Here is a 45,078-nt window from a genome sequence, read left to right as displayed (position 1 = left end):
AGCTTCCTGCGGCCCTGGGCCACCGTCCGGGTCTTGCGGATCTCGAACATCGCACCCCTTGAGCTGGGGTGTTGCGACGACCACTAGAACTCAAGCTCAGGGAGCGGGGCCTTCGTCGCACACGTGTCCTCGGCGCCGGGGGTCAGCCCTTCCAGGCGCGGGCCACCCGGTCGTCCCGTACCTCGAAGTTCAGCCGCCCGGTCCGGTACTCCATGGTGATGATCGCTCCCGGCGGCAGCGACCGCACTGTCGACCACCCCCGCTGCCGAGCAAGCCGCTCGGCGTGCGCGGCGTCGAGGCCGACGTACCCGTCCGGACTGTCCTGGGGCTCCGCTGGCGGAGTGGGAATCGGTGCCATGCCGTCACGCTAGGCCGCATCCGGCGGTGACGGAAGCCGGGCACGGCCGGGTAAGAGAAAGGTCCGCCCCCGGTCACACTTCTGTCACAGCCGCCCGGCCCGTGTTTCACCCCCCTGACATCGACCGCGGCGGCAACGGGCGTCACACGTACGGGGGTTTCTGTACGGCTTACCGGGGTAATCGAACAAAATTCACGCGTGTCGGAGTGCCTCTCCGAATTACCCGGCGGAAAGTGCCGCAGTGGGGATCGGGGCGGGCCCGGGGCGCGATTCCCCCGGCAATCGACCGCGGCGTCCCGGCAGCTGACGCCGCATAGGAATTTCACGGATTCGGCACATATCCGCCGTACGCCGTCTGCCGGAGCCCACGGCCCCGCGAGCAACATGAGTCAGCTCGCGGGTACGCGTCCCGCGGGCTGCGGCGGGCCCGGGCGCGACGAGCGAAGGGGCGAGCGAGCGATGGGGACCGAGACCGTACGGGCGGCGGCACGACCGGTGCGGGGCGGCCGGCTGGTCGTCGACTGGCTCACCACCACCGACCACAAGAAGATCGGTCATCTCTACCTGATCACGGGGTTCGGCTTCTTCCTGGCCGGCGGGATCATGGCGCTGCTGATGCGCGCCGAACTGGCCCGGCCGGGACTTCAGCTCATGCGCAACGACCAGTACAACCAGCTGTTCACGCTGCACGGCACGATCATGCTGCTGCTGTTCGCGACCCCGAGCTTCGCCGGCTTCGCCAACGAGCTGATGCCGTTGCAGATCGGTGCCCCGGACGTGGCCTTCCCACGGCTGAACATGCTGTCGTACTGGCTGTTCGCGTTCGGCGGGCTGATCGTGCTGGGCTCCCTGCTGGTGCCGGACGGGCCGGCCGCCTTCGGCTGGTTCGCCTACGCGCCGCTCAACAACACGGCCCACTCCCCCGGCATCGGCCCGGACCTGTGGATCATGGGCCTGGCGCTGTCGGGCTTCGGGACGATCCTCGGCGCGGTCAACTTCATCACCACGATCATCGGGATGCGCGCGCCGGGTATGACGATGTTCCGGATGCCGATCTTCACCTGGAACACGCTGTTCACGTCGATCCTGGTCCTGCTGGCGTTCCCGGTGCTGGCGGCGGCGCTGCTGGTGCTGGAGGCGGACCGGCGCTTCGGCGCGAAGGTGTTCGAGGCGCCCGACGGCGGTGCGCTGCTGTGGCAGCACCTCTTCTGGTTCTTCGGGCACCCCGAGGTGTACATCATCGCGCTGCCGTTCTTCGGGATCATCACGGAGATCATTCCGGTGTTCAGCCGCAAGCCGATCTTCGGTTATCTGACGCTGGTCGGCGCGACCATGGCGATCACCGGTCTGTCGGTCGTGGTGTGGGCGCACCACATGTTCGCGACGGGTGCGGTGCTGCTGCCGTTCTTCTCCTTCATGTCGTTCCTGATCGCGGTGCCGACGGGCGTGAAGTTCTTCAACTGGACCGGCACGATGATCAAGGGCTCGCTGTCCTTCGAGACGCCGATGCTGTGGGCGCTGGGCTTCCTGGTGACGTTCCTGTTCGGCGGGCTGACCGGGGTGATCCTGGCGTCGCCGCCGATGGACTTCCACGTCACGGACTCGTACTTCGTGGTCGCGCACTTCCACTACGTCGTCTTCGGCACGGTCGTCTTCGCGATCTTCGGCGGTTTCTTCTTCTGGTGGCCGAAGTTCACCGGGAAGATGCTGGACGAGCGGCTCGGGAAGATCCAGTTCTGGACGTTGTTCGTGGGCTTCCACACCACGTTCCTGGTGCAGCACTGGCTGGGTGCCGAGGGCATGCCCCGCCGGTACGCCGACTACCTGGCGACCGACGGCTTCACCGCGCTCAACACGGTCTCCTCGATCGGCGCCTTCCTGCTCGGCCTGTCGACGCTGCCGTTCGTCTACAACGTCTGGAAGACCGCCAAGTACGGCGAGAAGGTCGAGACCGACGACCCGTGGGGCTACGGCCGTTCCCTGGAGTGGGCGACCTCCTGCCCGCCGCCCCGGCACAACTTCGTCACCCTGCCCCGGATCCGCTCGGAGTCCCCGGCGTTCGACCTGCACCACCCGGAGTACGCGGGCCAGGCTCCGCAGCCCGAGCCAAAGCGGCATCAAGCCGGTCCCGGATCCTCCTGACCGCGTCGGTCAGCCCGGCGGGCTCCAGCACCTCGAAGGGGAAGCCCAGCATCATGATGTGCACGACCATCACGTCCAGGTTCGCGGCCCCGCTGCGCAGGACGCACGCGTCCGCCCCGTCGGCCTCCAGCGTCCCGGCGGACGGCGAGACCCGCTCGGCGGCCTCGTGCAGCGGCACCAGGAGGCGGACGGCGGAGTGCGTGGCGTACGCGCGCGTGGAGACGCCCTTCGACACATAGGCGGCCAGGTCCTCGGCGGGCGGCTCGCGCGGGGTGAAACGCGGGCCGTGCGGGGGCTCGGGGGTGATGCGGTCGACGCGGAAGGTCCGCCAGTCCGCCCGGTCGACGTCCCAGGCGACCAGGTACCAGCGCCGCTCGGTGCACACCAGCCGGTACGGCTCGACGGTACGGCGGCTCGCCGTGCCCTCGTGGCTCTCGTAGGCGAAGCGCAGCCGCTCGGCGTCCCGGCACAGGTGGGCGAGTTCGGTGAGCAGGGCCGGGTCGACGGGGGACACCGGCGGACCGCCGCGCAGCATCGGCACGGTGAAGGCGTTGAGGGCGCTCACCCGGCGGCGCAGCCGGCTGGGCAGCACCTGCTCCAGCTTGGCGAGGGCGCGGACGGAGGTCTCGCCGATGCCCTCGATGCCGTGCCCGGCGGCGGTGCGCAGGCCCACGGCCACGGCGACGGCCTCGTCGTCGTCCAGCAGCAGCGGCGGGAGTTGGGCGCCCGCGCCCAGCTGGTAGCCGCCACCGGTGCCGGGGCTGGCGTTGACCGGGTAGCCCAGCTCGCGCAGCCGGTCCACGTCCCGGCGGACCGTGCGCGCCGTGACGCCGAGCCGTTCGGCGAGGTCGGCGCCGGACCACTCGCGGTGGGCCTGGAGCAGCGAGAGCAGGCGCAGCAGTCGTGCCGAGGTCTCCAACATGGGGCCGAGTGTGCCAGTCGATGCGGACAGCCGCTGTCCTCGTCGGGACAGCGGCTGTCTCACGCCGGACGACCGGCGCTCAGAGTGCCAGGCGCTGGCCGGGCACGATCAGGTCGGGGTCATCGCCGATGACGGCCTTGTTGACGGCGTAGATCCGCTGCCAGGTGGTCCCGTGCCGGGCCGCGACAGTGCTCAGCGTGTCGCCCTCGCGGACGGTGTAGTCCCCGCGGGACGCGCTGCGGTTGGTGTGGGCGGGGGCGCGTCGTGGCGTCTTCGCCGGTGCGGACTTCGTCGTCACGCCCTTCGCGGCGGTGCTGCCGGAAGAGCCCGTGGAAGCCGCAGCGGGTGCCGTCCCGGCGGCTCCGGCGCGGGTGGAGCAGACCGGCCAGGCGCCCCAGCCCTGGGCCTGCTGGACCTTGGTGGCGACGGCGATCTGCGCGCTCCTGGAGGCCTGGTCGGCCGTCGGGGCGTAGGCGGTGCCGCCGTACGCGCGCCAGGTGCCGGCGGAGAACTGGAGCCCGCCGTAGTAGCCGTTGCCGGTGTTGATGTGCCAGTTGCCGCCGCTCTCGCACTGGGCGATGCGGTCCCACACTCCGTTGTCCGCCGCGGCGGCGTTGCCGGTCGCGGCCAGCAGTCCCAGCGGGGCCAGCAGGGCGGCGCCGGCGAGCGCGGCCGTCGTACGGCCCTTGCGGGCACTGTCGGGACGGGCGGTGGTGCGGCTGGTATCGGCACACTCGGACATGTATTTCCCTCTCCACGAACCCGGGCTCCCCCGGACGGAGCGCGCCTCACCGCGGACGACCGCGGTGCCTCGCGCCCGTCCCGTCCGCCGCGGCCGGTGTCGGCGATCGTGCTCTGCCTGTGCCGGCCGGCGGACGTACCCGAGCGGTGCTCGTTGCACACGGCGGAGGAATGTAGGGAGGAGGAGCGGTCTGAATCAACCAACTGCCCGTCGTTCCAGGCCACTTCCTTGTTACCGCGAGTATCGGCGATTTTAGGTCACCTATTTCATCGCCTGATTTCATGATTTGTCGACCAGCAGTTCAAGCGATCTGTGACCCACTTCACCTGCTCAAGTCCCTTGGTCTCGCGAAGAGTTGACGGTGAGTGGCCGGCTCCGCGCCGAAGGTGACGCTGTGCGGTGGATGGTTCGAACCGGTACGACTCGGGGCGTGACTCCCACCACAGGACGTCCGTTGTCTTCTTCATGAGCCCGGAACCCCGGGGCTCATCGGCCGGGAGCCACCCGGCCGGACCCAGCACCGCATCCCGAGGGAGCCACCGTGCCGCGCATGCTCGACGTCAGCGACGCCGTACGCGCCGAGATCGGCGACGAAGAAGCCGACCGGCTGCTCGCCGGAGAGAACGCCCCGGGCAGTTACGACTGCACTTCCTGTCGCACCCCGGGCGACTCCGAGCAGGAGCGCACCAGCACCGTTCTGTTCGTCGGCGACGAGACCGCCGTCCTCGCCTTCGCCCATGCCGGCTGCCTGCCCTCGCAGGTCGTCCAGGTCACCGAGGAGCAGCTGCAGGGTGCCGTCCGTTCCATCGGCGGCACCGGCGGTGACTTCGCCGGCGCCGCCCCGCAGAACGCCGCGCCCGAGCAGGCGGTGCTCGGCGTGACGAGCGGACTCGTCCTCATCGAGGGCGAGTTGCACCCCGCGCTCGTCGTCGAGCCGACGTCGCCGATCGTACGCCCGGGCAACATCGGGGCCGGTGACGAGTTCCTCCCGCTGCTCATCGAGCAGGGCTATATGCCGGTGACCGCGGTGGCCGCGGTGCCGCCGGTGCTGCACGGCTGGTCGGTGCTGCTCGCCGTGGGCCAGCTGCACGCGGTGCTCCAGCCCGGTGTCAACGGTGGACATCCGGTCGCCTGGTGGCAGGCGCACCAGCCGCTGCAGGTGACGGACAGCTGGCGGGCGGCGGCCAACAAGCACCAGCAGGTGCTGATGTTCGCGGCGCCGGTGGGGTCGATCGGGCGGCAGCCCCGCGAGGATCTGCTGCGGGACGCGCTGGACAAGGCGGCCGCGAACGGCAAGCTGGTCGCCGCGGCACTTCCTCTTGCAGGTACCTGAGTTCGCCCACCGGGCGGGGCTGTGCGGAGTCCGGCGGCGGGTCCGTCGTGGTCCTTCGTGCGGTTCCCCCACGCCCCTGAGCCGGTGACCGCATCTCTTCGAGGTCCCGGTCGTTTGGACATACGTGCACGGATACGACACTCCCCCTCCCCGCCGGTCCTCCTACGCCTCCGTTCCGTCCGCCCGGGCGGGGCAGGAGGGTGCCGGTGGGCCCTCGGCCACGCCGATCTACGACTCGCTCTACGCGGAGTGGGTCAAGACCTTCCGCACGCTGCCGGGTGACCGCAGCGGTGAGGAGGGGCTGCGGTTCAGCGCCTTCGGGGACATCCCGGACGGTGTCGGGTCGTACGGCGGGCACCGGGCGGGGTCGTTCAGCAGCTCGTACAGCGCCTACAGCGCCGGGGCGTACAGCGCACGCCAGCAGACCCAGCCGCACTCGCAGTGGCAGCGGGTCGGCACGCTCGGGCGGCAGCACGACACCGGGATGCACCATGTCCCGGCGGCCCTGCCACCGGGACCGCGCCGGGGCGCGTGACGGACGAACGTGAAGGGCGGCCCCCGGAGCACCGGGGGCCGCCCTTCACGTCGTACGGCTGTTACTTCTTCTTGCCGCGCTTCTCGCGCACCCGCACCGAGATGTGGATCGGGGTGCCCTCGAAGCCGAACTCCTCGCGCAGCCGGCGCTCGATGAAGCGCCGGTAGCCCGCCTCGATGAAGCCGGAGGCGAAGAGCACGAACCGCGGGGGCTTGGTGCCGGCCTGGGTGCCGAAGAGGATACGCGGCTGCTTGCCGCCGCGCACCGGGTGCGGGTGGGCCGAGACCAGTTCGCCGAGGAAGGCGTTGAGGCGGCCGGTGGGGACGCGGGTCTCCCAGCCGGCGAGGGCGGTCTCGATCGCCGGGACCAGCTTCTCCATGTGCCGGCCGGTGCGGGCCGAGACGTTGACGCGGGGCGCCCAGACGACCTGGCCCAGCTCGGTCTCGATCTCCCGCTCCAGGTAGTAGCGGCGCTCCTCGTCCAGGGTGTCCCACTTGTTGAAGGCGAGGACGACCGCACGTCCCGCCTCGACGGCCATGGTGACGATGCGCTGGTCCTGGACCGAGATGCTCTCGGAGGCGTCGATCAGGATGACGGCGACCTCGGCCTTCTCCACGGCGGCCGCCGTGCGCAGCGAGGCGTAGTAGTCGGCGCCCTGCTGGAGGTGGACGCGCTTGCGGATGCCCGCCGTGTCGACGAACTTCCAGATCACACCGCCCAGTTCGATCAGCTCGTCGACCGGGTCGCGGGTGGTGCCCGCCAGCTCGTTGACGACGACGCGCTCCTCGCCGGCCACCTTGTTCAGCAGGGAGGACTTGCCGACGTTCGGGCGGCCGATGAGCGCGATGCGGCGGGGGCCGCCGACGGCGGTGCCGAAGGACTGCTCGGGGGCGTTCGGCAGGACCTCCAGGACGGCGTCGAGCATGTCGCCGGTGCCGCGGCCGTGCAGCGCGGAGACCGGGTGCGGCTCGCCGAGGCCGAGGCTCCACAGGTAGGCCGCGTCGGCCTCGCCGCTCGGGCCGTCGACCTTGTTGGCGCACAGCACGACCGGCTTGCCGGCCTTGCGCAGCAGCCGTACGACCGCCTCGTCGGTGTCGGTGGCACCGACCTTGGCGTCCACGACGAAGACGACCGCGTCGGCGGCCTCGATCGCGTACTCGGCCTGGGCGGCCACGGAGGCGTCGATACCGAGGACGTCCTGCTCCCAGCCACCGGTGTCGACGACCTTGAAGCGGCGGCCGGCCCACTCGGCCTCGTAGGTGACGCGGTCGCGGGTGACGCCCGGCTTGTCCTCGACGACCGCCTCGCGGCGGCCGATGATCCGGTTCACCAGGGTCGACTTGCCGACATTGGGACGGCCGACGACGGCGAGCACGGGCAGCGGACCGTGGCCCGCCGCCTCGATGGCGCCCTCGACGTCCTCGATGTCGAAGCCCTCTTCCGCGGCGAGCTCCATGAACTCCGCGTACTCGGCGTCGCCGAGAGCCCCGTGCTCGTACTCGTGCTCAACCGAGCCGTCGGGCTGGATGTCGTCGTTCATGAAGTGCGTACCTCGTAGTTCATTCGTGGTGGTCGGTGGATCGGTCCGGTTTTCTACCGGCCGATCCACTACTCAAGTGTCGCCCGGCGCCCGGTCAGGCGCCTGGCGTTTTCCAGGTGGCTGGTGAGCTGCTTCTGGATGCGCTCGGTCGCCTCGTCCAGCGCCTTGCGCGTACGCCGCCCGCTGCCGTCCCCCGCGTCGAAGGGGTCGCCGAAGACGACGTCGACACGGGAGCGCAGCGGGGGCAGCGCCTTTATCAACCGCCCGGGCCGCTCGGAGCTTCCCAGTACGGCGATGGGCACGATCGGCGCCCCGCCACGGACCGCGAAGTAGGCGAGCCCGGCGCGCAGGGAGGCGAAGTCGCCTTCGCCCCGGGTGCCCTCCGGGAAGATCCCCAGCACTCCCCCGGCCTCGAGCACGCCGAGGGCCTGGGTGATGGCGGCGCGGTCGGCGGAGGCGCGGTCCACCTTCAGCTGGCCGATGCCGGTCAGGAAGGGGTCCAGCGGGCCGATGAAGGCTTCCTTCTTGATCAGGAAGTGCGTCGGCCGGGGCGCCACGCCCATGACCATCGGGCCGTCGATGTTGTGGGAGTGGTTCACCGCGAAGATCACCGGGCCGGTCGCGGGCACCTTCCAGGCGCCGAGCACGCGCGGCCTCCACAGCCCGTACATCAAGCCGACGCCGATGCGCCGACCGACCTCTGCCCCCCGCTCCGAGGGGAGGGACGGCTGGGTCACTTCCCGGCCCGCTTCTCCTCGACCAGGGTGACGACGCACTCGATGACCTGGGCGAGGGTCAGCTCGGTGGTGTCCACCTCGACCGCGTCACCGGCCTTGGCGAGCGGCGAGGTCTTGCGGCTGGAGTCGGCCGCGTCCCGCTTGATCAGGGCCTCGCGGGTGGCGTGGAGGTCGGCGCCCTTGAGTTCGCCGCTGCGGCGGGCCGCACGTGCCTCCGGGGAGGCGGTGAGGAAGATCTTCAGGTCGGCGTCCGGCAGGACGGTCGTACCGATGTCCCGGCCCTCGACCACGATGCCGTTCTCCGCGCCGGTGGCCAGCGAGCGCTGCAGCTCGGTGATCCGGGCGCGCACCTCCGGCACCGCGCTGACCGCGCTGACCTTGGAGGTGACCTCCTGGGTCCGGATCGGGGCGGCCACGTCCACGCCGTCGACCGTGATGGTCGGGGCGGCCGGGTCGGTGCCGGAGACGATCTCCGGCTTGCCGGCGACGGCGGCGATGGCGGTCGGGTCCTCGAGGTCGATGCCGTTGGTCACCATCCACCAGGTGATCGCCCGGTACTGGGCACCGGTGTCCAGGTAGCTCAGGCCGAGCTGCGCGGCCACGGCCTTCGACGTGCTCGACTTGCCCGTGCCGGAGGGACCGTCGATCGCGACGATCACGGGCTTGGCGGTCGGGGCGGCGCCGTTTTCCACGGGAGGGCACCTTCCTGGTGAAGGGTGGTGGATGGGGTGGGAGCGCGAGGGCGCCCCGCACAAGGTTACTGGCTCGTGGGAGGCGCCCTCACCGGGCTTTACTGACGCAGGGCCCAGCCCCGCTCGCGCAGCGCCTCCTTCAAGGCCGCCGTCGCCTTCGGCTCGACCATGAGCTGCACCAGACCGGCCTGCTGCCCCGTCGCATGCTCGATGCGGACGTCCTCGATGTTGACCCCGGCCCGTCCCGCGTCCGCGAAGATGCGGGCCAGCTGGCCGGGCTGGTCGTCGATGAGCACGACGACGGTCTCGTACAGGCGCGGCGCGGTGCCGTGCTTGCCGGGTACCCGCACCTGGCCCGCGTTCCCGCGGCGCAGCACGTCCTCGATGCCGGCGGTGCCCGCGCGCCGCTTGGCGTCGTCGGAGGACTGCAGGGCGCGCAGGGCCTCGACGGTCTCGCCCAGGTCGGCGGCGACGTCGGAGAGCAGGTCGGCGACCGGGCCCGGGTTCGCGGACAGGATGTCGATCCACATACGCGGGTCGGAGGCGGCGATCCGGGTCACGTCCCGGATGCCCTGTCCGCACAGCCGTACGGCCGCCTCCTCGGCGTGCTCCAGGCGCGCGGCGACCATGCTGGACACCAGGTGGGGCATGTGGGAGACCAGGGCCACGGCGCGGTCGTGGGCGTCGGCGTCCATGACGACCGGGACGGCCCTGCAGTGCGAGACCAGCTCCAGGGCGAGGTTCAGCACCTCGGTGTCGGTGTCCCGGGTGGGGGTGAGCACCCACGGGCGGCCCTCGAAGAGGTCGCCGGTCGCGGCCAGCGGGCCGGACTTCTCCCGGCCGGACATGGGGTGGGTGCCGATGTAGGCGGTGAGGTCCAGGCCGAGCGCCTCCAGCTCGCGGCGCGGGCCGCCCTTGACGCTGGCCACGTCCAGGTAGCCGCGGGCCACACCCCGGCGCATGGCGTCGGCGAGCACGCCGGCCACGTGCGCGGGCGGGGCGGCCACGAGCGCCAGGTCGACGGGGCCGTCGGGGGCCTCGTCGGTGCCGGCGCCCAGCGCGGCGGCCGTACGGGCCTGCCCGGGATCGTGGTCGGCGAGGTGGACGGTGACCCCGCGCTGGACGAGGGCGAGGGCGGCGGAGGTACCGATCAGGCCGGTTCCGATGACGAGTGCGGTTCTCACTGGGCGATGTCCTTGCGCAGGGCGGCCGCGGCGCCGAGGTAGACGTGGGCGATGTCGGCGCGGGGCCGGTCCGACTCGATGTGCGCGAGGACCCTCACGACCCGGGGCATGGCGCCCTCGACGTCGAGCTCCTGGGCGCAGATCAGGGGTACGTCGGCGATGCCGAGCTTGCGGGCGGCGGCGGCCGGGAAGTCGCTGTGCAGGTCGGGGGTGGCCGTGAACCAGATGCTGATCAGGGCGTCGGCGGTCAGCCCGTTCCGCTCCAGGATGGCGGTGAGCAGCGCTCCGACCTGCTCGTCCATGTGTCCGGCCTCGTCCTGTTCCAGTTGGACGGCCCCCCGGACCGCTCGTACCGCCACGGCGCTGCTCCTCGCTGACATGTGTGTCTGTGCTGGCCCGTCCAGCGTAGTCAGCCCGCGCGGGCGGGGCGCGCGGCGCCCGATCACTGAGACGATGCGAACGTACCGGTATCCACCGGTTCGACCCCCTGCCTTCTCATGTGTACGGAGTGGTGACATGACCCAGCCCGCGACGCGGCGCACGGTTCTGGCGACGGGCGCGGCTGCGCTCGCCGCGGGATGCGTGGGATGCGGCGGCAGCAACGGCAAGAGTTCCTCGGCGTCCTCCGCCCCGGCCTCCACCGCCCCGGCCTCCTCCGCCCCGCCGTCCACCGCCCCGCCGTCCACCGCCTCGGCCTCCCAAGGGCAGGAGCTGGCGAAGACCGGTGACATCCCGGAGGGCGGCGGCAAGGTCTTCAAGGGCCGGAAGGTCGTGGTGACCCAGCCGAAGAAGGGGGAGTTCAAGGCGTTCTCGGCGATCTGCACGCACGAGGGCTGCACGGTGAACCAGGTGGCGGACGGCACCATCGACTGCCCCTGCCACGGCAGCAGGTTCCACATCGCCGACGGCTCGGTGGCGCACGGCCCGGCGGCCAAGCCGCTGCCCGCCAAGACGATCAAGGTGGAGGGAAATTCGATCCGTCTGGTGTGAGGCGCCCGCGTACGCTCCGGGGCATGCAGCCCGAGCACCTGGTGCGCGACCACACGATCTACGCCTGTGTCATGGGTTCCCGGGCCTTCGGCCTGGCGACGGACACGAGCGACACCGACCGGCGGGGGGTGTTCCTCGCCCCCACTCCCCTCTTCTGGCGGTTCGAGAAGCCGCCGACGCATGTGGAAGGGCCTGGCGAGGAGCGGTTCTCCTGGGAGCTGGAGCGGTTCTGCGAGCTGGCACTGCGCGGCAACCCGAACATCCTGGAGTGCCTGCACTCCCCGCTCGTGGAGCACCTGGACGACACCGGCCGGGAGCTGCTGTCCCTGCGCGGCGCCTTCCTCTCCCGGCAGGTCCACGGCACCTTCACCCGCTACGCCCTCGGTCAGCGCAAGAAGCTCGACGCGGACGTCCGTACGACGGGCGCCCCGCGCTGGAAGCACGCGATGCATCTGCTGCGGCTGCTGACGAGCGCCCGTGACCTGCTGCGCACCGGGGGGCTGTGCATCGACGTGTCCGACCGGCGGGAGGGCCTGCTCGCGGTGAAGCGCGGCGAGGTGTCGTGGGCGGAGGTCGAGGCGTGGATGGACCGGCTGGCGGCCGAGACCGAAAAGGCCCTGCGGGGCACCCCGCTGCCGCCGGAACCGGACCACCCGCGCGTGGCGGACTTCCTCTTCCGGGTGCGCCGCTCCTCAGCTTTGCAGGCGCAGCCGTACGACCAGGTCGTGCAGGGCGTCGGACACGGTGGGCGCGTCGGGGAGGGCTGAGGCGGCCTGTGCCTCGTCGAGCAGCGCGTGCAGCCGCTCCACGTCGGCCTCCACGCGCGCGTGGTCGACCGCGGCCGCCCCGTGCTCCCGCTCCGCCTTGGCGGCTATCAGCTCGGGCAGATAACCGGGAGCGTCCACCGTGTCCAGCAGGGTGGGCAGATGGGCCTGGACCTCGCCGCTGCGCATGAGGTGGACGCCGGTGAGCAGCACCCGGAACGTGTAGAGCAGCGGCTTGAGTTCGCCGGTCTTCTCGAACAGCCGCCACTGGGTGACCGCGAATCCGCGGTAGTGGTGGGCGTGGTGACCGGTGAGGACGCCCGGCACGAGCGACGCCAGTTCCCGGTGCGCCTCGGTGCTGTGCACGACCAGCGGAGAGAGCAGCTGTTCCAGCACGTAGCCGTTGCGGCGGAGCATCAGCCGTACGAACTTGCGCACGTCGTGGGTGACGAGGTCCAGCTCGACACCGAACCGCACCCAGGCCCGCGACCGGGTCTCCTCCGGGTCACGCAGCCCGACGAGGTCGGCCGCCGGCAGCAGATGGACGCCCCGCAGGTCCACGTCCGAGTCCTGCGAGGGGAAGCCGTACAGGTGGGCTCCGGAGACGGTCGCGAACAGCACGGGGTCGGGCTGTTCCGCGACCACGGGCGCGAGGTCGGTGCCGAGGTCTTCGATCATGGGCCTAAGCGTCCCAGAGCGCCCCCAGGGCCAACAGGTCATCCCGGTACTCGATCCGCTCGGTCCAGTCGGCGGGCCAGGCGTCCGCGCCCAGCCAGGCGCCCGCGAAGGCGCCGGTGAGGCAGGCGATCGAGTCCGAGTCGCCGGCGGAGCAGGCGGCCCGGCGCAGGGCGGTGACCGGCTCGTCCGGAAAGAGCAGGAAGCACAGCAGCCCGGTGGCGAAGGCCTCCTCGGCGATCCAGCCCTCCCCGGTGGCCAGGCACGGGTCCGTCTCCGGGGAGACGGTCCGCACGGCCTCCTGGAGGCGGTCGAGGATCTCCAGGCACTCGTCCCAGCCGCGGGCGATGAAGTGCTCGGGGCTGGGGTCCTGGGAGCGGGTCCACAGGTCGCCGAGCCAGGTGTGGTCGTAGTGGGTGCGGTGGTCCAGCGCGTAGGAGCGCAACCGGCCGACCAGGCCCGCCGGGTCGACGCCCCGGGCGAGCAGGTGGACGGCGCGGGCGGTGAGGTCGGAGGCGGCCAGCGCGGTGGGGTGGCCGTGGGTGAGCGCGGACTGCAACTGGGCGGCTCCGGCGCGCTGTTCGTCGTCGAGGCCGGGGGCGAGCCCGATGGGGGCGACGCGCATGTTGGCGCCGCAGCCCTTGGAACCGAGCTGGCTGGCGTCCTGCCAGAGCCGTCCCTCTTCCTTGAGCAGGCCGCACGCGGTCAGGCAGGTGCGGCCCGGGGCGCGGTTGTTCTCCGGCGACTGGTACCAGTCCACGAACTCCTCGCGCAGCGGCCGCGCCAGCCGCCGCGGCGTGAGGTGGCCGCGCTCCAGGGCCGTCCGCAGCGCCCGCCCGAGGGCGAGGGTCATCTGCGTGTCGTCGGAGACGAGGGCCTGCCGCGGCAGCTCCGTCTCCCGCCATGGACCGGACCTCGCCAGGATCGACGGCACGTCGTGGAACTCGGCCGGGTAGCCGAGGGCGTCCCCGAGGGCGAGGCCGAGCAGCGTTCCGGTTGCGGCACGTGTGGACACGCGATCACCATCCCCTTTATCGTCACCTTGACAATAAAGGGGATGGTGATCGGCCGCAAGGCCGTATCCGCGGACGCTGCCGCGAAAGTCCTAGAGATCGACTTCCTTCATCAGCATGCCGACCTCCGTGTTCGACAGGCGCCGCAGCCAGCCGGACTTCTGGTCGCCCAGGGTGATCGGACCGAAGGCGACGCGCACCAGCTTGTCGACCGGGAAGCCGGCCTCGGCGAGCATGCGGCGCACGATGTGCTTGCGGCCCTCGTGCAGGGTCACCTCGACCAGGTAGTTCTTGCCGGTCTGCTCCACGACGCGGAAGTGGTCCGCGCGCGCGTAACCGTCCTCCAGCTGGATGCCGTCCTTCAGGCGCTTGCCGAGGTCACGCGGGATCGGGCCGACGATGTGCGCGAGGTAGGTCTTCTTCACGCCGTACTTCGGGTGCGTGAGGCGGTGCGCCAGCTCGCCGTGGTTGGTGAGCAGGATGACGCCCTCGGTCTCGGTGTCCAGCCGGCCGACGTGGAAGAGCCGCGTCTCCCGGTTGGTGACGTAGTCCCCGAGGCACTGACGGCCGTCCGGGTCCTCCATGGTGGAGACCACACCGGCGGGCTTGTTCAGCGAGAAGAACTGGTACGACTGGGTCGCGACCGTCAGGCCGTCGACCTTGACCTCGTCCCTCTCGGGGTCCACGCGGCGGCCCTGCTCGAGCACGATCTCGCCGTTGATCTCGACCCGGGCCTGCTCGATCAGCTCCTCGCAGGCCCGCCGGGAGCCGTAGCCCGCGCGCGCGAGGACCTTCTGCAGCCGCTCGCCCTCCTGCTCGGCGCCCGGGAAGGTCTTGGGCAGCTTGACGTCCTCCTTGCCCGCGTACCGCTCCCGGTTGCGCTCCTCGACCCGCGTCTCGTACTCACGGGAGCGCGCGGGAGCCGTACGGCCGCCCTGCTGGGGCTTCTTCGGGCCGCCCTTGGCACCGCCCCGCGCGGCACCGCCGCGTCCGGCCTTGGGGCCGTCCTTGGTGGCGCCGGGGCCCACGTCGTAGCGGCGCTCCTCGGGGCGGGGCTTGCTGGGACGGCCCTGCCCCTGCTTGTCGTCCCTCTTGTTGCCGGCACCGCGGTAGTTCCCGCGTCCGCCACCGCTCTTGCCGCTGCCGCTGCTTCGCATCAAAGTTCCGTCTTAGTCGTCTGCGTCGTCTGCGCCGGGCGCGTCGGGCGCGTCCGGGTCGAACGACGGGACCGCCTCCTGGGTCTCGGCCTCGATCGCCTCCGCCTCGGGGAGGAAGGGCGCGAGTTCCGGAAGCTCGTCCAGGCCACGCAGGCCCATCCGCTCCAGGAAGTAGTTCGTCGTCCTGTACAGGATCGCACCTGTTTCGGGTTCCGCGCCCGCCTCCTCGACCAGACCTCGCTGCAGGAGGGTGCGCATGACGCCGTCGCAGTTGACTCCGCGCACGGCGGAGACCCGGCTGCGGCTGACCGGCTGGCGGTAGGCGACGACCGCCAGGGTCTCCAGCGCCGCCTGGGTGAGGCGGGCCGTCTGGCCGTCCAGGACGAGCCGCTCGACGGCGGGCGCGTACCCGGCACGGGTGTAGAAGCGCCAGCCGCCCGCGACGAAACGCAGCTCGAAACCGCGGCCCTGCACGGTGTACTCGTCGGCCAGCTCACGCAGCGCGTCCGCGATCTGCCGCGCGGGCCGTTCCAGGATCCTGGCCAGGTGCTCCTCGGTCGCGGGCTCGTCCACGACCATGAGCACCGCCTCCAGGGCGGGCTTGAGGTCGAGGCCGGCGACGGTGTGCGGCCCCGCGAGCGGTTCCGCTGTCTCCTCGCTCATGGCTTCTTCTCCTCCTTGGGCTCCTCGGGCGGCCGGTCGAACTCGTCGGTGACCATCGGTGCCGCGTCCGTGTCCCCGCCCGTCCAGCGCACGGTCAGCTCCCCGAGCGCGGCCTCCTGCTCCAGGGCGACGGCCTTCTCGCGGTAAAGCTCCAGCAGGGCGAGGAACCGCGCCACGACGGTCAGGGTGTCGTCGGTGTCCTCGACGAGAACCCGGAAGCTCGCCTCGCCCAGCTCCTTCAGCCGTGCCACCACGATCCCCGCCTGCTCCTGGACGCTGACCAGCGGGGCGTGGATGTGGTCGACGTAGACCTGCGGCTTGGCCCTGGGCTGCATCGCCTTGACCGCGAGCCTGGCGAAGCCCTCGGGGCCGATGCTGATGACGACCTCGGGCAGCAGCTCGGCGTGCTCGGGTTCCAGGCCGACGGTCCGGGGCCGGCGGCCGGCCTCCTCCTCGAGGCGCTCGTTGAAGATGTCCGCGATCCGCTTGTAGGCGCGGTACTGCAGCAGTCGCGCGAACAGCAGGTCCCGCGCCTCCAGCAGCGCCAGGTCGGCCTCGTCCTCGACCTCGGCGGCGGGCAGCAGCCGGGCCGCCTTCAGGTCGAGCAGGGTGGCGGCCACGACCAGGAACTCGGTCGTCTGGTCCAGGTCCCAGTCCGGCCCCATGGCCCGGATGTGCGCCATGAACTCGTCGGTGACCTTCGACAGAGCGACCTCGGTGACGTCCAGCCGGTGCCTGGAGATCAGCTGGAGGAGGAGGTCGAAGGGGCCTTCGAAGTTGGCGAGGCGGACCTTGAAGACGCCGTCGGAGGGGGCCGGGCCGGCGGCGGGCGCCGCGGGCCGCGGCGCCGCTGCGAAGGAGCCGGGCTTCCGCTCCGGCTTCGCTACGACGGGGCCGGCTTCCGTGAGCACGATCCCGGGAACCGCGGGCTCGGGGACCTCCGGCTCGGGTTCCGGCCCCGACTCGGGAACCTGCACCGGCTCCGCGGCCACCGCCTCGGGGACCTGCACCGCCTCGGGGACCTGCACCGGCTCCGCGGCCGGCTCGACCGGCGGAGCCGCCTGCGGAGCCCCCGGCCCCCGCCCCAGCGCACGCCGACGACCGGCGCCGGCGCCGGGTGGGGGAACGTCGTTCGAGGTCATGGCCCCCGCAGGCTACCGCTACCGCCCGCGCAGCCGTCGTACGAGGATGCTCGCGTCCCCACGGGACTCCAGGTCGGCCAGGACCACGGCCACCGCCTCGCGGACGATCCGCCCGCGGTCGACGGCGAGACCGTGCTCGCCGCGAAGCACGAGACGGGCGTGCTCCAGGTCCATCAGCTCCTCGGCCGACACGTAGACCGTGATCTTCTCGTCGTGGCGTTCGCGTCCGCTGGGCCGCCGGGACGCCGCCCGCCCGCGCTTGCGCGACTGCGCGGCGGCAGAACCTTCCTGCACCTCCTGCCGGCGGGCCGGGCGGCTGCGGGACTCGCCGGCCGCGGCCTGCTCGGCGTCCGCCGCGGCATGCTCCGCGCCCTCTCCGTCACCGCTCTGGACGGGCACCGACTGCGGTGCGTCCTCGGCGGCGGCCACCTCGTCGCTCTCCCCCGCGGGAGCCGGCACCCGGGCCTCACCGTTGGTCCCGCGCCGGGGACTGGACGGCTGGAGCGCCATCCCCCCTGTCGTACGGAACAGTTCGTCGGCCCCGGGCAGACTCACTCGGCGTGACACCGGGCGAGCACCTCCCTGGCGAGCTGGCGGTAGGCGGCGGCACCGACGGAGTTGGAGGCGTAGGTGGTGATCGGCTCACCGGCGACCGTGGTCTCCGGGAAGCGGACCGTGCGCCCGATGACCGTGTGGTAGACGTGGTCGTCGAACGCCTCGACGACCCGCGCGAGCACCTCACGGCTGTGCACGGTGCGCGAGTCGTACATCGTGGCGAGGATGCCGTCCAGTTCCAGCTCGGGGTTGAGCCGCTCCTGGACCTTCTCGATGGTCTCGGTCAGCAGGGCCACACCGCGCAGGGCGAAGAACTCGCACTCCAGCGGCACGATCACCTTGTGAGCGGCCGTCAGCGCGTTGACCGTGAGCAGGCCGAGCGAGGGCTGACAGTCGATCACGATGTAGTCGTAGTCGTCCATCAGCGGCTTGAGCGCACGCTGCAGCGTCGACTCGCGGGCGACCTCGGAGACCAGCTGGACCTCGGCGGCCGACAGGTCGATGTTGGAGGGCAGCAGGTCCATGTTGGGGACCGCCGTCTTGAGGAGCACCTCGTCCGCGGACATGCCCCGCTCCATGAGCAGGTTGTAGACGGTGAGGTCCAGCTCCATGGGGTTGACGCCGAGACCGACCGACAGCGCGCCCTGCGGGTCGAAGTCCACGAGCAGCACGCGCCGGCCGTACTCCGCGAGCGCGGCACCCAGGTTGATGGTCGACGTCGTCTTGCCGACGCCGCCCTTCTGGTTGCACATCGCGATGATCTTCGCGGGGCCGTGGTCGGTCAGCGGGCCCGGGATCGGGAAGTACGGCAGCGGGCGTCCGGTCGGACCGATGCGCTCACGGCGCTGGCGGGCCGCGTCGGGCGCCAGCGTGGCCGCGTACTCCGGATCGGGCTCGTACTCGGCGTCGGGGTCGTAGAAGTGCCCCTCGGGCAGTTCGTCGTAGTCGGCGAAGTGGTTGTGGGGCGCGCCACTTCCGTCGCCGGCCATGGCGTTCACGTGATGGCCATCCATGCTCTGGTGTGCTGTCCGGGCCGCCAGCGGCCGCGGACTCTGGTGGGCTGCGAAGGTGCGCACAGCTACGGAGCCGACAGCCTCGAATCCCGTGGAGCCCTGGCCCCGTACCGGCATTCCTGGTTGACCACCCCCGGGAGAAAATGTCGACTCATTCACAAGTCGTCTTACCTCCTTGGTGACCAGGAAACTTCTAGACAAGGTCAGCGTGGCACCATGCCGACGGTTGGCGACTCTATGGCGTGTCGGCGGTCCGCAGCAACACAATCCGCCGGACCCGGCAGGATGTGTCGGCAATGAAACATCTCGCTGTCAAGGGCGTGCGGCCGTCGCACAGCAGGTTTCACCGGTGTGCGAATCGGTCGAAGGGTTACGTTCGAGGCGAGTTGACCGAGAGTCGCGAAGTGACCATACACACATCCGGCCGGACCTTGTCGGGCAAGGTCCGGCCGGGTGCGCGATGTTGACGAGCCGTGTTGACGAATCGCCTTCTATCTGTGGGCGACTTAGCGACCCACCAGGTCACAGGGGTCAGCCGAGCAGCGAGGCCAGCTCGACGTGCTCCAGGCCGTGGGCCTCGGCGACCTCCTTGTAAACGACCTTGCCGTCATGGGTGTTGAGACCCTTGGCGAGCGCGGCGTCGCGGCGCAGCGCCTCCACCCAGCCGTTGTTGGCGAGCGAGACGATGTACGGCAGCGTGGCGTTGGTGAGGGCGTTGGTGGAGGTGTTCGGCACCGCGCCCGGCATGTTGGCGACGCAGTAGAAGACCGAGTTGTGCACGCGGAAGGTCGGCTCGGCGTGCGTGGTGGGACGGGAGTCCTCGAAGCAGCCGCCCTGGTCGATCGCGATGTCGACAAGAACACTTCCGGGCTTCATCCGGGACACCAGCTCGTTGGTGACCAGCTTCGGGGCCTTGGCGCCCGGGATGAGGACCGCGCCGATGATGAGGTCGGCGTCGAGGACGGCCTTCTCCAGCTCGAAGGAGTTGGACATGATCGCCTTGACCTTCGTACCGAAGATCTTGTCGGCCTCGCGCAGCTTGTTGATGTCGCGGTCGAGCAGGGTCACGTCGAAGCCCATGCCGACGGCGACCTGGGTGGCGTTCCAGCCGGAGACGCCGCCGCCGATGACCACGGCCTTGGCCGGGGTCACACCCGGGACACCGCCCGGCAGCACGCCACGGCCGCCGGCCGCGCGCATCAGGTGGTAGGCGCCGACCTGCGGGGCCAGGCGGCCCGCGACCTCGGACATCGGGGCGAGCAGCGGCAGCGCGCGGTTCGGCAGCTCCACCGTCTCGTAGGCGATGGCCGTGGTGCCGGACTCGATGAGCGCGTCCGTGCACTCCTTGGAAGCGGCCAGGTGCAGGTAGGTGAAGAGGGTCTGGTCCTTGCGGAGGCGGTGGTACTCCTCCGCGATGGGCTCCTTGACCTTCAGCAGCAGGTCGGCGGTGGCCCACACCTCGTCGGCGGTGTCGAGGAGGGCGCCACCGGCGGCGACGTACTCCTCGTCCGTGATCGAGGAGCCGAGGCCGGCGCCCCGCTCGATGACGACCTGGTGGCCGTTGCGCACCAGCTCGTGCACACCGGCGGGGGTGATGGCCACCCGGAACTCGTTGTTCTTGACCTCGCGGGGGATGCCGACCTTCACGTCGATCACGGTCCTTGGCTCAGAGGGTATGGGGGGTGCTTTGCATGACATACCCAGGCATGCATGGCACACCGGGAGACACCGCAGGAGAACGTGCGGCAGAGCCAGTCTAATGAAGGCGTTGTGGCTGTCTAGCCTTCCATTGCATCAATCTTCGTTGGATGCACTACGGATTTCGCAGGCGCTAACGTCCTGTTCCGGCCTTTCGTCGCTCTCCGGTGGCTCCTCATCCAGCATGCGCTCGGCCGCCGCCCGGTGCAGGTGGGCCGACGCGGGGTCGCCGAGGCGCTCCAAAGTGTCGGCCAGCCGCAGCTGCAGCGCGGCCTGCAAGCGGACGTCCTCGGCGCGCCGCGCCCACTCCACCGCCTCCTGGCAGGTGCGCAGCGACTCCTCGGGCCGCCCGGCGTACTCCTGCACCCGGGCCAGTTCGCTCAACGCCCGGGCGTGGGCGGCGACATCGCCGCTCTTGCGGTAGCCGGCGACGGCGGCCCGCCAGTTCCTGAGCGCCTCTCCGTAGCGGGCGGCGTAGGTGTGGGCGGTGGCGATCCGGCCGTACAGCCGGGCGGCCTGTTCGCGCTCGCCGCGGGCCAGCCGCTCGGCGAGGGCCCGGCCGAACCAGTCGGCGGCCCGGTCGTAGTCGCCTAGCTCCTGGTACGCGCCGCCTACGGATTCCATCGCGCGGCCGGTCGCGTACGGGTCGTTCGCCTCGCGTCCGGCGTCCAGCGCGGCCCGGTAGCGGGCCAGCGCGGCCCGGGTGCGGCCGGTCTGCGCGTCCAGATCGCCCAGGTTCAGCAGGGCCGCGGCCTTCTCGCGGGGCAGCCCACGGCGCTCGGCGACGTCCAGGACGAGGCCGTGGACGCCGTACAGATCGGGAGCGGCGGCCTGGGTGCCGACATGGGCCACGATGGCCCTGACCAGCTGGGACAGCAGCCGCCTGGCCAGGGTGTCCAGCTCTCCGTCGGCCACCGCGACCCGCGCGGACGCCAGCAGGGCGGGTCGCCGGATGCGCAGCCAGTCGGCGGCGGCCCTCGGGCTCGGGAAGCGCACCTCGCGGGGCATGGCGCTCAGCTTCTCCCGGGCCTGCGGGCTGTCCGTCTCGGTGATCGCCCGGCAGGACTGCAGCAGCCGTACCGTCCGCTCCAGCATCCGGGCCCGGGCCAGCTGCAACTCCGCGGGCCGCTCCTGGCTCTCGGCGAGGGCGCGCAGGAGGGGGTGCAGGCAGCCGGGGACGTCGTACTGGGGCAGCGGGGAGTCCATCGCGCGCAGCAGGCCGAGGGCGACGAGGTCGTCCAGGACGGCGCGGGCGGCATCGACCGAGCAGCCGGCGAGGGAGGAGGCGGTGTGCGGGTCGACCAGGCCGGCCGGGGCGAGGGAGAGCAGTCGCAGCATCCGGGCGGCCGAGCCGGGCAGCTGGGCGTACACGAGCCGCAGGACGCGGGCCAGCGGGGTGCCGTCGGTGCCGTCGTCGGCGGCGGCGTGCAGCCGTTTGGCCAGGTCGGATACGGCGGCCTGGGGGCGCGCGGCGAGCCAGCCGCCGGCCAGGACCAGTGCGGCCGGGTGGCCCTGGCAGGCCTCGGCCAGGCTCTCCGCGGAGCGCGGGTCGACGGTGACCCGGACCGAGCCGGTGAAACCGGTGAGCAGTTCCACCGCGGACTTGGTGTCGAGACCGCCCAGGGTGCAGGGGCGGACATCGGCGATACCGGTGAGCGGGCCGCCGGAGACTGCCACCACCAGGCAGTCGGGGGCCTCCGGGAGCAGCGCGTCGACCTGGTCGGCGCCGGCCGCGTCGTCCAGCAGGAGCAGTGCCCGCCGGTCGGCCAGGGCCGTGCGCAGCGCCGCCGTCAGATCGTCCTCGGCGGCCCCGGCGGGGGCGGGCAGCTCCAGCGCGGCCAGCAGCTCCCGGGCGGTGCGCTCGACCGGGACCGGGGTGCCGTCGGGTTCGCTGAGCCGGGCCCGCAGCACCCCGTCGGGGTAACGCTCGGCAACCTGCCGGACGAGTTCCTCGGCGAGCGTGGTCCGGCCCGAACCGGGGCGGCCGGCGATGAGCAGAACGCGCGCGCGGGGCGCCTTGCGGCCCGAGAGGGTGTCCAGGCCCGCGCGCTCGATGTCGGCGCGCAGCTCCTTCAACTCCCGCGTACGGCCCAGGAAATGACCGTTCGCGACCGGGTGCGCGGACAGCCGCGCATCGTCTGTGTCCACCGCCTGATCCGTCACGGGCCACACTCCCGTCCCACCGCACGCGCAAGCCCGCCGGATCTTCCGGTACGGGCGTTTCCAGAGCCTAGTTCACGCTCTGCGACGTTCCGTGAGGAGCGCGGCGGACACATCGCCCGATCGGATCAGGCGATGGTCACATCAGTACGCCGGACGAGTGGGGTCAGGACGCGAACGGGCGCGCCGGCCACGGCGCGCCGGCCGGCCGCAGGGCGTCCAGCCCGTCCCCGCCGCGGGCGGCGACCAGCGACAGGACACCGACCACCAGGCAGTTGTTGTGCACGTCACCGGCCAGCACCCGGCGCACCAGCTCGTCGACCGGCACCCGGGCGTGCTCCATGTCGGTCTCCTCGTGCTCCGCCTCGAAGCGCTCCCCGTCGGCCTCGGACAGATCACGGGCGAGGAAGATCCGTACGGCCTCGTCGCAGCCGCCGGGGGTGGTGTACACGTCGGTGAGCACGCGCCAGTCCTCGGCCTTGACGTGCGCCTCCTCGTACAGCTCCCGCTGGGCCGCGTGCAGCGGGTTCTCGCCGGGCACGTCGAGCAGGCCGGCCGGGATCTCCCACAGCTTGTGCCGGACGGGGTGGCGGTACTGGTTGATCAGCAGGACCCGGTCCTCCTCGTCCAGGGCGAGGACGGCGACCGAGCCGGGGTGCACCTGGTAGTCGCGGCGCACCACGGAGCCGTCGGGCATGACCACGTCGTCCGTACGGACGGAGGTCTTGTTCCCCCTGAAGGGGGTCTCCGTCGCCCGGATCTCCCACTCCTCCGGGGTGTCCTTGATCGTCATGCCCTGTCCTCCCACACGCAGGTAGAAATCCGGCCGCTACGAAAGCCGGGGTGCCCACCTTTGAAGGTATGCACCCCGGCCACCGTACAACTGGTGTGTTACTTGGAATTCTGCCGCTCGACGGCGGCCTTCACGAGGCCGGCGAACAGCGGGTGCGGACGGGTCGGACGCGAGCGCAGCTCCGGGTGCGCCTGCGTGGCGACCAGGTAGGGGTGCACGTCACGCGGGTACTCGACGTACTCGACGAGCTTGCCGTCCGGGGAGGTGCCGGAGAACAGGATGTTCGCCTTCTTCTCCAGCTCGGCGCGGTAGGCGTTGTTCACCTCGTAGCGGTGGCGGTGCCGCTCCTCGACGTACTCCTTGTCGTCGTACACCTCGCGGACGATGGAGCCCTCGGCCAGCTTCGCCGGGTACATGCCGAGCCGCATGGTGCCGCCCATGTCGCCCTCACCGGCGACGATGTCCATCTGCTCGGCCATGGTCGAGATGACCGGGTGGCCGGTGGCCGGGTCGAACTCGGTGGAGTTGGCATCCGGGATGTCGGCCAGGTTCCGCGCGGCCTCGATCACGATGCACTGCAGGCCCAGGCAGAGGCCGAGCAGCGGGATCCTGTTCTCGCGGGCGTAGCGGATGGCGCCGACCTTGCCGAGCACACCGCGGTCGCCGAAGCCGCCCGGGATGCAGATGCCGTCGACGTCGGCGAGCTGCGCCTTGGCGCCGGCCGGGGTCTTGCAGTCGTCGGAGGTGACCCACTTGATCTTGACGCGGGCCTTGTTGGCGAAGCCGCCGGCGCGCAGCGCCTCGGTGACCGAGAGGTAGGCGTCGGGCAGGTCGATGTACTTGCCGACCAGGGCGAGGGTGATCTCGTGGTCGGGGTTGTGGACGCGGTCGAGCAGGTCGTCCCAGGTCGTCCAGTCCACGTCCCGGAAGGGCAGGTCCAGCTTGCGCACCACGTAGGCGTCCAGGCCCTCGGTGTGCACGACCTTCGGGATGTCGTAGATCGAGCGAGCGTCCGGGCAGGCGACGACGGCGGCCTCGTCGACGTCGCACATGAGGGAGATCTTGCGCTTGATCGCTGTCGGCACCTCGCGGTCGCAGCGGAGCACGATCGCGTCTGGCTGGATACCGATGTTCCGCAGCGCGGCGACGGAGTGCTGGGTCGGCTTGGTCTTCAGCTCACCGGACGGACCGATGTACGGAAGGAGCGAGATGTGCACCACGAAGACGTTGTCCCGGCCGACCTCGTGCCGGACCTGGCGGACCGTCTCCAGGAACGGCAGCGACTCGATGTCGCCGACGGTGCCGCCGACCTCGGTGATCACGACGTCGACCTCGTCCGTCGCCATGCGCCGGATGCGGTGCTTGATCTCGTTGGTGATGTGCGGGATGACCTGCACGGTGTCGCCCAGGTACTCGCCGCGGCGCTCCTTGGCGATCACCGTGTTGTAGACCTGCCCGGTGGTGACGTTGGCCGAGCCGTCCAGGTCGCGGTCGAGGAAGCGCTCGTAGTGGCCGATGTCCAGGTCGGTCTCGGCGCCGTCGTTGGTGACGAACACCTCACCGTGCTGGAAGGGGTTCATCGTGCCCGGGTCGACGTTCAGGTACGGGTCGAGCTTCTGCATCACGACACGCAGGCCGCGGGCCTTGAGCAGCATGCCCAGGCTGGAGGCGGTGAGGCCCTTGCCGAGCGAGGAGGCGACACCCCCGGTGACGAAGATGTGCTTGGTCGTCGTGGCTGTGCTCGATCGAAAGGCGGGGGGCGGCATGGCCAAGAGGGGGCTCCCGTGGTCGCTGTCTGTCGTGCGGTACGGCTTCGGCCCGGACGCTTCCGGGGGTGCCGTCGCTGCGGTTCGGGGGTTTTTCTCCCACCGGTCCACGGGCTACCAGCGTATCAGCGCCTGGAGGAGATGGCTTCCGGCCACCCTGCGCGCTCGCCCGTGCACCCTCCGCCGCCACAGGTGTCACGGCGGCACGCTCCGGTCACAGGGATATCACCGGTGCTCACTCGTTCGGCCCACACGGGTTGCCCGGAGCGGCACGCAGATCATCTACGTGCGTCGTATCCTGCTCGGACACTCTGCCGAGCCCGGCCGGAAAAACGGCACACCCCCGCCGGCATCACCCGGAACAACGAGAGCGCGGCAGTTCGTTGAGCAAGGACTGTCGTGTTGCCTCAGGGCTCGGCGGGCTGCTTTGCTTCACCGCTCAACGACGCATAACAACGACCCCTTGACCGCACTAGCGACAGCCCCCTGCGTGGGGGTGACGTGGCCGTTCGACTGGAGTTGCACGTGGCCGGGCGCATCGAAGACTACGCACTCATCGGAGACATGCAGACCGCCGCGCTGGTCTGCCGGGACGGCACGGTGGACTGGCTGTGCCTGCCCCGCTTCGACTCGCATGCCATCTTCGCCGGCCTGCTGGGCACCGAGGAACACGGCTTCTGGCGGCTCGGCCCGGCGCACGCCGCCGACGCCAAGCCCCCCACCGCCGCCCGGCGCGGCTACCGCGGCGACTCGCTGATCCTGGAGTCGGAGTGGGACACCCCGCGCGGCACCGTCCGCGTGACCGATTTCATGCCCCCGCGTGACGGCGCCCCGCAGCTGATCCGGATCGTGGAGGGCGTCACCGGCCGGGTGCCGATGCGCTCGGTCCTCAGGATGCGGTTCTCCTACGGCCGGGTCGTGCCGTGGGTGCACAAGCACGAGGGCCGGACGGTGGCGGTCGCCGGTCCCGACTCCGTGTGGTTCGACACAGAGGCCGAGACCTACGGCAAGGCGCTGACGACGTACTCCGACTTCACGGTCGCCCCGGGTGACCGGATCGCGTTCACGATCTCCTGGGAGCCCTCGCACAAGGAGCCGCCGGGCCTGCCGGAGCCGGAGCAGTCGCTGGAGGCGACGGAGAGTTTCTGGCGCGAGTGGGTGGAGCACTGTACGTACCACGGGCCGTACCGCGAGGCGGTGGTCCGCTCGCTCATCACCCTGAAGGCGCTGACCTACGCCCCCACCGGCGGCATCGTCGCCGCTCCCACCACCTCCCTGCCGGAGGACATCGGCGGCGTCCGCAACTGGGACTACCGCTACACCTGGCTGCGGGACGCGGCGATCACCCTGTCCTCGCTGCTGCGCACCGGCTACCGCGAGGAGGCCCGCGCCTGGCGTGAGTGGCTGCTGCGCGCGGTCGCCGGCGATCCGGAGAACCTGCAGATCATGTACGGCATCGCCGGCGAGCGCGAGCTGGGCGAGGCCGAGCTGGACTGGCTGCCGGGCTACGAGAACTCGGCCCCGGTCCGGGTCGGCAACGGCGCCGCCCACCAGCTCCAGCTGGATGTGTACGGCGAGGTCACCGAGGCCCTGCACCTGGGCCACATGACCGGCCTGGCCCGCAACGACTACGCCTCCCTCCTCCAGCTGAAGCTGATCCGGTACCTGGAGGACCACTGGCAGGAGCCGGACGAGGGCATCTGGGAGGTGCGCGGCCCGCGCCGGCACTTCGTGCACTCCAAGGTGATGGCCTGGGTGGCGGTGGACCGCACCATCAAGCTGATCGAGTCCGGTGACGCGGACGGCCCGCTGGAGCGCTGGAAGGAACTGCGCGACGACATCCACCGGGACGTGTGCGAGAAGGGCTACGACAAGGAGCGCAACACCTTCACCCAGTCCTACGGCTCCCAGGAGCTGGACGCCTCGCTGCTGCTGATTCCGCAGATGGGGTTCCTGCCGCCGGACGACAAGCGCGTGATCGGCACGATCGAGGCCATCCAGCGCGAGCTGTCCACCCCGGACGGGTTCATCCTGCGCTACCCGACGGAGGGCCGGCACGAGGGCGTGGACGGCCTGCCCGGCGACGAGGGCGCCTTCCTGGCCTGCTCGTTCTGGATGGCGGACGACCTGGCGATGATCGGCCGGGTGGACGAGGCCCGCAGGCTGTTCGAGAAGCTCCTCGCGCTGCGCAACGACCTCGGTCTGCTCGCCGAGGAGTGGGACCCGCGCCTGCAGCGCCAGGTCGGCAACTTCCCGCAGGCCTTCAGCCACGTTCCGCTGATCGACACCGCGCTGCGGCTGACGGCCTCCGGGGCGTACGGCGGCTGACCCGGACAGCGGGCCGCGCGCCTACGCTGGGAGGGGCACCCAGCCCCGCACGGAAGGGGGCGGCCATGGCTCCCCCGTCGAAGGCGGGCGCGGCCCTCGCCGCGCTGCGTGAGGATCTGGTCGGCGACGTGTTCTCCCCGGGGGATCCGGGCTACGACGAGGCCCGGACCGTCTTCAACGCGATGATCGACCGGCGGCCGGCCGTGATCGCCCAGTGCGCGGACGCCACCGATGTGGTGCGGGCCGTGCGCTTCGGCAGGGAGCTGGACCTGCACATCGCGGTGCGCGGCGGCGGTCACGGCGTGGCCGGGACGGCACTGGGCGACGGCGCGCTCGTGGTGGACCTGCGCCGGATGCACCGGGTGACCGTCGACCCGGCGGCCGAGGCGGTCCGGATCGAGGGCGGCGCCACGATGAGCCATCTGGACCGGGCCACCGAGCCCTACGGCCTCGCGACCACCGGTGGCCGCGCCTCCACCACCGGGGTCGGCGGCTTCGTCCTGGGCGGCGGCACCGGCTGGCTGGACCGGGCCTTCGGCCTCGCCGCCGACAACCTGCTGGGCGTGGAACTGGTGACCGCCGACGCCGAGCGGGTGCACGCGAACGCCGACGAGAACCCCGAGCTGTTCTGGGCCCTGCACGGCGGGGGCGGCAACTTCGGCGTCGCCACCGCCCTGACCCTGCGGCTGCACGAGATGCCGGAGTTCTCGATCGTCCTGCTGATGTTCCTGCCGCGGTTCGGACCGGACGTCACCCGCACCTTCCGCGAGATCATCCGTGGCGGGCCGGACGAGTTGAGCGGTGCGGTGGCGTACCTGACCGGTCCGTCCGAGGAGTTCACGCCCCCGGAGCTGGTGGGCAAGCTGCTGTGCGCCGCCCTGCTGACCTACGCGGGCGGCGAGGACGGGCTGCGCAAGCTCGCCGAGCCCCTGCTCGCGCTGCCGCACGAGGTGGAGCTGGCCGGTGACCTGCCGTACGCCGACGCGCAGTGCGTGATCGACGATCCGCCCGGGATGCGGAACCACTGGTCGGCGGAGTGCCTGACCGCTCTCCCGGACGACCTGGTGGAGGTGTTCTGCGCCCGCGGGGACAGCATGCCGGTGCCGACCGGCACCCGGCACCTGCTGTTCCCGCAGGGCGGGGCGATCGCCACCGGTCCGCACGAGTACCCGGTGCCGTACCGGGACGCGGCCTGGGCCGCGCACCCGTTCGCCGTCTGGGAGGACCCGGCCGACGACGAGCGGGCGATCGCCTGGGTGCGGGACGTCCGCGCCGGCGTCCGGCCGTGGAGCACCGGCGCCACCAACCTGAACTTCATCGGGGACGAGGGCCCCGAGCGGGTCAGGGCGGGCCTGGGCGAGGGGAACACCCTGCGGCTGGAGAAGGTGAAGCGGCGGTACGACCCGGACAACGTGTTCCGCTTCAACCACAACATCAGGCCCGTCTGAGCCGGCCGCCGGCCGAATGCACCCACACGCGTCCAGGGACCAGGGGCCGGATGATCCCCACGTCACCACGCGGAGATGTCGCCGGAACGCGTCCCCGGGTAGCGTCCGCTGCATGGACAGCCGCACGGACCACCGATTCGACACCCAGGGCGCCGGGATCACCGTTCAGCGGGCACTGGAGCTGCCCGGCCTGCGCAGCGGGCTGCCGGAGATCCTGGCGGGCGCCGACCGGCTGGGACGCACCGTGCGCTGGGTGCACGCCGGCGAGGTGCCCAACATCGCCTCGCTGCTCAAGGGCGGCGAGCTGCTGCTCACCACCGGCTACGGCCTCGGCACCCGCCCCGCCGATCAGCGGGCCTTCGTACGCACCCTCGCCGAGCGGGGCATCGCCGCCCTGGTGGTGGAGCTGGGCCCACGCTTCACCAGGCTGCCGGCCGCCCTGGTGGACACCGCCCGCAGCGCCGGGCTCCCGCTGGTCCAGCTGCACCGCGAGGTGCCCTTCGTGACGGTGACCGAGGAGATCCACACCGAGATCGTCAACGGCCACTACGCGCTGCTGCAGCGGGCGGAGGAAGTGCACCGGCGCTGTACCGAGGCCCTGCTGAGCGGCGGCGGGGTGCCGCAGGTGCTGGGCATCCTGGCCGACTTCGGCGCCAATCCGGTGTTCCTGGAGACGGCGGACGGCCGCCTGCTGTACGCCGCCGGGGCCGGACCCGAGGGCGCGGATCCGCTGCAGGTCTGGGAGGGGCTGCGCGGCCCGCAGAAGGACGCCCCGCCGCCGGCCGGTTCGGTGCTGGTGGACGTGCCCGGCGGCGGTCCCGGCACGGCGGGCTCGGTCCGTGCCCGGCTCGTCCTGCTGCCGGTCCGCTCACCGCTGGCTCCGGTGCACCGGATCGCCGCCGAGCGGGCGGCGGCCATCCTGGCCGTGGTGCTGATGCAGGCCCGGCAGGAGGAGGAGCTGGCGGCACGGGGGCGCGGTGACTTCCTCACCGATCTCGCCGAGGGCCGGATCACGGCGGAGGACGCACCGGCGCAGGCCCGGGTCCTCGGCTTCAAGCCCGGCGACAGCCCGTTGCTGCCCATGGTGATGCGGGTCGGCGACTCCCTCTCCCCCGAGGGGGGCTCCGCCCGTACGGGCGGGGCCGAAGGTGGCGGCGGCTGGGCGGTGCTGGCCCGGGCGGTCTCGGAGGAACTGGCCTCGGTGGGGGTGCCGGTGCTGCTGGGCGTGCGGCCGGTGGAGGGCCGGGTGCCGGTGCTGCTGGGGCTGCGCTCGGAGTCGGAGCGGTCGACGGTCGCGGACCGGGTGGCGGCGGCGCTGCGCGCGGGCGTGGAGCGTGCCGGGATGCGGCGGCCCGGCTCTCCCCCGCCGGTGGTGGTCGTCGGCGTGGCGGGCGGCTGGGCGGCCGCGTCCGCGGGACTGCGGCACGCGGCGGAGACGGCGACGGCGGCACAGGGCCTGCCCGACCGGCCCTGGTACGACGCCCGCCGCCTCGACATCGACCTGCTGCTGTGGCGGCTGCGCGACCACCCGGACCTGGCGGCCTTCGTGGACCGCGCGATCGGGCCGCTGCGCGAGCACGACCACCGCTCCAGGCCACCGCTGCTGCCGACCCTGGAGACCTACCTGGCGCACGCCGGCCGCAAGGCCGAGACGGCCCGTGAACTGCACCTCAACCGCCAGACGCTCTACAACCGCCTCGCCCGCATCGGGGAGTTGCTCGGCACCGACCTCGACGACCCGCAGACGGTCCTGGCGTTGAGCCTGGCCCTCCGCGCCCGCCGCCACGTCCCTTAGGGCAGCGGCCGCGGCTGGGTCAACTCGTCGTAGACGCTGAGCACCTGGGCGACGGTCTCGTCCTCCGTCGGCCAGGTGGCGGCCTGCCGCGCGCCGCGCTCCCGCAGGAGTTCGCGCCGCTCGGGATCGGCGAGCAGTCCTACGACGGCTTCGGCCAGCGCCCGCGCATCGCCGTACGGGACGAGTTCGGCCGCGTCGCCGACGAGGTCCGGGATGCCGCCGACGCGGGTCGCGACGAGCGGTACGCGCGCGTGCAGCGCCTCCTGGGCGAGGACGGACCGCGACTCCCAACTGCTGGTCAGCAGCGCCAGATCGGCGGCGGTGAGCAGCTCGGGCACGTCCTCGTGGCGGCCGATGAGCCGCACCGGCAGCTCCTCATCCTCGATCCGCCGCTGCAGCACGGGCCGCAGCGGGCCCTCCCCGGCGACGACGACCAGCGGCACGGGGTCCAGCTCCCGCCAGGCACGGGCCGCGTCGAGCAGCACGTCGTATCCGCGGTGCCGGTCCAGGGAGCCGACCGCGATGAGCAACGGGCGGCCGGTGGTGCCGAGTTCGGCCCGGACCTTGGGCCGCAGCGGGTCGGGCTCGTCGTGGGACGGACTTCCCTCCGCGCGGGCGCAGCCGAGCGTGGCGGAGGGCCGGCGCTGACCCGGCAGGCCGACGGCCGCGAGCCGGGCGTCGCGCGCGCCGCTCCGGCGGGCCCGGTCGACCAGGTCGGAGCTGGTGCCGAGGACGACGGTCGCCGTCTTCACCACCCGCCGCTCCAGCAGCCGCAGCAGATGCGCCCGTGCCCCCTCCGCGCGCGCCCGGTTGTGCCAGGTGACCACCAGCGGGGTGCTGCGGCCGCCGAGCGCGAGCACGGCACGGAAGGAGGCGTGCAGACCGTGCGCGTGCACCAGGTCGGCATCGGCGCAGGCCGCCCGGAGCGCGGCCACGGAGGCCGGGTCGCTGCTGCGGGGCACGTGCACGTGCTCGGCGCCGGCCCCGGTGAAGTCGTAGGCGCGGTCGGCCTCGACGGGGGCGCACACCGTGACCCGTACGCCCCTCGCCACGAGCCCCTCGGCGAGGGAACGTACGTGCGCACTGCTGCCGGCGTTGCCCCCGCCGAGCACCTGCACGGTGCGCAACGGCGACTGGCCGTGCGCTGCGTTGCTGCTCAGGGGGCTCACGGGGCCGGGGCTCCTGGTTCGGCGTGGGGTGGTCACGAGGAAACGTACAGAAGGTAGCGGGCTCAGGGGGGTGGAAGGACGTAGCCCGCGTGCCTGCGGCGTGGACTGTTCCGGCCCGCCGCCCGCCCCGCGTTCGCTGCCAAGCATGCCAGGACGTACGGCCGTTCCGGGAAACCCGGGCGGGCGCACCGTGCGGCGGGCCGGGGCAATGCGCCGGAGCACGTCACCCACACGGGTGAAAGAAACCCCGGCCCGGTCGAACGGTGTGCGACCCGGTTCGCTGCGGCCGGACCCTCACGACGTCCGTGTAGAACCGGCTCGCCCGACGCGCGCGTACGACCGGTTCGGACTGTCACGCCGCCCGGGTACGACGGGTTCAGACTCTCACAGACCCCGGTCCCGGCCGGCGCAGTCCCTCACAGTGCCCGCGCCCACGCGGTGACCCGGTCCCCGTACGCGGCGGCGGCCACGACGGCGACGGCGTGCGCGAGCAGCCCCGCGCGCCGGTTGCCCGCGACCACGGCGGTACCGAGCGCCGCCCCGAGCGCGTGCGCGCCCGTGTCCCCGATCATCATGCGCGCGCCGAGGTCGTCGGGCAGCACGGCCGCGGCGGCGCCCATGGCGGACGCGGTCAGTTCGCCGCCCGGCCCCTTGCGCAGCAGCCCCGGCGCCCCGAGCGCGAGCACCGCGCCCACGGCCCGCCCTGGGCGTACGTCGACAAGGTTGACGAAGTGCGCGGCCCCGGCGATCACGACACCGGCCAGCACCTTGTCGACCGGCCGCTCCTTCAGGAAGGCGCCCGCCAGCAGCCCCGCCGCCGATATCCCGAACAACTTGACGGCACCGCTGGTGACTTCGCCGTCCCGCAACGCCCCGAGATGCGCCCGGAAGCCGCGCCGGTGATCCCCGGCGACATCGTCGTACGCCCCGCAGATCCCGGCCGCCAGCACCGCGAGCCCGGCACCGGGGTGAACCCGCGCGGCCCCCACGGCCGCCGCCACCGCCGACGCCGGCCCGGCATACATCCCGACACTCCGCCCGGCGAAGTTCCTCCGCTCCCAGCGCGCCCGCCCGCCGGGGGCGGTCTTCCGCAGGACGGCCACACCGGCGCGCGTCACAGCGGCGGCCAGGGCGAATCCGGTCTTCCTTCCGCCACACCTGATCATGCGCCCACCCTAGGGGCCGCCGCCTCCACCGCAGTTGCCCTTGGGCTTCCGACAGTCGGCACAGCGACGGACTGGCTATTCCGGCAGGTACGGCGCAGCGGTCGTCGGCTTCCTTCGCTCCCCCTCCGGGGTGAAGGCGAAGGATCGCCGGAACGGGCCCCCGGCCGAAGCGCACCGCGAGAAGAAGCGGTTGCTCGTGTTCGGGCGGCCACGACCCGGTCCCGGCCGCGCTGCCGTTCCACAGGTGGAAGACCACCATCGGCTGCTTCGGATCCTTGCTGAGGTAGCCGAGCGTCTTTCCGTAAAGAGGATTGGTTCCGCCGAACAGCACGGAGGGAGCACCGAACTCCGCCACCACGTCCGCCCACGTGCGGTCCTCCGTGGCCCACTGCCGGACACGGCCTCCGAGCGCTTCGTACGCCTCCTCCGCGAGAACCTGGTCCGGCTCGAGCCAACCGCGTTGCTGCGCTCGGCGGACCGCTCTCCTACCCGTCCGCCCGGGCCGTGGCCAGCAGCTCCTCCGCATGCGCGCGGGCGGTCTCGGAGTCCTCCTGGCCGGCCAGCATGCGCGACAGCTCGCGGACGCGTTCCTCGCCCTCCAGGACCTTCACACCGGACCGGGTGACGGACCCGTCGTTGGTCTTCTCGACCAGCAGCTGCCGGTCGGCGAAGGCGGCGACCTGGGGCAGATGGGTGACCACGACGACCTGCGCGGCCTTGGCGAGCTTCGCCAGGCGCCGCCCGATCTCGACCGCCGCCTTGCCGCCGACACCGGCGTCGACCTCGTCGAAGAGGTACGTCGGCACGGGGTCGGTGCCCGCGAACACGACCTCCACGGCCAGCATCACGCGGGACAGCTCACCGCCGGACGCGCCCTTGGCGATGGGCCGGGGCGGTGCGCCCGGGTGCGGGGCGAGCAGCAGCTCGACCTCGTCGACGCCCGAGGGCCCGTAGGCGACCGTGCGTCCGCCGACCTCGACGCCCTCGGGGTCCTCCGTCTGCCGGATGTCGAAGGACACGCGCGCGTGGGGCATGGCGAGGGAGGCCAGCTCGGCGGTCACGGCGGCGGCGAACCGTTCGGCGGCCTCCGTCCGCGCGTCCGTCAGCGCCTGCGCGAGCCCGCTCAGGCCGGTGCGCAGCGCGTCCCGCTCGGCGGTCAGCTCCTCGATCCGCTCGTCGTCGCCGTCCAGCTCGGTGAGCCGCGCGGCGCTCTGCTCCGCCCACGCCAGGACGGCGCCCACGTCGTTCCCGTACTTGCGGGTGAGGCCGCCCAGCGCGGCCCGGCGCTCCTCCACGGCGGCCAGCCGCAGCGGATCGGCGTCGAGATCGTCGGCGTACCCCGCCAGCTCACCCGCGACATCGCCCAGCAGGATCCCGATCTCCCCGATCCGGTCGGCGAGCGCGGCCAGCGCCGGATCGTGCGACCGCACGGCCTCCAGGGCCCGGTGGGCGCCCGCGACGAGGGTCGAGGCGTCGATCCCCTCGGGGTCCTCGGGATTGCCCGCGAGAGCGGCGTGGGCGGCCGTCGCGGCCGATGACAGGGCCTCGGCATGCCCCAGCCGCTCCGCCTCCTCGGCCAGCTCGGCGTCCTCCCCGGCCCGTGGTTCCACGGCGGCGATCTCGTCGAGCCCGTACCGCAGCATGTCGGCTTCCTGCGCCCGCTCACGCGCGCGCGTGGTGATCTCCTCCAGCTCGGCGGAGACGGCCCGCAGCCGCCGGTAGGCCTCCGTGTACTTGGCGAGCGGCACGGCGACCGCGTCCCCGGCGTACCGGTCGAGCGCCTGCCGCTGCCGGGACAGCTTCAGCAGCCCCTGCTGGTCGGTCTGCCCGTGCACGGCCACCAGATCGTCGGCCAGTTCGGCGAGCAGCCCCATGGGCACACTGCGTCCGCCCAGGTACGCCCGGGAGCGGCCCTCGGCGGAAACGGTACGGCTGATCAGCAGGGCCCCGTCGTCCAGTTCGGCCCCGGCCTCCTCGGCGCGTACGACGGCGGCGGCGTCCGCGGGTACGGCGATCCGCCCCTCCACGACCGCCTTCTCGGCCCCGATCCGCACGAGCGCGGGGTCCGCCCGGCCACCGAGCAGCAGCCCAAGGCTGGTGACCACCATGGTCTTGCCCGCACCCGTCTCACCGGTGACGGCGGTGAACCCCGGCGACAACTCGACGACAGCATCGTCGATGACCCCGAGCGACCGTATCCGCATCTCCTCCAACACGGAACAGACCATACGAGGTCTGGGGTGGGGAGTGCACATGGCCCGCCCGTGTCACTCCGCCGAGTGGTGCGGCGCGCCCCGCCAACCCGTGGTCGGCAAGGCGAACTTCGCCACAATCCGGTCGGTGAAGGACGAATGGTGCAGTCGAGCCAGCCGGACCGGCACAGCACCCCGCCGGACCTCGACCCGCGCCCCCGGCGGCAACTCGACGGTCCGCCGCCCGTCGCACCACAGAACACCCGGCGGCACATGCGGCAGAACCTCCACGGCGAGCACCGAGTTCGGCGAGGTGACCAGCGGCTTCGCGAACAGCGCGTGCGCACTGATCGGCACCATCAGCAGCGCCTCCACCTCGGGCCACACCACAGGACCGCCCGCGGAGAACGCGTACGCCGTGGACCCGGTCGGCGTGGACAGGACGACGCCGTCACATCCGAACCCCGTCACCGGGCGCCCGTCGATCTCCAGGACGACCTCGAGCAGCTTCTCCGCACCGGCCTTCTGCACGGCCGCCTCGTTCAGCGCCCAGTCGGTGTGCACGATGTCCCCGTTGCGGTGCACCACGACATCGACCGTCATCCGCTCCTCGACCTCGTACGACCGCGCCACCACCCGGTCCACGACCCGGTCGAGGTCGTCCCGCTCGGCCTCCGCGAGGAACCCGACGCGCCCGAGATTGACGCCGAGCATCGGCACCCCGGAGGCCCGCGCGAACTCGGCCCCCCGCAGCAGGGTGCCGTCGCCGCCGAGGACGATCAGCAGCTCACAGCCGTCGAGGCACTGCGCGGTCGCCTCCTTGACCAGCTGCACCTCGTCCGGCAGCGGCAGGTCACGCGCCTCCTCCTCCAGCACCCGCACCCCGATGCCGTGCCGCAGCAGCCCCTTGACGACGAGTTCCGCGCTGCGGATCGCCGCGGGCCGCCCGGTGTGGGCCAGCAGGAAAACAGTACGCGCCAGGTTCTGTGTCAACGCGGCCCCTCCGCCACTGCACGCTCGACGTCGGCCGGGTCCAGTGCGGGAGCCCCGGACCGCAGCCAGAGAAAGTACTCGACATTGCCCGAGGGACCGGGCAGCGGACTCGCGGTGACACCACGCACCCCGAGACCCAGCTCCCAGGCCTTCTCGGCCACTCCCTGCACGGCCTCCGCCCGCAGCTGCGGACTTCGTACGACACCCCCGTTGCCGAGCCGTTCCTTGCCCACCTCGAACTGCGGCTTGACCATCATCACCAGGTCGGCGTCCGGCTTCACGCACCGCTTCAGGGCGGGCAGCACCAGCCCGAGCGGGATGAAGGACAGATCGCCCACGACAAGATCCACAGGTTCCCCATCGATCGCCTCAAGCGTCAACTCGCGTACGTTCGTACGGTCCTTGACGGTGACGCGTTCATCACTTCGGAGAGACCAGGCGAGCTGTCCGTACCCGACGTCCACCGCGACGACGTGCGCGGCGCCCGCGCGCAGCAGGACGTCGGTGAAGCCGCCGGTGGACGCGCCGGCGTCCAGCGCGCGCCGGCCCTCGACGACGAGTCCCCGCGGCACGAAGGTCTTCAGCGCGCCGGCGAGCTTGTGGCCGCCCCGGGACACATAGCCCGGGTCGCTGTCGTCGGCCTGCACCACGATCGCCGCGGCGGTCTCCACCTGGGTGGCCGGCTTGGTCGCGACGATCTTGCCGACGGTGACCCGCCCGGCGGCGATCAGCTGGCTGGCATGCTCGCGCGAGCGCGCCAGCTTCCGGTGGACCAGCTCCGCGTCCAGACGGCGGCGTGCGACTCCTGCCACGTTCGGTTCAGCTCCTGTTCCCGTAAGGCATCGGGGGCGCCGGAGGTCCCGGGCGGGCGTCGAGCGCGGTGAGCGCGTCGCGCAGCCCCCTGTGTACATCCTCGTACACCTCGATGTGTCCGTCGGTGGCGAGGTGGTCGGCGTCGGCCAGCCGCTCCAGCTGGGCGTCGACCTCGGCGTCGCCGGTGGGGGTGCGCACGACGTTCAGGGGCGCCGGGGCGGCGGGATCGTACTCGGCCTCGGCCTCTGGGACGACCGCGGCGGCCTGCACGACGGCCTCGGACACGGACTCGCTCATGCCCAGACGCTACCCCGAACCACTGGGGTACGGTCGGTGGCGATGGCCACGATCGAGGAGTGCCGCGCCGCACTGGGCAAGCTTTCGGACAACATGCGGGGTGCCGAGGGCGACGTACGCGCGGCCGCCGCCCTGGACCGGTCGGTGAGCTGCCACATCACCGACCTCGACGTCACCTTCGCGGGCCGGATGACCGGCGGCCGGATCGAGGTCGACGACACCCATCCGGGGCCACCGCACGAGAAGGCGCAGATCAGGCTCGTCATGGCCGGCGACGACCTGGTGGCCCTGGTGGACGGCGAGCTGAACTTCGCGACCGCCTGGGGCAGGGGCCGGGTCAGGCTGGAGGCCACCCTGCTGGACCTGTTCCGGCTCAGGAAGCTGCTGTGACCTGCTCCGCCCGAGCCTTGCGCGCGGCCGGGACCACCAGCGGGGTCCCCGTCTCCGGGTCGTCGATGACCTGGCAGCGCAGCCCGAACACCTCCTCGACCAGCTCAGCCGTCACGATGTCGCTCGGCGCGCCCTCGGCGATCACCTCGCCGCCGCGCAGGGCGATGAGGTGGGTGGCGTAGCGGGCGGCGTGGTTCAGGTCATGCAGGACGGCCACCAGGGTGCGGCCCTGGGTCTCGTGCAACTCGGCGCACAGGTCGAGGACGTCGATCTGGTGCTGGATGTCGAGGTAGGTGGTCGGCTCGTCCAGGAGCAGCAGCGGTGTCTGCTGGGCCAGCGCCATGGCGATCCACACGCGCTGCCGCTGTCCGCCGGACAGCTCGTCCACGTACCGGTCGGCCAGCTCGGCGACGCCGGTCTGCCGCATCGCCTCCTGAACGATCCGCTCGTCCTGCGTGGACCACTGGCGCAACAGGCCCTGATGCGGGTAGCGGCCCCGGCCGACCAGATCGGCGACCGTGATGCCGTCGGGCGCGATGGACGACTGCGGGAGCAGGCCGAGGGTCCGCGCGACCTTCTTCGCGGGCATCGACTGGATGGCCTGCCCGTCCAGCAGCACCCGGCCCTGGCTGGGCTTGAGCATCCGCGACAGCGCCCGCAGCAGCGTCGACTTGCCGCACGCGTTCGGGCCGACGATCACCGTGAAGGAGTGGTCGGGGATCTCCACCGACAACTTCTCGGCGATCACGCGCTGGTCGTAGGCGAGGGTGACGTTCTGCGCGGACAGGCGGTTCACAGTGCTCCTGGTCGTGTTCGTGTTCATGCCGCTCGCATCCGGCCCGTCCCGCATGCCCTTCGCATCCGGCCCGCCCAGCGTGCGCTTCGCATCGGTCCCGCCCTGCGTGCGCTTCGCATCGGTCCCGCCCTGTGTGCGCTTCATATCCGGCCCGCCCGGCGCTCGGTGACCAGCAGCCACAGCAGATAGACGCCGCCGAGGACGCCGGTGACCACGCCGACGGGCAGCTGGTCGGCGCCGAAGGCCCGCTGCGAGGCCCAGTCCGCGGCGACCAGCAGTGTGGCGCCCATGCAGAGGGAGGGCACGAGGTTCGGGCCCGGCGAGCGGGTCAGGCGCCGGGCGAGCTGCGGCGCGGTGAGGGCCACGAAGCTGACGGGTCCGGCGGCGGCCGTGGCGGCCGCGGTGAGCAGCACGGCACAGACCATCAGCACCAGCCGGACCCGCTGCACGCGCACGCCGAGCGCGCCCGCGACGTCGTCGCCCATCTCCATCATCCTGAGGCCGCGCGCGTTGGCGAGGACCAGCGGGAGAAGGACCGCGCACAGGGCGAGCAGCGGCCAGACCTGCGACCAGTCACGGCCGCCCAGCGAGCCGGTCATCCAGACCACCGCGCGGGCCGCGTCGACCAGGTCGGCCTTGGTGAGCAGATAGCCGTTGACGGCGGTGACGACAGCGGACACGCCGATGCCGACCAGGACCAGCCGGTACCCGTGCACACCCTGCTTCCAGGCGAGCAGATAGATCGCGAAGCCGGTCGCCAGTCCGCCGATCAGCGCGCCGACGGTGACCTGGGTGGAACCGCCGGACATCAGCACGATCACGATCAGCGCGCCGGCCGTCGAGCCCTGTGACAGACCGAGCACGTCCGGACTGCCCAGCGGGTTACGGGAGATGGTCTGGAACAGCGCGCCACCGAGACCGAGCGCGGCACCGACCAGCAGGCCGACCAGGACGCGCGGCAGCCGCAGCTCGTTGACGATGAAGTCCTGGTACGCGGTGCCGTTCCCGGCGAGCGTCCTGAGCACGTCGGCCGCGGGGATCCCGGCGTCGCCGGTGCCGATCAGCGCGATTCCGGCGGCGAGCGCGGCGGCCAGGAGGAGGACGACGACGATCAGGGCACGCGGGTCCAGGCGCAGGGAGAGCCCGCCCGGGGTGCGTACGGCACGGCTCCTGGGGTGTGTCCTCACAGCTGGGCCGTCCTCCGCCGTCGTACGAGAAAGATGAAGACCGGGCCGCCGATGACCGCGGTGACGATGCCGACCTGAAGCTCCGCGGGGCGGGTCACGACCCGGCCGATGACGTCGGCGCCGAGCAGCAGCACGGGCGACAGGGCCGTGGCGTACGGCAGGATCCAGCGCAGGTCGGGGCCGGTGAAGGAGCGCACGACGTGCGGCACCATCAGGCCGACGAACATGATCGGGCCGCAGGCGGCGGTGGCGGCACCGCACAGCAGGGTGGCGGCCAGCATGGCCAGGGCGCGGGTGCGGGTGAGGTTCGCGCCGAGGGCGCGGGCGGTGTCGTCGCCCATCTCCATCGCGTTCAGCGGCCGGGCCAGCACGAGCGCGAGAGCCGTGCCGACCGCGAGGAACGGGAGCACCTGCGTGATGATCGCGTCGGTGGCCGAGGCCAGCGACCCCACCGTCCAGAAGCGCATCTTGCCCAGCGCCGCGTTGTCCATGATCATCACGGCCTGGAGATAGCCGTAGAGGGCCGCGCTGATCGCCGTACCGGCAAGGGCGAGCCGTACCGGCGTGGCACCCCGGCTGCCGCCGAGGAACCACACCAGCACGCCGACCGCCGAAGCCCCGAGGAAGGCGAACCACACATAGCCGGTGAGGCTGGTGACGCCGAAGTAGGTGATGGCCGTGACGACGGCCGCGGAGGCGCCCGCGTTGATGCCGAGCAGACCCGGGTCGGCCAGCGGGTTGCGGGTGAGCGCCTGCAGCACCGCGCCCGCCAGGCCGAGCGCGGCACCGACCAGCAGTCCGAGGACCGTGCGCGAGAGCCGCTCGTCCACGACGACGTCACCGTACGTCCCCGTGTCATGGAACAGGCCGTGCCAGACCTGGTCCAACGACAGTGCTTTCGCCCCGATCGCGATGCTCGCCAGGGCGACGAGCACCAGGATCGCGACGGAGAGCAGGAGCCCAAAGGCCCTTGCCGCCCGGCGGGTTGGGGGCGCGGGGGCGGTCTCCGCGCGCGGTACCGGAGGACTGTCGACCAACACGAGGTTAGGTTAGCCTACCCTCGCATGCGATCTCGATCCCCGGGTTGCCCCAGTACGTCGTTCAGAGCCCGAGCCGGGCCAGCGCCTTCCCGCCGTCCAGTTCACAGGAGCCCTCGCCCGCCGCCGTCCAGGCCGCCGCGCACAGCACCCGCAGCCCGTCCAGCGTCTCGCCGTCGCCCTCCAGCTCCAGCCGGTCCGTCCCCGCGGTCGCCGTCCAGCCACCGCAGCGGAATCCGGCACCCTCCTCGGTGATCTCCGGCTGCCCGGTGAGCAGCCCACGCAAGTCGGCGTCCACGTACGTCGGCCGGTGCCGCGGCGGCGCGGCGAGCAGTTGGCCCCCGTCGGTGACACCGGTCAGCACCAGCAGCGAGTCGCCCCCGCCGTTGAACGCGCCCTCGATGTCCGTGTCCAGCCGGTCCCCGACGACCAGCGGCCGCTTCGCGCCGGTCCGGATGATCGTCTCCTTGTGCATCGGCGGCAGCGGCTTGCCCGCCACCTGCGGCTCCGCGCCGGTCGCGATCCGAACGACCTCCACGGCCGCCCCGTTGCCCGGCGCGATGCCCCGCCCGCTCGGAATCGTCAGGTCGGTGTTGGACGCGAACCATGGCACCCCCCGCGCCACCGCGTACGACGCCTCCGCGAACCGCCCCCACGGCAGATCGGGCCCGCCGAACCCCTGCACGACCGCCGCCGGATCGTCGTCCGCCGACTCCACCGGGGTCAGCCCCCGCTCGCGCAGCGCCACCCGCAGACCCTCACCACCGATCACCAGCACCCGCGCCCCGGCCGGCACCTGCTCGCTGATCAGCCGCGCGACGGCCTGCGCCGAGGTGATGACGTCCTCGGCCCCCGTCGGTATGCCCAGCTCCGTCAGATGCCCGGCCACGGTGTCCGGCGTCCGCAGCGCGTTGTTGGTGACGTACGCCAGACGCATCCCGCCCGCGCGCGCCACCGCCAGCGAGTCCACCGCGTGCGCGATCGCGTTCCCGCCGGCGTACACCACACCGTCCAGATCGAGCAGCGCCGTGTCGTACGCCTCGCTCAGGGGCTGCCCACTGCCCTCGGGCCTCGTCCTGACACCCTGGCTCATGTCCACATCGCTCCTCGTCGACTCGCCTTTCCACCGATGATCCCGCATGCCACCGACACACACGTACGATGCCGGGATGAACACTGCAGGTCACTCGGAAGCAACGGCGCGCCGAGGCCTGGAACTCACCCCGTTCCGAGGCCTTCGTTACGACCCCGACCGGGTCGGCAGCCTGGCCTCCGTCACCTCCCCGCCGTACGACGTCGTCGTACGGCCCGACGGTGTGCACCACCTCCAGTCGGCCGACCCGCACAACATCGTCCGTCTGATCCTTCCCCAGGCCGGCACCCCCAGCGCCGGCACCGAGCAGGCGGCGGACACCCTGCGCCGCTGGGTGGACGAGGGCGTCCTCACCGCGGACCCCGAGCCGGGCCTGTACGTGTACGAGCAGCGGGACGGCAACGGCATGCTCCAGCGCGGTGTCATCGGCGCGCTGCGCGTCTCGGAGCCCGAGGAGGGCGTGGTGCTGCCGCACGAGGACATCATGCCGCCCGTGGTCGCGGACCGCGCCGCCCTGATGCGCGCCACCCGGGCGAACCTGGAACCGCTGCTGCTGACCTACCGCGGCAACGGCACGGCGGCCGAGGTCGTCGAGCGCACGGCGGGCCGTCCGCCGCTGCTCGCCACGACCACCGAGGACGGCTTCCAGCACCGCCTGTGGTCCGTCACCGACCCCGACGACCTGTCCCTCATCCAGTCCGAGCTGGCCCACCACCAGGCCCTGATCGCCGACGGCCACCACCGCTGGGCGACCTATCTGCGGCTGCGTGCGGAACACCCCTCCCCCAGCCCCTGGGACCACGGCCTGGTCCTCCTGGTCGACACCGCCCGCTACCCGCTGCGCGTCCGCGCCATCCACCGGCTGCTGCACGGCCTGCCGGTCGCCGACGCACTGGCCGCCGTGGACGGCCTGTTCCGGGTACGGCACCTCGACGTACCGCTGGCCGACGCCCTGCGGGCACTGGCGGACGCCTCCTGCGCGGGCAACGCCTTCCTGCTGGCCGGCGACGGGGCCTTCCACCTGCTCGACCACCCCGACCCGGCCCTGCTGGCCCGGACGATCCCGGCGGACCGCCCCGCCGCCTGGCGTTCCCTGGACGCCACGGTCCTGCACGCCACGCTCCTCGAGCACGTCTGGCACATCCCCGAGGACTCCCCGGCCCACATCGCCTACATCCACGACACGGCCGCCACGGTGGAGAAGGCGGAACGCGACGGCGGAACGGCGGTCCTGATGCACCCGGTGCGCGAGGAGGTCGTACGCGATCTGGCCCGCCAGGGCGTGACGATGCCGCGCAAGTCGACGTCGTTCGGCCCGAAACCGGCGTCGGGTCTGGTGCTGCGGGCTCTGGAGATCTAGCCCGAGAGGCACAGGGAAGAGACAGACACGAAAGAGGGCAGGCCCCGCCGGGAGCCTGCCCTCTTCTCAGTGACTGACGTCAGTCCTTCTTGTCGCCGTCCTCGCCGTCCTCGCCGTCCGCGGCGTCCTCGCCGTGCTCCTGGGAGGCGTTCGCAGACTCACCCTCGCCGTTTGCGGAGTCACCCTCGCCCTCGCTCTCGTCGAGGGCGTCGACGAACTCCACACCGTCCAGCTCGGCGAGCCGGTCGGACGCGTCCGTGCTGCCGTCCCGGTCGGCCTCGACGGCCTTGGCGAACCACTCCCGCGCCTCGCGCTCCCGGCCTGCGGCCAGCAGGGCGTCGGCGTAGGCGTACCGCAGGCGCGCGGTCCACGGCTGCACCGTGTTGGAGGCCAGCTCGGGGCTCTGCAGGGTCACGATGGCCGCGTCCAGCTGCTCCATGTCACGCCGGGCGCCGGCTGCGACGAGCCGCATCTCGACCTGCCCGGCCTTGTCCAGCTTCTGCACCTCCGGGGCGCCTGCCATGTCCAGCGTCTTCTCCGGCCGCCCGAGCCCACGCTCGCAGTCGGCCATCACCGGCCACAGGTCCACGCTGCCGGTCATACGCCGGGCGGCCCGGAACTCGCCGAGGGCCTCGCTGTACTTCTGATTCGCGTACGCGGCGAAGCCGGCGGCCTCGCGTACGGCGGCCACGCGGGACGCCAGACGCAGGGCGACCCTGGAGTAGCCGTACGCCCCCTCCGGGTCCTCGTCGATGAGCCGGGCGACCATCACCAGGTTCCTGGCGACGTCGTCCGCGAGCGTCTTGGGCAGGCTCTGCAGCTCCTGCCGGACGTCCTTGTCAATCTCCTCGCCGGTGACGTCCTCCGGGATCGGCAGCCGCTTGATCGGCTCCCGGTCCCGGTCGCGGTCGCGGTCGCGCTCGTCGCGGAAGCGGCCACCGCCACGGCGGTCGTCACGCCCGTCACGCCCGTCCCGCCCACGGAAGCCACCGGGGCGACCGCCCCGGTCGTCCCGACGGGGCCCATGGCCACCGCGATCGTCGCGGCCCCCGAAGCCACCCCGGTCCTCGCCACGACGGTCATCCCGGCGGTCGTCCCGACGGAAGGGAGGGCGGTCGCCACCGCGGTCGTCGCGACGGAACGCGGGGCGGTCGCCACCGCGGTCGTCCCTACGGTCATCACGGCGCTCATCCCGACGGAAAGCAGGGCGGTCGCCACCGCGGTCATCCCGACGGTCATCCCGACGGAAGGCAGGGCGGTCGCCAGCGCGGTCATCCCGACGGAAGGGAGGGCGGTCGCCGCCGCGGTGGTCATCCCGGCGGTCGTCGCGACGGAAGGGAGGGCGGTCGCCGCCGCGGTGGTCATCCCGGCGGTCGTCGCGACGGAAGGGAGGGCGGTCGCCACCGCGGTCGTCCCTACGGTCATCACGGCGCTCATCCCGACGGAAAGCAGGGCGGTCGCCACCGCGGTCATCCCGGCGGTCATCCCGACGGAAGGGAGGGCGGTCGCCGCCACGGTCGTCCCGGCGGTCGTCGCGACGGAAGGGAGGGCGGTCGCCACCGCGGTCGTCCCTACGGTCATCACGGCGGTCATCCCGACGGAAAGCAGGGCGGTCGCCACCGCGGTCATCCCGACGGAAGCCGCCGCGGTCGCCACCGCGGTCGTCCCTGCGGAAGCCGCCACGGTCACTGCGGTCGTCCCGCTGGTAGCCCGGACGCGAACCCCGGTCGCCCTCACGGCGGTACCCACCACCACGGCTGTCATCGCGCCGGTCGTCCCGACGGAAGGCGGGGCGGTCGCCACGGTCACCACGGTCGTCCCGGCGGTCGTCCCGCCGGTCGTCCCGACGGAAGGCGGGGCGGTCGCCACCGCGGTCATCCCGACGGAAGCCGCCACGCTCGCCACGGTCACCGCGGTCGTCCCGCTGGTAGCCCGGACGCGAACCCCGGTCGCCCTCACGGCGGTACCCACCACCACGGCTGTCGTCACGCCGGTCATCGCGCCGGTCGTCCCGACGGAAGGGAGGGCGGTCGCCGCCGCGGTCGCCACGGTCACCGCGGTCGCGGTCGTCCCGTCGGTCATCAGGCCGACCGAACCCACCGCGGTTGTCGTCACGCCGCCCGTAGCCACCCCGGTCGTTGTCGCGACGGAAGCCGCCGCGGTCACCGCGGTAGCCGCCGCGGTCACCCCGGTCACCACTGTCCCGTCGCCGCTGGTCGCGCTCCGGTCGGTCGTCGGGAGAGTTGGTGGACATGATGACTCCTGTCTTCGGTACTACAAGCATTGTAAAAACAAAAGGACCCCTGGTCCCAGCGTGAACGCTGGGACCAGGGGTCCTTCCAAAGATTGTTCGGCGGTGTCCTACTCTCCCACAGGGTCCCCCCTGCAGTACCATCGGCGCTGTGAGGCTTAGCTTCCGGGTTCGAAATGTAACCGGGCG

At 72.1% G+C, this 45,078-nt stretch carries 41 protein-coding genes and 1 rRNA gene; 10 read left to right on the top strand and 32 right to left on the bottom strand.

What is annotated here, in order from left to right; all coding sequences use genetic code 11:
• Window positions 1-142: 142 nt before the first annotated feature.
• Entirely contained in the window at window positions 143-358 is a 216-nt protein-coding gene (locus AC07C1_RS37680) for an I78 family peptidase inhibitor (protein WP_478946645.1), read from the bottom strand.
• A 459-nt stretch (window positions 359-817) separates the two neighbouring features.
• On the opposite strand from AC07C1_RS37680, the gene ctaD reads away from it, so the two are divergent.
• The gene (ctaD, locus tag AC07C1_RS37675; protein WP_478946644.1) at window positions 818-2,500 is read left to right on the top strand and encodes an aa3-type cytochrome oxidase subunit I; all 1,683 of its coding nucleotides are present in this window, start codon (window positions 818-820) and stop codon (window positions 2,498-2,500) included.
• On the opposite strand, the gene AC07C1_RS37670 is transcribed toward ctaD, so the two are convergent.
• Together AC07C1_RS37670 and AC07C1_RS37665 are read right to left on the bottom strand one after the other, a co-directional pair.
• Window positions 2,382-3,422: a helix-turn-helix transcriptional regulator gene (locus AC07C1_RS37670; protein WP_478946642.1), complete on the bottom strand. Its 1,041-nt coding sequence runs from the start codon at window positions 3,420-3,422 to the stop codon at window positions 2,382-2,384. The genes ctaD and AC07C1_RS37670 overlap by 119 nt on opposite strands.
• Window positions 3,423-3,501: 79 nt before the next feature.
• Window positions 3,502-4,164 (bottom strand): transglycosylase family protein, encoded by a 663-nt coding sequence (locus AC07C1_RS37665; RefSeq protein ID WP_478946640.1) that lies wholly within the window; start codon window positions 4,162-4,164, stop codon window positions 3,502-3,504.
• A 541-nt stretch (window positions 4,165-4,705) separates the two neighbouring features.
• On the opposite strand from AC07C1_RS37665, the gene AC07C1_RS37660 reads away from it, so the two are divergent.
• Window positions 4,706-5,497, top strand: coding sequence for a hypothetical protein (locus AC07C1_RS37660; protein WP_478946638.1), 792 nt, complete (start codon window positions 4,706-4,708; stop codon window positions 5,495-5,497).
• Window positions 5,498-5,621: 124 nt separating this feature from the next.
• On the top strand, window positions 5,622-6,032 hold the full coding sequence (locus tag AC07C1_RS37655) for a hypothetical protein (RefSeq protein ID WP_478946636.1): 411 nt from the start codon (window positions 5,622-5,624) through the stop codon (window positions 6,030-6,032).
• A 61-nt stretch (window positions 6,033-6,093) separates the two neighbouring features.
• On the opposite strand, the gene der is transcribed toward AC07C1_RS37655, so the two are convergent.
• The 5 genes from der to aroH all read right to left on the bottom strand — a co-directional run bounded on the left by der (window position 6,094) and on the right by aroH (window position 10,544).
• Window positions 6,094-7,572, bottom strand: coding sequence for a ribosome biogenesis GTPase Der (der, locus tag AC07C1_RS37650; RefSeq protein WP_478946634.1), 1,479 nt, complete (start codon window positions 7,570-7,572; stop codon window positions 6,094-6,096).
• Between the two features lie 68 nt (window positions 7,573-7,640).
• The gene (locus AC07C1_RS37645) at window positions 7,641-8,243 is read right to left on the bottom strand and encodes a lysophospholipid acyltransferase family protein (protein ID WP_478946649.1); all 603 of its coding nucleotides are present in this window, start codon (window positions 8,241-8,243) and stop codon (window positions 7,641-7,643) included.
• A 62-nt stretch (window positions 8,244-8,305) separates the two neighbouring features.
• Entirely contained in the window at window positions 8,306-9,001 is a 696-nt protein-coding gene (cmk, locus tag AC07C1_RS37640; RefSeq protein WP_478946632.1) for a (d)CMP kinase, read from the bottom strand.
• A 98-nt stretch (window positions 9,002-9,099) separates the two neighbouring features.
• On the bottom strand, window positions 9,100-10,185 hold the full coding sequence (locus AC07C1_RS37635; protein ID WP_478946630.1) for a prephenate dehydrogenase: 1,086 nt from the start codon (window positions 10,183-10,185) through the stop codon (window positions 9,100-9,102).
• Window positions 10,182-10,544 carry a chorismate mutase gene (gene aroH / locus AC07C1_RS37630; RefSeq protein WP_478946628.1) on the bottom strand — a complete coding sequence of 121 codons (363 nt, stop codon included), beginning with the start codon at window positions 10,542-10,544 and terminating at the stop codon, window positions 10,182-10,184. The genes AC07C1_RS37635 and aroH overlap by 4 nt, the downstream gene beginning before the upstream one ends.
• 157 nt (window positions 10,545-10,701) lie before the next feature.
• Between aroH and AC07C1_RS37625 the strand changes: the two genes are divergently transcribed.
• Entirely contained in the window at window positions 10,702-11,175 is a 474-nt protein-coding gene (locus AC07C1_RS37625; RefSeq protein WP_478946626.1) for a Rieske (2Fe-2S) protein, read from the top strand.
• Window positions 11,176-11,198: 23 nt separating this feature from the next.
• Entirely contained in the window at window positions 11,199-11,942 is a 744-nt protein-coding gene (locus tag AC07C1_RS37620; protein WP_478946624.1) for a nucleotidyltransferase domain-containing protein, read from the top strand.
• Here AC07C1_RS37620 and AC07C1_RS37615 read toward each other — a convergent pair.
• The 11 genes from AC07C1_RS37615 to AC07C1_RS37565 form a co-directional block, all read right to left on the bottom strand.
• Complete coding sequence (locus AC07C1_RS37615) at window positions 11,868-12,617, bottom strand: nucleotidyltransferase domain-containing protein (protein WP_478946622.1); 750 nt, start codon at window positions 12,615-12,617, stop codon at window positions 11,868-11,870. The two genes, AC07C1_RS37620 and AC07C1_RS37615, sit on opposite strands and share 75 nt — an antisense overlap.
• 4 nt (window positions 12,618-12,621) lie before the next feature.
• The gene (locus AC07C1_RS37610) at window positions 12,622-13,629 is read right to left on the bottom strand and encodes an ADP-ribosylglycohydrolase family protein (RefSeq protein ID WP_478946620.1); all 1,008 of its coding nucleotides are present in this window, start codon (window positions 13,627-13,629) and stop codon (window positions 12,622-12,624) included.
• Between the two features lie 90 nt (window positions 13,630-13,719).
• Complete coding sequence (locus AC07C1_RS37605; protein ID WP_478946618.1) at window positions 13,720-14,784, bottom strand: pseudouridine synthase; 1,065 nt, start codon at window positions 14,782-14,784, stop codon at window positions 13,720-13,722.
• Between the two features lie 12 nt (window positions 14,785-14,796).
• Entirely contained in the window at window positions 14,797-15,447 is a 651-nt protein-coding gene (gene scpB, locus AC07C1_RS37600) for an SMC-Scp complex subunit ScpB (protein WP_478946616.1), read from the bottom strand.
• A complete protein-coding gene (locus AC07C1_RS37595) occupies window positions 15,444-16,589 on the bottom strand; it encodes a segregation and condensation protein A (protein ID WP_478946614.1) in 1,146 nt (381 codons plus the stop codon). The genes scpB and AC07C1_RS37595 overlap by 4 nt, the downstream gene beginning before the upstream one ends.
• Before the next feature lie 18 nt (window positions 16,590-16,607).
• Complete coding sequence (locus AC07C1_RS37590) at window positions 16,608-17,156, bottom strand: hypothetical protein (RefSeq protein ID WP_478946612.1); 549 nt, start codon at window positions 17,154-17,156, stop codon at window positions 16,608-16,610.
• Window positions 17,141-18,274, bottom strand: a complete 1,134-nt coding sequence (locus AC07C1_RS37585; RefSeq protein ID WP_478946610.1) for a ParA family protein — start codon at window positions 18,272-18,274, stop codon at window positions 17,141-17,143. The genes AC07C1_RS37590 and AC07C1_RS37585 overlap by 16 nt, the downstream gene beginning before the upstream one ends.
• A 414-nt stretch (window positions 18,275-18,688) precedes the next feature.
• Window positions 18,689-19,813 carry an alanine dehydrogenase gene (gene ald, locus AC07C1_RS37580; protein ID WP_478946608.1) on the bottom strand — a complete coding sequence of 375 codons (1,125 nt, stop codon included), beginning with the start codon at window positions 19,811-19,813 and terminating at the stop codon, window positions 18,689-18,691.
• A gap of 138 nt (window positions 19,814-19,951) precedes the next feature.
• Complete coding sequence (locus AC07C1_RS37575) at window positions 19,952-22,018, bottom strand: tetratricopeptide repeat protein (protein ID WP_478946606.1); 2,067 nt, start codon at window positions 22,016-22,018, stop codon at window positions 19,952-19,954.
• A 163-nt stretch (window positions 22,019-22,181) separates the two neighbouring features.
• Window positions 22,182-22,808 carry an NUDIX domain-containing protein gene (locus tag AC07C1_RS37570; RefSeq protein WP_478946604.1) on the bottom strand — a complete coding sequence of 209 codons (627 nt, stop codon included), beginning with the start codon at window positions 22,806-22,808 and terminating at the stop codon, window positions 22,182-22,184.
• Between the two features lie 98 nt (window positions 22,809-22,906).
• Window positions 22,907-24,574: a CTP synthase gene (locus AC07C1_RS37565; RefSeq protein WP_478946648.1), complete on the bottom strand. Its 1,668-nt coding sequence runs from the start codon at window positions 24,572-24,574 to the stop codon at window positions 22,907-22,909.
• A gap of 525 nt (window positions 24,575-25,099) precedes the next feature.
• Here AC07C1_RS37565 and AC07C1_RS37560 point away from each other — a divergent pair.
• The 3 genes from AC07C1_RS37560 (at window position 25,100) to AC07C1_RS37550 (ending at window position 30,145) form a co-directional block, all read left to right on the top strand.
• On the top strand, window positions 25,100-26,902 hold the full coding sequence (locus AC07C1_RS37560) for a glycoside hydrolase family 15 protein (RefSeq protein ID WP_478946647.1): 1,803 nt from the start codon (window positions 25,100-25,102) through the stop codon (window positions 26,900-26,902).
• A gap of 65 nt (window positions 26,903-26,967) precedes the next feature.
• Window positions 26,968-28,350, top strand: a complete 1,383-nt coding sequence (locus AC07C1_RS37555) for an FAD-binding protein (RefSeq protein WP_478946602.1) — start codon at window positions 26,968-26,970, stop codon at window positions 28,348-28,350.
• A 112-nt stretch (window positions 28,351-28,462) separates the two neighbouring features.
• Window positions 28,463-30,145, top strand: coding sequence for a PucR family transcriptional regulator (locus tag AC07C1_RS37550; RefSeq protein ID WP_478946601.1), 1,683 nt, complete (start codon window positions 28,463-28,465; stop codon window positions 30,143-30,145).
• Here AC07C1_RS37550 and AC07C1_RS37545 read toward each other — a convergent pair.
• The 6 genes from AC07C1_RS37545 to AC07C1_RS37520 form a co-directional block, all read right to left on the bottom strand.
• A complete protein-coding gene (locus AC07C1_RS37545; RefSeq protein WP_478946598.1) occupies window positions 30,142-31,314 on the bottom strand; it encodes a glycosyltransferase family 4 protein in 1,173 nt (390 codons plus the stop codon). The genes AC07C1_RS37550 and AC07C1_RS37545 overlap by 4 nt on opposite strands.
• Before the next feature lie 416 nt (window positions 31,315-31,730).
• Window positions 31,731-32,480, bottom strand: coding sequence for a hypothetical protein (locus AC07C1_RS37540; RefSeq protein ID WP_478946596.1), 750 nt, complete (start codon window positions 32,478-32,480; stop codon window positions 31,731-31,733).
• A 485-nt stretch (window positions 32,481-32,965) separates the two neighbouring features.
• A complete protein-coding gene (recN, locus tag AC07C1_RS37535; protein ID WP_478946594.1) occupies window positions 32,966-34,708 on the bottom strand; it encodes a DNA repair protein RecN in 1,743 nt (580 codons plus the stop codon).
• Window positions 34,709-34,747: 39 nt separating this feature from the next.
• Window positions 34,748-35,665: an NAD kinase gene (locus AC07C1_RS37530; protein ID WP_478946592.1), complete on the bottom strand. Its 918-nt coding sequence runs from the start codon at window positions 35,663-35,665 to the stop codon at window positions 34,748-34,750.
• A complete protein-coding gene (locus tag AC07C1_RS37525) occupies window positions 35,662-36,477 on the bottom strand; it encodes a TlyA family RNA methyltransferase (protein WP_478946590.1) in 816 nt (271 codons plus the stop codon). The genes AC07C1_RS37530 and AC07C1_RS37525 overlap by 4 nt, the downstream gene beginning before the upstream one ends.
• A gap of 7 nt (window positions 36,478-36,484) precedes the next feature.
• Entirely contained in the window at window positions 36,485-36,775 is a 291-nt protein-coding gene (locus AC07C1_RS37520; RefSeq protein WP_478946588.1) for a hypothetical protein, read from the bottom strand.
• A 42-nt stretch (window positions 36,776-36,817) separates the two neighbouring features.
• On the opposite strand from AC07C1_RS37520, the gene AC07C1_RS37515 reads away from it, so the two are divergent.
• The gene (locus AC07C1_RS37515; protein ID WP_478946586.1) at window positions 36,818-37,165 is read left to right on the top strand and encodes a sterol-binding protein; all 348 of its coding nucleotides are present in this window, start codon (window positions 36,818-36,820) and stop codon (window positions 37,163-37,165) included.
• On the opposite strand, the gene AC07C1_RS37510 is transcribed toward AC07C1_RS37515, so the two are convergent.
• The 4 genes from AC07C1_RS37510 to AC07C1_RS37495 form a co-directional block, all read right to left on the bottom strand.
• A complete protein-coding gene (locus tag AC07C1_RS37510) occupies window positions 37,149-37,988 on the bottom strand; it encodes an ABC transporter ATP-binding protein (RefSeq protein WP_478946584.1) in 840 nt (279 codons plus the stop codon). The two genes, AC07C1_RS37515 and AC07C1_RS37510, sit on opposite strands and share 17 nt — an antisense overlap.
• 113 nt (window positions 37,989-38,101) lie before the next feature.
• The gene (locus AC07C1_RS37505; RefSeq protein ID WP_478946582.1) at window positions 38,102-39,148 is read right to left on the bottom strand and encodes a FecCD family ABC transporter permease; all 1,047 of its coding nucleotides are present in this window, start codon (window positions 39,146-39,148) and stop codon (window positions 38,102-38,104) included.
• Window positions 39,145-40,188, bottom strand: coding sequence for a FecCD family ABC transporter permease (locus AC07C1_RS37500; RefSeq protein ID WP_478946580.1), 1,044 nt, complete (start codon window positions 40,186-40,188; stop codon window positions 39,145-39,147). The genes AC07C1_RS37505 and AC07C1_RS37500 overlap by 4 nt, the downstream gene beginning before the upstream one ends.
• Before the next feature lie 61 nt (window positions 40,189-40,249).
• Window positions 40,250-41,278, bottom strand: coding sequence for an HAD hydrolase-like protein (locus AC07C1_RS37495; protein ID WP_478946578.1), 1,029 nt, complete (start codon window positions 41,276-41,278; stop codon window positions 40,250-40,252).
• A gap of 76 nt (window positions 41,279-41,354) precedes the next feature.
• Between AC07C1_RS37495 and AC07C1_RS37490 the strand changes: the two genes are divergently transcribed.
• Window positions 41,355-42,638, top strand: coding sequence for a DUF1015 domain-containing protein (locus AC07C1_RS37490; RefSeq protein ID WP_478946576.1), 1,284 nt, complete (start codon window positions 41,355-41,357; stop codon window positions 42,636-42,638).
• Between the two features lie 79 nt (window positions 42,639-42,717).
• Here the strand turns inward: AC07C1_RS37490 and AC07C1_RS37485 are convergent, their stop codons facing one another.
• The 3 genes from AC07C1_RS37485 to rrf form a co-directional block, all read right to left on the bottom strand.
• Window positions 42,718-43,515, bottom strand: coding sequence for a tetratricopeptide repeat protein (locus AC07C1_RS37485; RefSeq protein WP_478946646.1), 798 nt, complete (start codon window positions 43,513-43,515; stop codon window positions 42,718-42,720).
• Complete coding sequence (locus tag AC07C1_RS37480; protein WP_478946650.1) at window positions 43,407-44,720, bottom strand: hypothetical protein; 1,314 nt, start codon at window positions 44,718-44,720, stop codon at window positions 43,407-43,409. The genes AC07C1_RS37485 and AC07C1_RS37480 overlap by 109 nt, the downstream gene beginning before the upstream one ends.
• Before the next feature lie 266 nt (window positions 44,721-44,986).
• A 5S ribosomal RNA gene (gene rrf / locus AC07C1_RS37475) occupies window positions 44,987-45,078 on the bottom strand; the annotation flags it as partial.

The sequence above is a fragment of the Streptomyces sp. NPDC045022 genome (assembly GCF_056432605.1).
The sequence above is the reverse complement of the archived record's forward strand: the minus strand, read 5'-3'. Positions and strand labels throughout refer to the sequence as shown.

Coding starts and splice junctions, on each gene's coding strand:
- AC07C1_RS37570 (WP_478946604.1), bottom strand. CDS start 22,808: ATGACGATCAAGGACACCCCGGAGGAGTGGGAGATCCGGGCGACGGAG.
- AC07C1_RS37625 (WP_478946626.1), top strand. CDS start 10,702: ATGACCCAGCCCGCGACGCGGCGCACGGTTCTGGCGACGGGCGCGGCT.
- AC07C1_RS37550 (WP_478946601.1), top strand. CDS start 28,463: ATGGACAGCCGCACGGACCACCGATTCGACACCCAGGGCGCCGGGATC.
- der (WP_478946634.1), bottom strand. CDS start 7,572: ATGAACGACGACATCCAGCCCGACGGCTCGGTTGAGCACGAGTACGAG.
- AC07C1_RS37665 (WP_478946640.1), bottom strand. CDS start 4,164: ATGTCCGAGTGTGCCGATACCAGCCGCACCACCGCCCGTCCCGACAGT.
- AC07C1_RS37565 (WP_478946648.1), bottom strand. CDS start 24,574: ATGCCGCCCCCCGCCTTTCGATCGAGCACAGCCACGACGACCAAGCAC.
- AC07C1_RS37555 (WP_478946602.1), top strand. CDS start 26,968: ATGGCTCCCCCGTCGAAGGCGGGCGCGGCCCTCGCCGCGCTGCGTGAG.
- AC07C1_RS37520 (WP_478946588.1), bottom strand. CDS start 36,775: ATGAGCGAGTCCGTGTCCGAGGCCGTCGTGCAGGCCGCCGCGGTCGTC.
- scpB (WP_478946616.1), bottom strand. CDS start 15,447: ATGAGCGAGGAGACAGCGGAACCGCTCGCGGGGCCGCACACCGTCGCC.
- AC07C1_RS37515 (WP_478946586.1), top strand. CDS start 36,818: ATGGCCACGATCGAGGAGTGCCGCGCCGCACTGGGCAAGCTTTCGGAC.
- AC07C1_RS37585 (WP_478946610.1), bottom strand. CDS start 18,274: ATGCCGGTACGGGGCCAGGGCTCCACGGGATTCGAGGCTGTCGGCTCC.
- AC07C1_RS37645 (WP_478946649.1), bottom strand. CDS start 8,243: ATGTACGGGCTGTGGAGGCCGCGCGTGCTCGGCGCCTGGAAGGTGCCC.
- AC07C1_RS37490 (WP_478946576.1), top strand. CDS start 41,355: ATGAACACTGCAGGTCACTCGGAAGCAACGGCGCGCCGAGGCCTGGAA.
- AC07C1_RS37670 (WP_478946642.1), bottom strand. CDS start 3,422: ATGTTGGAGACCTCGGCACGACTGCTGCGCCTGCTCTCGCTGCTCCAG.
- AC07C1_RS37595 (WP_478946614.1), bottom strand. CDS start 16,589: ATGACCTCGAACGACGTTCCCCCACCCGGCGCCGGCGCCGGTCGTCGG.
- ctaD (WP_478946644.1), top strand. CDS start 818: ATGGGGACCGAGACCGTACGGGCGGCGGCACGACCGGTGCGGGGCGGC.
- AC07C1_RS37495 (WP_478946578.1), bottom strand. CDS start 41,278: ATGAGCCAGGGTGTCAGGACGAGGCCCGAGGGCAGTGGGCAGCCCCTG.
- AC07C1_RS37605 (WP_478946618.1), bottom strand. CDS start 14,784: ATGCGAAGCAGCGGCAGCGGCAAGAGCGGTGGCGGACGCGGGAACTAC.
- AC07C1_RS37510 (WP_478946584.1), bottom strand. CDS start 37,988: ATGAACACGAACACGACCAGGAGCACTGTGAACCGCCTGTCCGCGCAG.
- AC07C1_RS37680 (WP_478946645.1), bottom strand. CDS start 358: ATGGCACCGATTCCCACTCCGCCAGCGGAGCCCCAGGACAGTCCGGAC.
- AC07C1_RS37615 (WP_478946622.1), bottom strand. CDS start 12,617: ATGATCGAAGACCTCGGCACCGACCTCGCGCCCGTGGTCGCGGAACAG.
- AC07C1_RS37540 (WP_478946596.1), bottom strand. CDS start 32,480: ATGATCAGGTGTGGCGGAAGGAAGACCGGATTCGCCCTGGCCGCCGCT.
- AC07C1_RS37480 (WP_478946650.1), bottom strand. CDS start 44,720: ATGACCGACGGGACGACCGCGACCGCGGTGACCGTGGCGACCGCGGCG.
- AC07C1_RS37620 (WP_478946624.1), top strand. CDS start 11,199: ATGCAGCCCGAGCACCTGGTGCGCGACCACACGATCTACGCCTGTGTC.
- recN (WP_478946594.1), bottom strand. CDS start 34,708: ATGGTCTGTTCCGTGTTGGAGGAGATGCGGATACGGTCGCTCGGGGTC.